This window comes from Candidatus Bathyarchaeia archaeon (assembly GCA_038882715.1).
Classification (GTDB): Archaea; Thermoproteota; Bathyarchaeia; order Bathyarchaeales; family DTEX01; genus DTEX01.
In genome coordinates, this window is record JAVZNR010000002.1 from 115,344 (window position 1) to 158,344 (window position 43,001).

Here is a 43,001-nt window from a genome sequence, read left to right on the forward strand (position 1 = left end):
AAATGTGACGCTGTTATACTGGCCGTCGGCCTTAAACCGAGAACTGAGATTCTTGCTAGAGCTGGCGCCCTCATAGATGACGCTACTGGAGGGCCAATAGTGAACGATTGGCTGGAAACCACTATACCAGGGGTTTTCGCCGCTGGCAACGTGCTTGTAGTTAACGATCTGGTTGACTATGCCGCTGAGCAGGGTGAGTGGGCCGCTGAGTCCGCTTTCAAATTTATAAGTGAGGGGGATCTTCCAAGATCCGGGGTTAAGCGTTTAATCCGGGGGCGCAACGTAAGGCTCATTGTTCCCCAATTAGTCAGCTGCCTCCGAGATGTTGTGTTCTATGGGAGGGTCAGCGTGCCGGAGGAGGATGTCGCAATCCGGTTTGAGGAGGTTGGAAAAGTCTTTAGGTTGCCGGCGGTTAGGCCGCCGGAAATGTTTAGGATTAAAATATCGGCTAGCGATCTCTCAATGTTAGGTGGCGAAAAACTAACTGTCAATATCGTGAGGGTGTGAGGTGTAATGGCGGGGCGCTCTAATGAAATTTCAAACTTCCGTAAGATCACTTGCATAATATGTCCGCTGGGATGCGCTCTTAGGGTGCTGCTGAAAGACGGTAAGGTGGTTTTGGTCGAGGGAAACAGATGCCAAAGAGGAGTAACATATGCTCATAGTGAAGTTAAACCTAAAAGGGCTCTTATAACTGTAGTTAAGGTTCATGGCGGCGTACTTCCAGTCGTATCAGTAAAGACATCTAAACCAATACCCAAAGACTTAATACCCGAAGCTATGAAAGCGATCTCTAAAATATCCGTTAAGGCGCCGATCAAAATAGGTGACGTAATAATTAAAGATCTCTTTAGTTTAGGGGTTGACATCATAGCAACAAGGGAAGTCGAAGCAGTTTAAGGACGGATTGAGTTCTAATGTTTTTGTATTACGCCGCCAACCAATAAATCCTTAAATACTGTGAAACTCTAATCGTAGGGTAATAATGCTTTAACGGAAAATTTGAGGGACCTTTAAACATGTTGAGAATTAATGTTGATAGGCTTGTTAAGATATCTGTTATAGGTGAGGTTTCAAGCCCTGTTTTCCGCCGATCCCCATACAGAATTTCGTCTGAAGGGAAACCAGTTGTGCTGCCGGGGGTTGGTGGAATAACATATAATGTTCGTGTTGGAGACCTAGCGGTGGGCTGGGCTGCGGATCACGTTGAGCCCGGTGTAAGTGTCAGAAATAAAGAAGGCGAGGATGCGAACATGGCTTTAAATGTTTTAGCATGCGTTGGCAATGAAGCCGTTGTGGTTTCAGGCGACGCTAAGGGCGCTAGAGGGGTTGTTATCGGAAAGCATGGGGGAATAGAGCATGTGCTCGTAGATTTTACACCTGAAACATTAGAGAAGCTGGTTATAGGAGATAAGGTTTTAATAAAGGCCTTCGGCGTCGGCTTAGAGATAATCGATTATCCTGAAATTAAAGTCATGAACATCGACCCATACTTTCTTGAAAAGATTGATCCTAAACCCCTAGACGACAGAATCGAGTTTCCGGTAACTCACATTATCCCAGCGTCAATCATGGGTTCTGGGCTAGGCGCCGATCAGACATATTCTGGAGATTACGACATACAGTTGTTTGATGAATCCATAGTTAAAGAGTATGGCTTAGAAGACTTGAGGCTAGGCGACCTAGTGGCGATTCAGGACGCTGACAGCTCTTATGGACGCGTATATTTGAAGGGAGCCATAACTGTTGGAATCGTAGTGCACTCTAACTGTGTGATTTCGGGACACGGGCCTGGAGTAACAACCCTATTAACTTCTAGGAGCGGGAAGATAGTTCCAAAAATCAGCCCAGACGCAAATATAGCGAGGATCTTAAATCTAAGGTGAGCCTACTTAACTTGTCTGTTTACGTTAAACTTTGGAGAACTTGGATTAGGGACGGGATTTTAACCGTTAGCCAGACGTAAATAGATGAAACAAGCATAACTACTGAGATTAAAATGAAAATGTAATCTTTCTTTCCCATCTTTAGCACGTATAGATTTGTGCGCTTCTTTGAGGCGCCCCAAGCCCTAGACTCCATGGCTTCTGCCAGCTCAAGGCTTCTCCGTATAGCGTTAACTATTAACGGAATTAGGATCGGAATATAGTTCCTTATTCTCCTCATGAAGTTTCCGCCCTCTAGATCCAGCCCACGCGCCCTTTGAGCATCCATTATCGTTTGAGCTTCTTCGGCTAAAACCGGCACGAAACGTATAGCTGTCGTAAAGGCGAAGCAGAACTCGTAGGGAACCCCCATCTGCTCCATAGATAAGCTGAGCATGTCCGGCGATGTTGTAAGGAAGAATATGGAGAATGACTCTACTAGAACTATGAATCTAACGCTCATGGCTAAGGCATACTCAACGACGATTCCTATTGATTGGTTGCCGCTGTAAAAGTAGAGTGAGACAACATTCATAACGAATATTAGTAGCGCGAAGAACGCCGAGCCTCTAAGAAGGCGAAACCACTCTCTTTTAACCCTAGCCAATATGACGAGCGGCACCTGCAGAAGCAATATCACTAAGAGCGGAATAAGCTGGCTGAAAAGTATCGCTATAATGAAGAGAACGCATACATATATGAATTTAGCTCTAGGATCTATTTTATGTATCGGGGAGAAGACGCTCCTATATCTTAAGCCGTCAAACATGCTCACAGATACATCACCCGGCTTAATCTCTCCAGGATTAAGCGCCTAGCTTCATAAACGCTTATGACTTTTCTCGGAAAACCGAGATCATTGAGCCTCATGAAGACTTGGGTTATTTCAGGAAATATCAGCGAAGCCGTGTTGATCGCCTCTAGATCGGTTAACACGTCTTTCGCATCACCTTCAGCGACTATTTTGCCATTAGCCATTAAAATAACCCTCGGCTCACATTCAGCTACGAATTCAATATCATGCGTCACCATTATCACGGTTTTACCCTGCTGATTCAATTGAAGTATAAATTGCCTAAGCTTCTCCTTTTGATAGCTATCTTGACCTATGGTTGGTTCATCCAGCACCAGAATATCGGGGTCCCATGCGAGAACCGACGCCAAAGCAACCCTCTTCTTCTCCCCGCCGCTAAGCATGAAGGGAGAAACCTTCCTATATTGGGCTAGGTCTAAAAGGTTAAGCGCCCAATCAACTCTCTCCCTAATAACCTTCTCATCAAACCCGAAGTTTCTAAGCGCAAAAGAAATCTCATCCTCAACGGTCTCGCTGAAAAGCTGGTGATCCGGGTTCTGGAATACGAAACCAACTTTCCTTGAAAGGGCCGCCACGGTTGTATGCTTTGTGTCAACCCCGTCAACTAGAACTCTACCCTTCGTCGGCTTAAGTAAACCGTTAAAATGTTTAACTAAAGTCGTCTTGCCAGCCCCATTCTGACCCATTATTGCAACAAACTCGCCATCATCAATCTTCAGTGAAATCCCCTTCAAGACCTCAACGCCGTTAGGGTAAGTGAAGTAGACATCCTCAACTTCTATCGTGTGAGAGCACCTCCACTATAGATCTATATGTTTCCTCAGGGCTTATGGGGATTCTGCCTAAATCTACACCTGATTCCTTCAGTAGAAGATATAGTTTAACGACCTTTGGCACCCCGATACCTATTAGCCTAACCCTCTCATCTAAGAAGACTCTTCTAGGCTCATCATCCATAACTATTTCCCCATTATTCATGATGATTACGCGGTCAGCGAATCTTGCAGCTAAATCTAATCTATGCTCAACGAGAATAACCGTTATACTAAGATCTCTATTCAACTGGTGGATAACCTCCAGAATATTTTTGGCGCTTAACGGATCGAGAAAAGAAGTCGGCTCATCAAGAACTATTACCTCAGGCTGCATAGCAAGTACAGATGCTATTGCAACGCGCTGCTGCTGGCCGCCTGAAAGCTCGAAAGGGGGCCTATCCTTTAAATCATATATGCCAGTAATCTTTAGCGCCCAATCAACCCTTCTGCGTATTTCATCCCTAGGATAACCCAGATTCTCTAGCCCGAACGCCACATCCTTCTCAACATTTAGGGCGAAGAGCTGATTTTCCGGGTTCTGGAACACTAGCCCAACATGCTGCGCCAGCTCGTAGATTGGGTGCTCGACGGTTCTTAGCCCGGCAACAATTAATTCTCCTTCAAGTTTGCCGCCATAGAAGTGCGGTATAAGCCCGTTAAAGCATCTGCATAAGGTTGTTTTACCGCAGCCGCTTGGGCCGGTCAAGAGGATAAACTCTCCTTGCTCTATCCTAAGATTTATGTTTTTGAAGGCTGGCCTATCAGCCGATGGATAAGTGTACATTAGGTTTTTAGCTTCGACTATTGTCAAAGTCTAGTTGCACCTTAACTACTTTCAGCAGGAGTTATACTTAAAAATAGCGCGGCAATTAAACTAAATGTTTGAATAATTAGAATTATTTATATGGGATGTTAAACAAAAGATTTTTAGCCCATGCAAATCAAAGAGAGATGGTCGTCCTCCTTGAAAATAAAATGGGAAAATGGTGTGGTAATAGAGTACAATAAAACGAAGATAATTTTTGACCCGCAAACTAGGAGACTAAATTGTTACGCTGCTTTTATAACGCATGCCCATGTGGATCATTCTCACGCCTTCAAAGTTAAACATATATCTAAATTCTCTTCCGAAGAAACAATGCATCTTGCGACGATAGATGGCACTAAAACAAGCAATTGGCGACCTTTACCCCTAAATGAAAAAATTATGTTGGACGCCATTGAGATAACACCGCATTCCTCAGGCCACGTTTTAGGCTCATATGAATTTGAGGTAGCTACGCCTGATGGCACCGTCCTGTTTACAGGAGACATGAACACAAGAGAATCTAGAATTATTAAGCCAGCTGAACCAGTGAACTGCGATGTGCTAATTATTGAGTCAACGTTCGGCTCCCCAGACTTCATCTTCCCACCGGACGATATTCTCGCTAAAAGCATGGTGGAATGGGCGGGCAGGATGCTGAAAGAAGGCAGGATCCCAGTTTTCCGGGCGGATTCGCTTGGAAATGCGCAGGAGGTAATAAAAATATTTAATGAGAACACGGATCTGCCTGTTATCTCACATTGTAAGGTCACAAAGATCAATAAGATATATGAGACTTATGGTTGCAGAATGGAATATATTGATATGGAGTCAAAGGATGCAGGCGACTTAATCTCAAACCGAAATGCCGTGATTGTTGCGCCTAAACATTTCGATTTATCCTATAGCCTAGAATATGTTTCAGCCTTGGTCTCCGGATGGGCGTTGAAATTCAGGCGCAATTCCTTTCCCCTAAGTGATCACGCAGACTTCCCAAATCTAATAAAGTTTGTTGGTGATTGCAGCCCTAAGTTAGTCTTAACATATCATGGGGGAAGATTCAATAGCATCTTAGCGAAACACATTGAGAAGAAACTTAAGATAAGGGCTTACCCAATTGACTTGATCACGACAAATTTCTGCCAGCAGTAACTTAAATAATAGGAAGCTCGAACAGCACGTGAAAGAAGACATGTCTCAGCCATGGGTAGCTAACGCTTATTTCTCTCCTTTCCTCTAAGAATATGGAGATAGAGAACCTTGAATAGAGTTAAAAGATTCTGGAAAAACTTGGTGAGAAATCCGTACTTTCTGGGATTTGTAAGTCTTTTATGGCTTCTTTTCAGGTCTGGGACTAAACCTTCACGGATTATTTATCCATGTCAGAGGGCGTCTGCAACCATAAGCTTTTATCTTTTAATATATCCGCTCTTCGCTTCAATACTTATCTTTCTCAAGAAATTTCTAAGAATATCATCTTACGCCAAAAGGGTTTCCGGCAGAAAGATTTTATCCGTTTCTCTAATATCCCTATCAGCAATAGTCACCGTCTTAGCAGTTTACGCCAACATAATTATTAATCCCGAAACAGTGTTAAGTGGGAGGGCAACATTAATTGAGAAAAAGACCACTGTTTCATTAATACGTGTTAATGGGCGGCCCCTTGAAGAAGCGCTGAAGGAAGCCATTGATCTCGTAGGTGGAATAGACCATTATATACCGCCTCAATCAAAAGTTCTCATCAAACCAAACATAGTTAGAAAACAGGAGCCGCCGGACACCACTGATCCAGCCATAGTTGAAGCGTTGATTAATATTATAAGAAGCAGAAATCCATCTGTAATTTGGGTAGCTGATGGAAGCGGTGAAGGTAACACCCTTGAAAACTTTAAGGCTTTAGGCTATCTGCCAGTCGCCGAGAGAACAGGGGCTATTCTCGTCGACTTAAACCATGGCGACATGGTTAATGTTCCGGCAGGGGGCATTGTCTTCAATAGTTTCCAATTTAACCGCATAGTTGTGGAGGCCGACGTCTTTATATCTCTAGCATGTATGAAAACCCACTCTCAGGCCGTAGTAACATTAACGATGAAAAATCTCATAGGAATAGCTCCCGGCTCGTTGTATGGATACCCGCCTAGCCCAACAAAAGTGATTCTACATGAGAAGGCGGAAGTGAAGGGCGATCGATACATGGCGGGCGTGATAGTTGATCTATGTAAGGCTAGAAAAATCGATTTAGCGATAATCGATGGCAGAATCGCCATGGAGGGGGAAGGGCCGCATGAAGGTGACCCGGTGAAACTCGACCTGTTAATAGTTGGAGCGGATCCGGTTGCAACCGACGCTGTGGCTTCAGCGATAATGGGCTTTGATCCAGAGAAGGTGCCGACCTTGTATCTTGCCAATCAAATTGGGCTTGGAACAAACAATTTACATGAAATTGAGATTAAAGGTGAGAGGATTGAGGATGTTTTCTATCCATTTAGACCAGCTCCTGGACATGAGGGTTTTCAGATACTTTCAAGTACTGAACGTGAACTCTATAGATGGAGAATGAACCTGATTTGCATTAGCGCTTCTCTTTGGATCATAACGCTGTTAGCTGCGGGATGGAGGCGGGGCGTCGCCTCCACAAACGATAAAATTCGTCTGAACATGAATATATAATTCAAAGATGTTAAGGTTGCAGGAGGCGGCTAACGAATTGCCGTAATATGGAAAGATTTATTAAATGTCTGGCTAGATTGATTGTGGGTGTTTAAAATGATTAGGCCCGTAGCATTTAGGAATAAGGGTCAACAGATAATAGGGGTTCTCCATAAGCCCGACAATATTAAGCCTCATGAGAAGGTTCCGGGAATAGTTATGTTTCATGGCTTTACTGGCAATAGAAGCGAGGCCCATAGGCTCTTTGTCCAAATAGCTAGAGGGCTATCCAGCTGCGGTTTCGCTGTTCTACGTTTTGATTTCAGGGGTTCAGGGGACAGTGATGGAGACTTTGAAGATATGACACTGCCAGAGGAAGTAAGCGATGCTGAGAGAGCCGTAACATTCTTACTTAGGCAGAGGAATGTTGACAGGGAAAGGATTGGTGTCATAGGCTTAAGTATGGGTGGTAGGGTTGCGGCAATCCTCGCTTCAAAAGACAAGAGGATTAAGTTCGCAGTTTTATATTCGCCGGCTCTAAGCCCATTAAAGGAAAGGTTCCTTTCATTAATGAGTAAAGAGGCTTTAGGGAGGCTTGAGTCTGGTGAGCCAATAGAGGTCTCCAGCGGATGGTACCTGAAAAAAGCATTTTTCGAGACCATTGACTACATAGTCCCCCTAGACATAATGGGCAAAATTAGGGTTCCAGTCTTGATAATACATGGCGATCGAGACGAGGTTATACCAGTGGAGGAATCCGTGAAAGCCTATGAGCGGGTCAAGGGCTTAAATGAGAAGAATGAGCTTTACATAGTTAAAGGTGGAGATCACACATTCTCTAAGAGGGAGCATACTTTAGAGGTTCTAAAGAAGACAATTGAATGGTTAAACTCATTAAATTTAATTCATTAAATTTAATTTAATGTAGCTCCAAAAACATTCTCCAATCTATTGATATGGACTGTTTTTAAGCTTTTCCCTAAGAATCTTAGCTGTATACTTGAAGGCTTTCTCTAGATCCCCAGCCCCATTAACACCCGCAGAAGTCGAATGCCCTCCACCCATCCCGTGAAGGTATTCGCCCAATATTTTCGCGAGATCTCTACCCAAATGTATCCCAGTCTTATTGTAGAATTCGCTGCTGGATCTTAAGCTGATAGATATTTTATCTTTGTCTTGAGAGCCGACTATCGCTAAGCTTGCTCCAACATCTACAAGCGCTCTTGCGGCCGATGCTTGAAAGGAGCCGACATGCGAGAAGGCTATAACCCAGCCATATATCCGCATGAGCCTCATTCTTCTACAGGCTTTAAGCCGAGCTATACGCTCAGAAACATCCATCGGCACTAATAGGAGCTGCAATATTTCTTGGGCGTCGACGCCGAGATCTATGAGCTCAGATATCACCTTAAATGTTGAGGAGGAAGCCAAGGTAAAATGCCTTGTATCGAAGGCGATCCCTAAAAATAGGGCTTCAGCAACGTCCCTTGAAGGCTTAACATTGGCCTCCTTAAAAAAATCATGGATTATTTCACAGGTAGATGAGAGATCCTCTCGGCATACGCATAGAGACGTAATTTTCACAGTCTCTGGGTGAGGGGTATGGTGGTCAATAACGATTTTTGGGGAAGCGGACTCGCATACGTTTTTCCTCCACTCGCCCAGCTGCTGCACAGTGCTTGTGTCCAACATGAATATTATGTCGGCCTTACTGAAATTCGGTTTCTCATTCTCCACCCTCATTGAGAAACGCTCCAAAATACTCTTGGATACTTTGCTAACGCTTTCAGGCGACGCAACCTCAACCTCAATTTCAGGCTTAAAATATTTCAACAGTTTGATAAGGGCATAGGATGAGCATATGGCATCAGGGTCCGCGTTCTGATGGCATAAAATTAACGCTGACTTAACCCCCCTCTTCTCCACAATGTCAATTATTTTCTGAAAGGAGCAACCCATTTTTTCAACCTTAAACTCTTGATACCCAATGAGACTAGGATTGAATCTCTTCCAGATATTTTTCAACGGCTTCAAAAGCGGCCTTTATAGATTCTTTAGCAATTTCATCAGCATTTATATTCTTGCAAAGCGGCGAAAGCGTTAACTCAACTTCTATATCGATATTCAGAGAATCCAAGCTTTCCAAGTCAACCGATATGGAGGCATCCGATATGTACTCTTTAGGAACCTTAGACGTGATATATTTTCTCGCAGCCCTCTCAGCTATTTCGCATATTTTCTCTAGATCCTCATACGACAATGAGCTTACTGGACGTTTACTCAAAGCATACGGCACCTAAGCGTAGCCTCTGTCCATCTTTATGCTGGTGATATTGGCTGCAAATCTTTTTGGAGCTTCTCCTGCAGCTCTTTTATTTGGCTTCTGAGCCTTTCCTCCTGCTTCGTGAGGACTGAAACCCTCATTGTAGCGATTTCTTTTCTCTCGGCAAGCTCGCTGGTAACTTTAGCCTTACTCGTCCTTATGAGTAAGGAGCCTATCGACTTATAAATCACCGCATCATCTGGGGTTTTTTCAATCTCGCTTAAAGCCCTGTCAATTTCAAGAATCTCTAAATCGAGCTGCTGTTTCTGCGCTAAAACCGTCTGGAGCGTCTCCTGTAGTTGCTGCAACCTAAGGAGCCTCTCCTGAACCGCTGGCGGTAGCTTAATCTCTTCACTCATACTTCACTACCACCACATATTATATAGCGGGTAACATTAAATACGTCTTACAAATAATATTTGGGTTGTCGCAATTAAAGGTTTCCAAAATCCTTCTAACTAGGCGCTTCTACTCCAGAACTCTTGAGGTAGAATAACCCTACAGGCTTTCTCTTGAACCCACTTTTTCTCCAAGTTATATCTCGATAACGGTTTTGTTAAGTGTCTTTCTGATCTAGGCGGCGCAATGTATAGTCCCGGCTTAACGTCCCTCTCAACCTTAACTGCCACTTTCGTGAGCTTCGGGCCGTGAAAGCCGCACTTGTAGCACTCGAACCCCTTGCCTCTACCCATAGATTTCATCCTCTTACTGCAAACCGGGCATAGCGGATTCTGAAGAATAATTCTGTCGGCTAAACTGAGAACCTCGAGCTTCTCAACGTTTATAGTCATGGGGTTCTTCCTAGATCTTGGGCGAACCCCGCCATAAACCTTCACTTGATCGCCCTCAGTTAACATACAGGCTATTTTTCGTAGGTTGCCGCTCTCCTCGTAGGCTGCGCAATCCACTGCTCCCGTCTCATCCCATATACGGAATATTACATGTCCCCCGGGGATAATTTTAGGAGAACCCTTAATCCAACCTTGAACTATTACCGGATGATATGGCCTCACATCCCTTATAGAGCGAACCGCTCTTAAATGCGCATCAGTTCCATGATTTGTCCTAAAAATAACCCAGCGGTCTATTGGCTCATAGGAGTGGATCATCTCATGCGCAGATTTAACCGCCTCCGGCGTCTCGCCTCTAATACCATAGAGTACTGGATCCGGCCCCCTAGGAGTTATCAGAATCCTGCCGGTCTCGGGGTCAATGTTGTTAAACGTTAAATTAACCATTTTTTTATCCATCTCTATCACCGACGATTCGTCGATTTTTCTGGGGGTTCCCCAATTCTCCCTCCTCCTATAGGCTATTAGTTCAAATGTATGGTCCCAGCTCAAGGTTTCGCCGATGGCGGCTAGCCCTCCAATAATCCCTCGCCTACTATTGTAGCCGACAGCTTCAGCCTTAAACCTCCTTATCACCTTTAAGGCATACTTAATGCTTACAATCCCTTGGATGGTTTCCTTGGCAAACCTCTCGATTTCCTCAGGCACCTCGCCCACAAGAAAAACAATTCCCGGGTCGGTTCCTCTATAGCTGAGATCCGAGTTTTCCTCGATGACTTCGATCGCCTCCTCTTTCACATCCTCATATAGGCTGTCTTCGCATATGATTCTCAGGCAGAGCGCCCCATTGCCGCGGGTTTTCCAAGGAACATTTGGGTTTAATCTAATGAGGTTCGGGTAATCTGCGAATTGAACCCCCATCCTGCAAAACCTTTCGATCATTAGCGCTGCAACGTAGGTTGTACATCCACCTCTAGGTGAATCGGTGTCGTCGAACCCTATATGCAGCTTCATTTGCCTAACACTTCCCTAAATATGCCGAATATGCCACATATATTTGGCGATTCATCTTATGAAGGATGGTGAAAAGCAAAGTTAATATCTTTTTAAATAAAAAATAGTATTGCCGGATGAAGAGAAGGCATTTGATTGAGGTGATGATAGATCAGAGTTAAGCTGACGGCAAAAATATTATCTTGTAAATTATTGTCTCGCTTATAACTTCATGAGCGCCCATTCAATTTCGTCTCTTGCTGATAGTTTGCTGCTACTCTTTTTTCATCTCCTCAATAACTATCATCGTTAATGTGGATCTAACCTTATTTATTCTGCGTATCTTCCATGTAACTATGTCTTTAAGCTTCTCCATAGATTCGGCTCTAACTTTAGCCACTATGTCATAAACTCCATAGACGCTGTAAGCCTCTTCAACTCCTTCAACCCTCTTAAGCTCATTTAAAACTTCTCCCTCAGACCCTATCTCCGCATTTATTAAGACGAACGCTATTGGCATAAGGATCCCTCAAACAATTAATATTGTTTAAATGCTTAAAAACCTTCTTAATTTTTGTTGAAAACTCTGTCTGGTGGACGCCATGTCTGAGAAGATCATAACAACGAGGGAGATGCGCGCCTTAGACTTAAACGCCGAGTATTTCGGGATCTCAAGGCTACAACTAATGGAGAACGCTGGGAGAAGCGTCGCCGCCGAGATTGCGTCGCGTTTTAAACCATCAAACACGAAAATCTCCGTTTTCTGCGGTTTAGGTGGAAATGGCGGAGACGGCTTTGTCGCGGCAAGGCATCTAATATGCATGGGCTTTAAAGTTAACGTCTTACTCGCCGGAAGGCAATCCGACATAACCAACGAGGAATCTAGAAGGAACTGGGAGGCCTTAAGATCGTTACGCAAGTCGTTAACTCTACGCGAGGTTTACGATTCATCGCTTATACCTGATGTTGAAGCCGATGTCGTTGTGGACGCGCTTCTAGGAATAGGTTTAAAAAGCCCCCCTAGACCACCCATCTCACAAATGATAGAGAAGATTAATGAATTAGATGCCTTCCGAGTCGCGGTTGACGTCCCGAGCGGAATAGACTCGGATACAGGCGCGGTTTTAGGCGAAGCCGTAAAAGCGCACTTGACAGTTACATTTCACAAGCCGAAGCCGGGCCTTTTAAAAGCCAAGGAATATGTCGGCGAGTTAATCGTCAAGCAGATAGGGATCCCGGAAGAAATTGAAAGTTTTGCTGGACCGGGCGATGTTTTAACCATATTAAAGCCTAGGCCGCCGGAAGCCCATAAAGGCGATTTCGGCAGGTTGCTTGTAGTTGGGGGAAGCGAGACATTCAGCGGCGCGCCCACTTTGACGGCTTTGGCGGCTTTAAGGGCTGGCGTAGACCTAGTTTACATCGCGGCGCCCCGTGAAACAGCTTACGCTATATCCTCGATATCGCCGGATCTTATAACTCTTAAGCTTGAAGGAGACCATTTAAGTGTAAGAAACATGCCGATAATAAGGAGCTACGTGGAGAGGGTGACGGCCATCGCTATAGGTCCAGGCTTAGGCTTACATAAGGAGATTGAAGAAGCCGTTAACGAGATAGTGGAGGCGGCTGAAAAGCGGGGGATCCCAATATTGCTTGACGCTGATGGATTAAAAGCATTCGCTAACTTTAAGCATAGGCTTAAGACGCCAGCGGTCCTGACCCCCCATTTAGGCGAGTATACTCTTTTAGCTGGCGAGAGGCCGCCGGAGGATCTTGAGGGAAGAGCTGAGCATGTGAAGAAGACGGCCGAGGATCTTAACGCAGTTATACTCTTAAAATCCCACGTAGACATAATTTCGGACGGCTTCAGAATTAAATTTAATTTTACCGGGAACCCGGGCATGACCGTTGGCGGCACAGGCGATGTGCTTTCCGGCATAGTTGCTGCTTTTCTATCTCAAGGTATAGATCCGTTTGAGGCTGCTGTGGCCGGAGCCTTCATTAACGGCGCCGCCGGAGACTTTGTGGTGGCTGAAAAGGGCTATCACATGGTTTCTAGCGACCTCATTGACTGGATACCGAAAGTTATGAATGATCCTATAAGCCATATGAAGATTAAGAGGCAGATGAGGGGGCAACCATGAGCGTAGATCTTCTACTGCCCTTAATCCTCTTCTCAATAATTGCGGCGTCGCTGCTAGTTTATAGGAGATTTGAGAGAAGGGTAAGGGGAATTTTAGAGGATAAGAAGCTTAAAGCCCATGAAGTGATCCTTATAGCCGCATCCATGGGCATATTTGTTACATTAATCGCCCTAATGCCGAGCTACTTGATCCAGACGCTCTTTCTATTCGCTTACTTCTATATGCTGCTAGTGTTCTCATACCTTATTTTAAATAAATGGTTTTTAGCGATATTTCCGCCAATAGCTTTCTTAGCCGCCTACCTCTCAACGATCTATCTGATGCCAGAAAACTCTCTAGCAGCGTTTATCTCCATGAACCTTTTAGCGGCATTCTTCGCAATCATGGTTATCATATACATGAATTTCCTCTTCTCATGGAAGATCACTGTAATCTTCGCAGCACTTTTAACAATAATGGATTTCATACAGGTTTTTTGGACGGGACACATGGTTGAAGCAGCCTATAAAATGGAAGCCCTCCGATTACCGGTAACTATATCCTCGCATCTTGCAAAGCTGGGTTTAGGAGATGTTTTTCTATCCGGACTCTTATCAGCGCAGACAGCTGCCAAGTATGGTCTCAGAACAGGTCTCGTCGTCGCTGCGGCAATAAGTGTATCCTTATTCATCTTCGAAATACTGGTTCTTAACTCCCTCATAGGCTACAGTGTTTTCCCAGCGACGATAATCGTTTTATTGGGTTGGCTTCTTGGAGTAGGTTTTCAACTTCTTAAAAAGGGGATTAAAAGTTGAAGAAAAAAATTAAAGGGAGACTCTATTACAAAAATTCTTAATGGAGACTGTTTTCCTCTATGAAAACTTTTATCCTCTTTAGGCCTTCTTTTATGTTTTCCTCTGAGGCAGCATAGGAGATTCTCAGGTGCTCTCCATCACCCTCGTTTTTATGCCCAAAGTGAATATCAGATAAGACAGCTACACCGGCCCCGTAAAGCAGGCGCGCCCTGAAATCTTCAGAATCCTTTGCGCCGACAATCTTGCAGGCTTCTGTAACATTTGGCCAAGCGTAGAAGGCTCCCTTAGGCTTTAAGCAGCGGATGCCTTTAATTGAGTTTAAGCCATCAACTATTATTTCCCTTCTTCTCCTAAAGCTCTCAATCATTCTTCTCGAATCGTCTTGCGGGCCCTTTAGCGCAGTTAACGCCGCGTACTGATTTGGGTGTGGTGCACATGACTCGGTGTTTGTCACCCAGCGGGCTAAGTGTTGGGCGAGCTTCGGGTTCGCTGCAAAACCTATTCTCCAGCCGGTCATCGCATATGTCTTTGAGACCCCGTCTACGATCACCGTTCTCTCCAGCATTCCATCTATTGAGGCTATACTAACGAATTCGCCGTCATAAACCATTTGAGAGTAAACTTCATCTGAGAAAACCCATAGATTATCGTAGCGTTTCACTATATCGGCCATTTGCTCAAGAGTTTCCCTATCTAAAACCCCGCCCGTAGGGTTGTGGGGTGAATTCAATATAAGCAGCCTAGTCCTCTCATTAACTATTTTCTCCAAGTATTCCACGTCTACTTTGAAGCCATTTTTTTCAAGTATTGGTAGTGGAACCGGCACTGCGCCGTACGCTCTTATCAAAGATTCATATATTGGGAAGCCGGGGTTAGGGTAGATAACCTCGTGGCCTTTACCATGATCAGTAACCGAAAGTATAGTATACCCTATGAATGGTTTAGCGCCGCATGCGACCACAACCCATTCCGGCTTAATGTCAATCCCCCTAGTCTCAGAGAAATATTCAGCGATAGCCTCCCTGAGCTCCGGTATCCCAGCCGAAGGTGTATATCCAGTTTTTCCACTTCTTATGGCTTCTATTGCGCCCTCCTTAATGTAGTTTGGTGTGTCAAAATCTGGTTGGCCTATGCAGAAGTTCATTATGCTTTTGCCCCTTCTAACCATCTCGTTTACTTCCCTTAAGACATCGAAAGCCGTTTCGGTTCCGAGATTTCTCGTTCTCTCTGATATATCTGGCATCATTATTCCCTCGCAACCATTTAGACCTATACTTGGCTAATCCCCTATTTCTTAAGAGGTACTTACTAAAAAATTTTCCCTTAAAAATAACGTATAAATAATTCAACCCGCAATGTCTAAAACTGTTTGGGGGTGGATAGTAATGCTTAAGGCTGAGTATAAGGCTGAGGGAGGCAAGCTGATTAAGGTTCAGATGACTAAAAAGGGAGATAAAATAGATTCAATAAAAATAACCGGCGACTTCTTTATGCATCCGGAGGATCTTATCGATGATCTTGAAAAAACCCTTCTAGGCTGCCCCCTCGACGAAAACATAATAGCGGAGACCGTTAAACGCTTCATTAGAGATAGAGATGTGATGCTGCTGGGCGCAACCCCCGAAGACTTTGCGAAATGTATAATTAAGGCGGGTGGTAGAGATGGCTGAGAAGTGGCGTCTACTAGACACTGGCGTTAACGATGCGTTTTATAATATGGCTTTAGATGAAGCTATAGCGGTAGCCAGATCTAGAAACATTGTTCCGAACACCATACGCTTCTTTAGATGGGAGCCTTCAGCCGTCTCCATAGGATACTTCCAAAGCATGGAGGAAGAGGTGGACATAGAGGCTTGTAGGAGATTAGGCATCGACTACGTTAGAAGAAGGACCGGGGGCGGAGCCGTGTACCATGACCTTAATGGAGAACTAACTTACAGCATAATAATCAATGAAGATCATCCGCTGGTCTCCAGAGACTTTCAAAAAACATACGAGAACCTTTGTTCAGGGTTGGTTAGGGGGCTTAGGCTTCTAGGTGTTCCCGCAGAGTTTAAACCAATAAACGATATAGTTGTTGGGGGGAAGAAGATTTCTGGAAATGCCCAAACAAGGGGAATGGGCGTTGTACACCAGCATGGCACAATACTCCGCGATGTAAACCCGACAATAATGTTCACGGTGCTTAAGGTTCCCAGCGAAAAGATCCGTGACAAAATGATAAAATCCGCGGAGGAAAGGGTAACCTCAATAAAAAGATATTTAGGGAGAGAGGTTAGCTTTGAGGAACTTAAACATGCTTTAATAAAGGGTTTCGAGGAGTCTTTTGGAATAGAGCTGGTGCCCGGAAAAGTAGATGTTTTCGAAGAAGAGTTGGCGGTAACTTTGAAAAGAGAGAAATACTCGACTAGAGAATGGAATTTCAGGAGGTAGAAGAACTAGCGGCTAGACTTGTCGATCGCTCGCTTTCATCTTTCCTTTTTTCAGCTCATCGATAACATTTAGTATTTCTTTAACTATGACTTCTGGGGGCGTCATTAAATCATTACAATGTATGTCTCTTAGGACCCCTTTTTCCCTGTAGTAATGTATTAGCGGCTCCGTGCTTCTCCTATAAACATTTAGGCGCTCCCTAATAACATCGGGTTTATCATCGTCTCTTTGGTATAGCTCGCCGCCACACGCATCGCAGACCTCGTCCACCCTCGGTTTTAATGTAAGCCTATTATATATGGCTCCACACTGCCTGCACACAAGCCTGTTAGATAAGCGCTGGACAATTATTTCGTCCGGCACATTCAGGTTTACAACTAGATCTATCTTGGAAATTTTTTCAAGTTCTTCAGCCTGCCTTAAAGTCCTTGGAAAACCGTCAAGTATAAAGCCCCTCTGGGCATCGGGTTTCCTAAGCCTATTAACCAGCATAGCAATAATTATTTCGTCCGGCACCAGTTCACCCCTATCGCTATACTCCTTAATCCGCTTTCCAATCTCCGTCTGAGCCTTTATCTCCTCACGAACCATATCGCCAGTAGAGATATGCGGGACACCAAGTATCGCGGTGAGCCTAGAGGCATACGTCCCCTTCCCAGATCCAGGCGGGCCAAGCATAACGATTCTCATATAGGCCACCATGGCATAGGTGTTTAGCGTTAAATAAGAGGTAGAGGGAGGCTCCACATAAATGTTTATTTATCTTAAAGTTTGGTAAATCGTGGATTTTTTAACCTCAGCTTTCATCATAAAAGAATAAAAATTAAATCCCCAAACCCAAACCCACATCCCCACCCCCGTATCCCACTACCCTCAGTCACAGTCAGTCACAGTCAGTCACACAGTCAGTCAGCCACAAACAAAAACAAAAAAAGAAAAAAGGCTAAACTAAGCCCTATGCTTAAACCATAGGTAAACTGCTAAGGCGACGACAAAGAATGAGATTAGCATAACTGTGAAGAAACGTACTTCAGGGTTAATAGGGTATTGACCAGCCATATAGTTTATTGTCAACGGAAATATGAAGAATATTGTAAAGAGCCAAGCTAAAAGAACGATCAGCCTACTCGCTTCCATTCCCGTAAACCCCTAGCTTATCAATCAAACTCAGAATCTTCTCCCTAGCGTTAAAGTAAACCCGTATGCCTAAATCCTGCCTTCCAACCCTACAAACAACCATAGGAATATGCCTAAAACCTTCTTTAGTGGGCTTTGGGCTAAGCCTAAGTGTTTCAGCCTCTTTAATCAACTGCATGCAAACCCACTTATACACATTAGGGTTACCGCTCATTATAGCTATCCAAGCCATAATCTTGTAAACCTTACTCCAATATCTGAAAGGCCTATTAAAAACAACATGATAGTTTCCTTGACTGCTCTCAAGAATAACATAACCGCCCAACTTAAACCGCTTAAGCACTAAATCAGCTAACTCCTTAACCTTCTCCAACGGCATGCCATCCAAATCAACCATAACAATATTCCTAAGCGTTAAGCCCACTATAGGGGGCATAGGCTAGCTAATCACCTCTGGCCGATAATCCCACTCCATCCAATAATCAAGATACCTACGGGCTTCCTTAGCATGGCACTCAACAAAACGCTTCTTAGGAGGATGGATAACAGCATCCTGCATAGCCCTATACAACTGCCTACCCGTTCCATACATCTCTAAACGCCTACTCTCCCCTCCAACCGTTCCATAAAGAGCTATACGCTTACCCGCCTCAACCCACCTAACCCTAGCCCGCCTAACAGTAACCACCATAGGCGCTTTCTCACTCTCCCTAACCCTCTTTAAAAGATCTTTTCTCCTCATCCCAAGCCCCTCTCTCTGCAATTCTCTCTGAATCAAGTTAGCTGAATAGCCTCGATGAACATAATCCCTAATAAGTCTTTCACGCCTCTTAACTTCAGCCTCACTAAGCCTTTTCCCCGCCAACTTCCTAGCCTCCGTAAGCTTGTTTACTGTCATCCATCATCTTCTTAGCCGTTAAGCGTGTTAAACCTCCACGCATGAGAATAAGTAAAATCTGTTCGTCAGGTATGCCTTGAAGCCTAGCCTTATGGATTGCTTCAAGCTTCGCTTTTCTCCAAGAAAGCCCCCTCATGTAAGTAGGATCTAAAAGGTCGTTCTCTAAACTTTTGTCTAAAGGAACTTTAGGGTTATCTGATTTATAGGTTTTCATGCACTCTTCACTACAGAAGTCTAGGCCTTCTGGAATAGGTTTACCGCAAACCCTACAGTTCTTAGCCACTCTTCTCAACCTCCATAACTTTCTTGAGAAACTGCATTTTGTTTTCTAATGCTAGTTTCCGCTTGTATTCAAAGAAGCATTCTAGGCTACAGAATTTTCGTGGTCTATCGCTTATGAATTCTTTACCGCATTTTAAACATACGCATGTATATGGCATTTTTCAATCACCTCCTTTTCTACAAAAGATTTATATGGAGTGAATTTGGATATAGTTTTTGGATGGCTATATTGCCATATTATAGCAATTAAATATAAGGGAAAAGCTATATGAAAGCCAAACATGAGGGAATGAAAGACAAGCGTGAGGGAAAAGAGAAAAAGGCTACAACGAAAATCAAGATAGGCATATTTCAAGGAAAACAAGCCAAATACAATAGGTTTCTTCTCGAAACATTGTATGATGAGGGTCCATTATCAGCTTGGGAATTAGCTAAAAAGGCAAGAGAAAACCAAAACCTACATAGCCTTCATGCCATTTTCAATAAAAGGTTGAGGATTCTGGAAAAGAAGGGATATGTGAAGAGGGTTGAAGGAAAATGGCTTTTACAGTTTAAAGGCATGATCGCCGTTCTAATAATTCAAGAAAACCCTAAGCCTTTTAATGAAATTTGGGTTCAACTGGTTGAAAACCTCTTAGGGATAGATGAAAAAGACTTGGCGTTTTTAAGAAGCCGTAGAAGAATCGAAAAATATCTTAAATTTATAAGGGCAAAACTTGAGGATTTGAAAAAGTATGAAAACTGGGTTTTATTATCTGATTATGTTAAAAAGATGATGGAGAAAGGCTTTTTCAACCTTGATGTTATTGAAAATGAAATTTTAGCGATGCTAATAATTGGAAAAATTTTACATGAACAAGAATATGCAGAAAAAGATTTAGAGAATCTAATTAAAGAACTACTATTCTAGGCTTCCAACTGCTTGTTTCGTTTCTTAGGTGTTTGGCTAGAAGGTAGGCTTCCTCATTCATTAGGGTTTCAATTGTCTGCTTGTTTCCATGCTTTATTCTTGGAATGTTCACTTTTGTCTGAAATAGCCTATTTAAGCCCTTAACGAATTCCCTTGTTTTCTCCCTGCTTAAAACCTCTCTTTTGCCTATCCTATTTGTGCTATATCGCTCTGTTTTAACTGTGAAGTCTTTTTGCTTTAGTGTTTGGCTGAACTCTATAATGTAGTCGTCTACTAGGTAGCGGTATAGCTCCATTAAATCACAAACCAAGCTAGGCTTACCCAACTGTTCACTATGCAAAAAGCCTAGGTAAGGCTCTAGATGAGCGTTTAGGATGGCTGAGTAAACCCTAAACTTTAGAAGGGTATAGGCTAGGTTAAAGGTATTGTTCACGCCGTCGTAGGCTTTCCAACCCTTACGCTCCTCAACCCTGAAAGGCAATAGGCTGAATATTTGCTTGAAATAGTGTTTTGAGGCTTTCCCCTCAATCTGATTAAGCCTATATCTGGCTTCTCTCAGGCTTTTAGCCTCTATAGCCTTTATCCGCTCCTTAACTTCCTCTAGGCTTATCTCCTTTAAGCCATGCTTTCTCAGAACCATGTTTTGCCCCTCTATTTTGCTTAGAACTATTGTTTTGGCTATTTCTACGCCTTTACCCTTCTCATGGGCTTGATACTGTGCTATCCTAGTTTTAACATGGCTATCGTCATCTAGGCTTCTAAGAATGGCTACGGGCTTACCGTTTCGTGTCTTAATGATGATTGGAATATTCCAGAATCCACAGCACGCTAAGACTGAAGTGCTTATGAAGTTTCCGCTTGAAATGGTTATTTCGCCTATCTCGTTTTCAAAGAGTGGGATGCGCTCAACCCTACCATGCTTATCTTTAATGATGAAACAGCCTTTTTCCATGCCTAGGTAAAAGCCGTTTCCCTCAATCGCTATGTTCAAAACCTTAGCCTTCAAGACTTATCCCCCATTTCCACAATTCCACAATTACCCTTTAGGGGATAAGTTGCCTATAAGCCTTTCGCTATTGTGGATTAGCGGAAAAAAGTTTATAAGCAATTCCACAAAATAATAATCCTAAAGGTGAAAACATGAGCATGGAAAAGAAAATAAAATTCAGCGTCCTAATTCCAGAGCCAATATGGGAGAAACTCAGCATACTAGCAATCAAAAAACGCATGAGCAAAAACCAACTAATCCTCCAACTCATCCAAGAAGCCCTAGAAAAAGAACGCCTTAGCTAGTTTTCTTGAGAAGTAGATGGGGGATTATTATGAATGTGAAATGGGTTGTTTTAGTCCTAATTGCCTTATTAGCTGGTTTCGGAGGTGGTTTCATTTCTAGTTACTTAGTCTTTCAGCAGCAGATTGCCAACCTAAGAATGGAGATAAAAGAACTGCAGGAGCAGTTATCTGATTTAGGAACTATTTACTCAAATATCAGCACGCTTATAGGAGCACAAAATGAACTTATTAGTGGGCTACAAGAGCAAGTAGCTAATTTAGAGACTCTTAGTTCAAACATTAGTGCTTTACCGGAAATTCGAAATGAGCTCAATAAGCTGGAATCCATTCTACTGAACATTGTTTCGCTGCTTCAGCAGCTACTAAGCAAGGAGTATGCAAAAATCGAAAAACTGGAATTTCTTGTAGCATACGCAGAAAAAGCGATTTCTGAATTTAGTGTCGTATTAAAAATAAAGAATACGGGGTCGTCTGATGCAATGATACAGATGATATTACTTAATGGAAGGTTGGATGGAAGCGCCAGAGTGAATGGCACTTCTCTTTCAAGTACATATTTAGGCATACCTGTGAAGGTCGGGCAGATCACATCACTAATCATAACTCTTCCAGCAGGCACTTACACGTCGGGGCAAACTATCGAAATAATGGTTCAGACAACAGTCGGCAATCAATACCCCAAAACTATAGTCTTACCATAATCATTACCAGCCCTTTTCTTTTTCTTTTTTTGTTTGTGGCTGACTGACTGTGTGACTGACTGTGACTGAGGGTGGTGGGATACGGGGGTGGGGATGTGGGTTTGGGTTTGGGGATAAAAATTAAATATTTGCCTAAGAAAGATATCTACTCAAGATGAGAGATGGCTAGAAAGTCTAAGAAGGAAACGCAAAGGATGCTTAAGGCTGTCGTCGTCCTCTTACGCAACACAACTTGGAAGTGCGGTAGGGTTGAGCGCCTCATCGTTGAGTACCTACAAAGCCACTTGATCAAATATGGTACTCCACGCTCATCAGTAAAAGAGATAACCCAATATTTCACTGTGAATGGGAAGTCAAAAAACGAGCTCTTTGATGCGCTTAAAAGGCTAGAGAGAAGGCGGATAATAGAGATCAGAGAGATCTAATATCTTCCCCTGCTTTTTATATTCCCTATTGTTTTGCGATATCCCCATCATAAAAAATAGGAGAGAGCCTTAAGAAAAGGCTGATTTCACCATTCTGCCACCGACCCGTCCTCATAGTAGAGCCGAGGGGTCTCCCACGTACCATCATAAATCTTATCTTTGATAAGGCTCTCATCCAACTCTATCCCTAATCCGGGCTCCTTCGGTATCTCCACGTACCCATTCTTCATTTTAAATGGCTCCACAAGGTATCCTTCACCGAGCGTAACCTGCTCTTGTATAAGAAAGTTTGGTGTACAAGCATCCAGCTGAATGCATGCCGCCAAAGCTATTGGGCCTAGGGGGCAATGAGGCGCTATAGTAGCATAATAGGTTTCAGCCATGGCCGCTATTTTCTTACACTCCATTATGCCGCCAGCATGCGATAGGTCTGGCTGAAGTATTGAGGCAGCCTGTTTTTCAACGACTTCTCTGAAACCCCATTTGGTGAATAATCGCTCCCCAGTAGCTATTGGGATGGAGGTTGATCGCGCTATAGTCGCCATCGTGTCCACGTTCTCCGGTAGGCATGGCTCCTCAAGAAACATCGGGTAATACGGTTCTAGAGCCTTTGCTATGCGGATCGCCATAGCTGGGCTTAATCTACCATGACAGTCAATGGCTATATCCACATCGTCGCCAACAGCGTCCCTAACAGCTTTAAACCTTTCAACAGCCTTCTTCACCAGTGAGAAAGAGTCCACCGGTCTGACCGCTTCGAAGAGGGTCGTCTTCAAGGCCGTGAAACCCTGCTCCACTTTGGCCAAAGCGTTTTTAGCATACTCTTCGGGTGTTCGTCCGCCAAAATGCGCGTAAACCCTTATCTTGTCCCGGCATCTTCCACCCAAAAGCTGGTAGACCGGCACGCCAAGCTTCTTACCTAAAATATCCCACATCGCCTGCTCAATACCGCTTATAGCGCTTGTAAGCACAGGGCCGCCGCGATAGAATGTCCCCCTATACATTGCCTGCCAATGATGCTCGATTCTCAGCGGATCCTTGCCAATAAGATATCTTTCCAATTCTCTTACTGCCATTTCAACCGTTCTGGTTCGCCCCTCAAGCGTCGGCTCCCCATAACCGATGATGCCTTCATCAGTATACATTTTTAGGAAAAGCCATCTTGGCTTCACATGAAACATTTCAATCTTAGTGATCTCCAAACCAACCCACCAGACAAGCAATATCTACTTTTCCGCTTAAAAACTTAATTTTATTTGAGGGGAACTATTTTGACGCAGGCTGGGGCAGGCACATGCGCAACATGCCCTGTTGGTTTAGGCATTCCCGTTTTATCATCGACTCGGAAAGACACTATACTATCACTGTACTGGTTAGCCACCAGAATAAACGTGCCGTAGGGATCTATTGCAAAATTGCGTGGCCATCTGCCTTGGGTGTGCACGTGACCAACAGTCTCTATAAAACCGTTTTCTCCGTCGACTCGGAAAACAGCTAAACTATCGTGTCCGCGATTTGAAGCATAAAGGAACTTGCCTGAGGGAGACGCATGTATATCCGCCGCATAGTTCTCACCCTTAAAATCGCTTGGCAAAGTCGATTCCACCTGAATCTCCCTCAGTGAACCATCACGCTCATTATAGGCGTATGCGACCACCGTTGAATCAAGCTCATTAACAAGATACGCGAACCTCCCGTTCGGATGAAAAGTAAAATGCCTTGGACCTGAGCCGGGTTTAGTGCTAACCCATGGCTGGTCGCCCTGCTTTAATTTACCTTTCTCCAGGTCTAACTCATATATTATTATTTTATCGAGTCCGAGATCAGGCACATAGGCATGCCTGTTAGCCGGATCTATTACAACGGAGTGTGGATGAGGCCCCTCTTGCCTTTCGGGGTTAATGCTTGAACCTTTATGCTGAACAAAGCTGGCAGCGTCTCCGAGGCTCCCATCCTGATTTCTCGGCAGCATACATACGCTTCCGCCCGCATAGTTCGCCACAAAAATGTATCTGTCGGATACATCGAGAGATATATGACAGGGGCCAGCTCCCCTAGAGGATTTACTATTCAAGAAGAATATTTTACCGTTTTTTCCGTCAATAGAAAATGCGCTGACCGCGCCAGCTCTTTCCCCTAGGAAATCCATGATTTCATTGACAGCGTATAAATTTTGGTGTTTAGAGTCTACTGCTAGAAACGAGGGGTTAGGTAGAGTCTTCACCTTCTCTACGAGTTCGAGCGCGCCGGAATCTGGGTTCATGCGGTAAATATAGATTTCCCCACCATCTTTGGAAGTATAGGTTCCAACGTATGCAAAGATTTCACCCATATATTTTCACCGAAACATATTTTCAGCGGGCTTAAGATTTAACAATTCTCTTCTCAGCGGCAGCTCTTCTTGATGAGATTTTCAGCATTTCTGTAAAATATTTCTTCAATCTGCTCGCTAGAGAGACCTAACTGTGGAAGCACAGTAAGCCAGAAGTGCACGTATCTCAAGAAATCTTTAGGCTGGGCGTCTGAACCAAAAAGCAGCTTAGAGGGTTTAACGTCAAAGAATAAGCGGCTTCTGAGGGTTAATGCTATGTAAAACGTGTGTCCTCCCGAAATATCGAAGAATATATTTGGATTATGAAGGGATACTACCGATGCTTCCTCGCACCATGGATGCCCCAAATGCGCTCCAATTATCCTGAGCTCTGGAAAGCTTCTCGCTATGGTTTCCAGATATACTGGACGCATGTTTCTGGACGAGACTCTCCTGAACTTGTCTGCAGCTGTTCTAGCTACGATACCTGTATGGAAAAGCATCAGCATCCCATATCGCTCCGCCCGCTCATAATAGGGGAAATACTCATCAACATCATAGGGTTTAGGCGGACCAATAAATTTAAGGCCAGAAAACCCTTTTGCATAAAGATCATCCACTATTTCAACCGCATCTCTCCCTAAGTCAACGTATCCAAACCCAACGATTAGATCCGGATATTCCTTTAACGCCCTCTCAACGATATCGTTACCCATATTCCCGAATCCGCTTGGAAGCCCGCAAAGAAAACTTTTTATAATGCCGGCTTTCTCGCAGCTCTCAGCAAACTTCTTTAGGTCACCATCGGCTGGAGGATGCACATGCGCGTCTATAATCCTCATATTAATCACTCCTCTTGCTACAATTAGTTCTCAAACCGTTCAAAAATTAAAATCTAATCTTAAAAATGGAGGAAATGGAGGAAAGAAAAACTTTTGCTCCCACTTTAAGTCTCTCGGCTTAACAGTTCTTTTAGGGTACGCTGAACATCCTCTGGTTGAGGCGGGCATCCTGGAATAAATATACCCTTTAATTCATTGTAAAATGTGGGGGCCGCGCAGTAACCGCACAAGAGAATCGTTTCTTTTATATCCCCTGATCCCTTCACTATGGAATTAGCCTTCGCTTCAGGTCCTATTACACAAATAATTTTACGTTTCTCGCCTACAATGTGACGGAAACTTCTCAGCGTGAACAGGACATGCACGGCTGTCTGAAGGCAACCCGTACAGGCATTAAAATTCATGACTTTAAGCTCATTCATCCTACTGTTGATGAAGTCCGCTGTGCCTGCAGCCTTACCGAAGTAGGCTTCCTCCAATGGGACTCCAATAATCCTTATTTGATTCATGTCTCTTGTACCTAAACCGTCTTCCTCAGCCCACTTAAGATATCTTAGGGAAGATGGATTAATTCCAAGAATCTTTGCTGAAACAGCGTCTATTGCCACTGGGTCGAAGCCTGCAAGGGTTAGGTTAAGCCTAAAAGTCTCCTTAAAGTCCTCTAGGGGCCTAGGCCCCAAATGAAATGTCGTGTACGTGCCATCGACAACTATTAGATCCGCCTTCTTAACCTTATATAGATCGATGATAGCCTCCTCAACCCTGTTTAAAGCATGGTACAGAACCCTATCTTCAGGCGGAATTAAACCATACATGTTTTTTATGGCTACCGTTATCCCGCAGGAAGCATGTGTCTTTAAAGTTGGCACGTTAATGAAGACATCGGACTCTAGAAACGGCTTGGAGAGCCTAACTCTCTTAAAGAACCTTGGATTCTCAACATTCACTTCCACAAAAGGGTACTCATTTAGCTCTAGGAACTTTGCGCCCAGCTCATCCGCGAGCTTTTTATACTGAAGAATAGTTTCTGTTTGCTTTCTGTAAGTGGGGGTTTCACCGATGAGAACTTCCGATGCGCCGGCGCAAAAACATTCTTCAACCAAAACCCTAATAGTTTCAAGCTGAACAACTTCGCCTGTTATAAAGGGTGCCCCATCCACAATATTTGGCTTTATAAAAACCCTATCACCCTTACCCACCGCTTTGCGAACCCCGTCTAAAAGGTTTATTGCCTCCCTTGTGCGAGCAACTATATCCTCACCCTTCGCAATAGAAACCTCAGTCACCATTAAGGGCTACCTCGATATTCAATTTAATGTATTAGTTTAGAGAATCACCGAGACTATATGAGTTTTCCGGCTTAGAATTATCGCTACTCTGCTCAGCTAGAGGCAGAGAGCACATCATTTTAACGCAGCTGCTGGAAAAGCCAAATGCCTACCTAAAGCCCAAAAATATGTGGGGATGGATTATAAGGTTTAAAGCGACTATAGCAATTCGAGATCGAGTCACTGGCTTAAAGCCTTTATAATCTCCCTACAGAAGAGTGGCAGGTCGCTTGGAACCCTTGAGGTTATAATGTTTCCGTCCCTCACAACCGGAGAATCTTCATATTTGGCCCCAGCGTTAATCACATCGTCTTTTATAGCGGATACGCAAGTAGCTCTTTTCCCCTTCAAAATACCTGCAGATATGAGAACTTGCGGACCATGGCATATAGCCGCCACAATCTTCCCTTGCTCGTAAATACTTTTAACAAAGTTTAGAACTCTTGGGTCTCTTCTTAGTCTGTCAGGCGCCCACCCTCCCGGAATAATCACGCAGTCGAAATCCTTGGGGTTGGCTTCATCCATAGATAGGTCTACCTCTATGGAAAGCCCATGCTTACCTTTAACCACCTCTTTTTTCACCGCTAAAACTTTAACTTCCGCGCCCTCCTCTATTAGCCTCAAATATGGATAATGAAGCTCTAAATCCTCGTATTCCGGCCCAGCTAATACAGCCACTTTCTTTCCTTTTAAACTCAAGGATACCTCGCCTCTATTCTATTATAAACATTAGATTTGTAATTTATATGAAAAAGGGCCTCTCTCAAGTTACTTGAAGTGTTTAGCCATCTCCACGTTTTCCGGAAGGGAGAGCAGATCGTTTATCGTCTCCTCAACCTGCCCTACGCTCTTTGTTCTAGGATCCACGATTAGCCAGTCGAAGAGCAGGTCTCTTCCACCCTCTAGGAAGGCTTCCAGCGCCCACTCCATCCTCGTCATTCTCGGATATATAACGTAGTTCATGATGCTTTTCGGTAAACTGCTCACTTGGATTCTATGCACCCCTTTTCCATCCACCTTGGCCGGAACCTCAACTGCTACATCATCCGGAATCCCGTTAATAGCGCCCTTATTAAGTACATTCACCTGATATAATCCCTCCTCATTGTTCGCTATGGAGTTAATTATTGGCACAACAGATTCTTGGCTTATCTTTGGCGGCAAAATATCAGTTAATGGAGATTTAACATCATGCAATGCATCAATAAACTGGTTAAGCCGCTTTTCATGGCTCTCTAAATATAGTTTCCAGCCGATCTCGGAGTCCGGCCCCCCGGTTGGGCCAAACCATTTCTTTTTCGTCCTCAAATTCCAATGGTATTTCCATGTCCCTCCCCTCACAGAGTCTCCAACGGGGAATAGGCCATAACGCCTATACATATCTACGGCCGCCGGAGACATTTGTATGTCGAAGGGGTTTCTTTGCTTTCTACGCCATCTTCTCCAGTATTTCTCCGCGTTCTTAGTGATCCATTCGTCTAAAAGCGGGTAGGCATTCTCGCCTTTATACGTGAACTTCGTCATCCAGATCACGTGGTTGAACCCTACTGCCTCAAAATCTACGTCTTTTAAATTCAATTCCAGCTCTCTTGCAATCTCCTGATACCCTAGGTGGCCGTGGCAGAGACCTATAACATTAACTTTAGTCTTTCTAGAGAGGAGGGTTGTGCCCTCGAAAACCGGGTTGGCTAGGAGAAGGAGCCACGCATCCGGGCTAAGATCTTCGATGGTTCTGGCGATATCCATCATAAGCTTGAACTGGTAGTAACCCCATATAGTATGATAGTCTGAAACCATGTTCCATTCAACGCTGTTAATTCCCCTATAGTATCCATGTTTCTCAGATATCGCCCTCATATTCTCGTAATAGCTGTGGCCGCCAGCCAAGGCCGTATTTATCACAAAATCCGCATCCTTAATGGCTTCTTGAGCGCTCATGGTTTTCTCGATCTTTAAATCAGCCCCCACCTCAGAGGCATATCTTCTAGCTAACCCATAAATCACTTCCAAGCGCTCTTTATCTATATCCATTAATGTTACGGTGCTACCCCACAAACCTTTCATTAGAGAAAGGTCGCGTATTAAAGTTGCAGACCAAGCTATGCTTCCAGCGCCTATAACGCTTATCTTAACCTTAACCAACAGTAAACCACCTCAAATATGTTTTAATATTACTTGGAGAATATTTAAGGGTTAAAGAGTTTAGCATTCAGCATTTTTTCACTTTATTAGTGGAAGGATCTCCTCCATCACGTAATTTACGAAGTCCTCAATCGAACTTTTACTGAAGAGCGTTACCACACAATTTCTCGTAACGCCGACGACTATGCCTCTCTTCAGAACTTCGAAGACAACATACCATATTTTCCCATGCTTTAAATACTCTTGGTATAGGCTTGTGTCCGCGAGGTCTGATCCAGCCAAACAGAGCTTCTCGACGCCGGGTATGTCGACGTTATCAAACCATATTAGTTTAGTTGCCTGAGGATTTGATTCATGTAGAGCCTTAAGTCTCTCATGAGGGATCTCGACTTCAAGTATAACGTTAGGTTTTATAAACAAAATCCTACTAATCTTGTTTGCAACGTAGTTTGTTAGCAGTTTTTTTAGCCCGCGGGCTGTTGAGGGGGCTAAAACCACTAGGAAAAATCTATCATTAAATTTTTTAATCCAGAATGGAGATTCCTCTGTAACAGGTGTCTCCACGATTTTACGCCTATAGACTCGGCTCCGGATAAAGTCCCTGCTAAAAATGCCGGAAATGAAGTCGCTGCCCACTTTTAAATCTGTTATTTCGGAGACTAGGTTTATGGTTTCACCGCTAATGGTAGTATAGGGCTCTTCCTCGCGGTAAGTCTTAAGCTTTTGAGCGACGAAGAATAAGTTAACGTCCTCTTTAATCTCAAATATCTTGGCTGGCAGAACCAATTCTCAACACCATTAGCGCTGTGCTGCCAATATTATTATTTTCATGGATGTTAAGATAAATCTTATATTTCATTTTAAGTAACGCTATTATGCCCTAAACAATAATGAAGTGATAGCGTATGTCTAAAAGCAAAAAGGTTATAGGTCAAGGCAAGATCCTCTCAAGAGCCGTAATTTATAATGACTTAATATTCGTCTCAGGGATAGGTCCCCACGACCCCGAGACCGGTAAAGTTGTCGAGGGCGGGATAAAAGAGCAGACCAGGAGAGTTATGGAAACCATGAAAGCCATACTTGAAGAGGCTGGAAGCAGCCTAGATAACGTCTTAAAATGCACCGTTTACCTAACTGACATAAATCATTACAACGAGATGAACGAGATTTACAGCTCATACTTTAAGATCCCGCCTGCCAGAACCTGCGTTCAAGTAGCTAAGCTTCCTAGACCTGGAGAAAATGTTTTAGTGGAAATAGATGCCATAGCCTATAAGCCCTAAAACATTAGGGGTGTTGAAATAAGCCTCCTTGGAGATCAGCGTGTATGAGCATTTACGATGAACTGGGGGTAAAACGCGTAATCAACGCTATGGGAACATATACATTTCTCGGCGGCTCAGTGATACTGCCCGAAGCCATTAAAGCGATGAGCGAAGCCGCGAAAGCCTTCGTCAACATGGATGAGCTTCAGAAGAGGGCTGGCGAGATAATAGCCGAGATAACTGGCGCTGAAGCAGCCTGCGTAACCTCCGGCGCCGCAGCGGGATTAGTTCTAGCTGTCGCCGCATGTATGACTGGAGATGATCCTGAGAAGATGGCTAAAATACCATACATAGATTTCCCTAGAAACGAGGTTATTGTGCCAGCTATTCAGGATAATCCTTACGTTAGAAATTTGGCTATTCCATGCGCAAAAATAGTCAAGGTTGGAAGCGAACAGGGCTATACTCCAGAAGATATAGAGAGAGCCATAAACGAGAGAACCGTAGCCATAGCATTCATATTCTTCACATCGAAGAAAGGATGTGATCTAGAAGCCTTAAAGGAAGTTGTGAAGATTGGAAAAAAGCATAATATTCCAGTTATTGTGGATGCCGCTGCGGAGCTTCCTCCATTCGAGAACTTGAGGGATATTGTGGCAACTGGCGCCGACTTAGTTGTTTTCAGTGGTGGAAAAGATATTCGCGGGCCAAATGATACGGGTCTCGTCATAGGTAGGGCTGACCTGATAAGGGCTATAGTTGCGCATAGCTCCCCCCGCCACTACATGGGCAGACCCATGAAAGTCAGCAAAGAAGATATTGTGGGGCTTGTCGTGGCCTTAAAGCATTATACGCCGGAAGCAGTTGAGGCTAGAAGGAGGAGGTGGGAGGAAATAGTTCAATATTTCATTAAGGAGCTTTCCAGCGAGTATGTTAAGGTTGAGAGGATTATGCCAGATCCATCTAAACATGAATACTCAGCCCAAGGCTGGCCTAGAGCGAGACTAACATTTAATGAGAGCGCTTTGGGCATAACTGCTGCTGAAATCAACAAAATGCTCCTTGAAGGCAACCCCCCAATATATGTCCATCAACAGGGGAATGAAATAACCATCAATCCGCAATGCCTCCAAGATGGTGAAGAGAAGATAATAGCCGAGAGAATAAAAGAAATTCTGAAAAAGAAGATAACAGGAAAGTGAAATAAACTATCAAGGTGGACCGAAATGTACGATATAGTTATAAAGAATGGTTTGGTCATAGACCCATCGCAGGGAATTAAAGAGGTTATGGATGTAGCCATATTTAATGGTAAGATCGCTGATCTACGCAGGGGCATAAACGCCACTGGCGCAAGATACGTCATCGACGCATCCGGATTAATAGTTGCCTCTGGGCTGATAGACCTACATGTACACTGCTGCTATGGGATTGCCCACATCGCTGTTAACCCTGATCTAGCGTGCTTAGCGAAGGGCAGCACAACGGTCGTAGACGCTGGGTCTACGGGTGAATTAAACTTTGTGGGCTTTAAGAAGTATGTTATAAAAAACGCTGAAACCAGAATTTACGCTTTAATAAACATTGAGTCTCAAGGGATGATCGAGTTCTCCAGACCGAACCAGAAGTGGCCGAGCCTAATTACGGGCCGCGACGAGATGTTTATAAATATTGATGGGACTGTGGAGGAGATTAAACGAAACCGCGACGTCATTATAGGCATAAAATGGGCTCACCATGGAATTAAAGGTGTTGAGTTGGCTAGAGAGGCGGCGGATAAGGCTCAATGTCTCCTAATGGCTGAGAACCACCTTCAACCTGAAACCCTAAAATACATGAAGAAGGGCGACGTGATAACGCACCTCTACCATGGATTAAAAATGGAGCAACATGATGGATTGCTTGACGCCGATGGAAATGTTCAATCGGAATTCTTCGACGCTGTAAAACGTGGCGTGGTTTTAGATGTTGGTCACGGCGCAGCCAGCTTCAAGTGGTCGGTTGCCAGAAAAGGAATCGAGCAGGGAATAAAACCCGACACGATAAGTACAGACCTACATACAGGAAGCTATAATGGTCCAGCCTACGATATGCCCACAGTTATGTCAAAGTTCCTTCACTTGGGCTTATCGCTTGAGGAGGTTATAAACGCTGCTACCGCTAAGCCCGCTGAGGTTATTGGCAAGAAGGATGTTCTCGGCACCCTAAAGATTGGCGCGTGCGGAGACATCACGATTCTAAAGCTGGAGGAGGGTAGATTCCCGCTTGAAGATACTGCCGGAGAATGGGAGATCTGCAAACAAAGGTTGAGGGCAGTAAAAGTTATCAGAGATGGAGAAATAGTCTTCTAAAAGTTAAAGAGCCCCCGCCAGCCACTGGCGGTAAAATGACAACAACATCCCCATCCTTTAATCTTGTTTTAGTGCCTTCAAGCAAATTGATATTTACCCCGTTCAAAAGCATCACGAGGCCGAAATCAGTTACCCCCTGCTGGCTAGACAAATACTTTATTTTCTCCTTAAACCCGCTTATTTCGCTGGAGATCTTTGAGATCAAATCGCTTATGCTGGCTCCCTCATTTAACTCAACCGTCAGCTCATCACCTAACATGGGCGTTAATTCGCCAAAGGCCCTAACTTTTACCCTCATCTCTGGCTCCCGATTAGATTGGCTTAATCCTTCTCAGACAAAACAAAAATGAAAGTAAGGGGGTTTAAAGGTTTTAGACTACTGTTTCCTCACTTTATCTAAGGCTTTATCGACGTCTTCAAGCCCGAGCTCCCTAAGAACCGATGATTTCGGTATGCCCCTCTCATCCCAGCCAATAGCCTCATAGTACTGTTTCCTCATATCTTCAAATGTTTTCCTATCAGTGGTCTTGCCTTTATATGGCCCTGAGGGAAGCGGCTCATAGAATCTCGGCGGATTATCATCATGTATCTCTGGCCTCCAGAATATGTCTGGCCCACCTAGGAGGAGAACCGCCCTCTGTATATGCATTATTCTTCTTCCAAGCACGCGGCACCAGTCGGCGTCGGTTAGATCCCATCCCGTAACCGCTTTATAGAAGTCCCATATTAATGGGCTTCCGCACATGCTGCATACAACCGCTGAATCGAAGAAAACGATCCTCGCATCGTTGTAGGCGTCGTAAACCCCTGAAGTATGATCGCCGCATTGCGGTGAACATGCGTAGGCGATTGGATTGAAATCTAGCCCACTCCTAGTCCCATGTGCTCCAACCTCAACACCCTTAACGTGCACAGCGTATTTTGTGACGTCTACGCCCTTCATCTCACTTATCTTTAAAGCCGCCCTATAGGTTCCCTCGGCAAGTATGTCTCCTATACCCTCACGCTTAACTATCATTCTAGCAAGCCTCTCAAAGGCTTCTACGTCCCCCCAGTTTAATTCGAAGCCTAAATCCTCTTTAGTCAATATTCCCCTCTGATAAAGCTCTGCTGCGAAAGCAAGCGTGTTGCCGCCGTTTATTCCGGAGAAACCTAAGTAATCTATGAGGGCCGACAAATATATGCATTTATCTGGGTCAAATATTCCGAGGTTAGGTCCAAGGTAAGCCTGCATCTCGTAGTCCGGGTCATCGGTGATAGCTCCCTTATATGGCCCTGTCTTAACAACTGCCACCTTCATGCAGGCAACCGGGCAGTTGAAGTCGCTCCAGTATCTTTTAACCCAGTACCTGAAGTCGAATTTAGGTCCACCAAACCTTTTCTCGTCATGCCACTCCTCCTGCCAATTCCTAACCGGCTCAGAGCTCTGCCTAGCGCCAACCTCATATCCACCGTAACCAGTCCCCCAGCGCCTCAAGCGGTCTCTTTCAAGGAGCTGCCTCTCAACTTCCCGTAGAAGGATCTTCACTGTTTCCGGGCTAGTAACGCTGGGTAATGGTTTCCTCCCCTTCACGACAATAGCCTTAAGATTCTTTGAACCCATAACCGCTCCATATCCGCCGTAGCCAGCGGCATGGCTTATCTTCTGCATCACCGCAGCCGTTCTAACTCTGCTCTCACCCGCTGGACCACAATATATCATCGCAGGCTCCTTAATCTTCTCGGCGCCCCGCCCCGCCCTCTTGAGTAGTTCAAGCCCCTCCTTAGTTAGAGTTCTTATAGTTTCCGGAGCCTCTTTACCCCAAACATGCTCCGCGCTCCTGATCTCAGCGTTATCGTCCGTTATAAATAGGTAGACAGGCTTCTCGGCTTTACCAGTAGCTATTATGCCGTCGTAGCCAGCGCATTTAAGTTCGTTTCCAAACTCCCCGCTTAGAGTCGACCCGATGATCCCGTTTGATTGGGGCGATTTGCCCGATACGCATACGCGGGAACCCGGATAAATGCCGGTTAAAGGCCCCGTTAGAACCAGAAATATGTTTTCGGGTCCAAGCGGATCGATCTCCTCCCATCTGCTGCCAAGCCTATCCCAGAGAATCTTTGTAGCTAATCCTCTTCCGCCAACAAAGTTTCTGAGAATGTCGTCGCTGAAGGTTACGTCTTTTATTCCTCCTGAGGAGAGGTCTACTTCCAGAAACTTACCAGCATAACCCCTAACCATTTAGATCCACTCCTCCCCCTTTTCACCATAAAGGTTCATCGCAACATCTTTAGTGATCTCTTCAGGCGGTTGGGCGAAGAGTTTTCTATTGTAGCTTCCCCATCCAGTTTTATCTTCTCTAACAGCCCAGAGCGCATTAAACTTAGCTTCTTGGCAGACCTTGACGCATTGCGGGTCTCCGCCACATAAGTCACATATAACCGCTTTTCCATCACCGGGGTGAAAGAACGGGATATTTCCAGGGCACTCACGTATACATACGCCGCATCCAGTACACTTTTCTCTATCAACTATAACCGCACCGGTTCTTTCATCGACCGAGAGAGCTTTCACCGGGCACGCTGAGACACACGGGTAATCATGGCATTGAGAACAGAAGTGCGGGATTTCAATGCCTGGCACCAGCATAAAGACCCTTATTCTTGAGGCTTCAGGCCATATCCACCCCTCATGGAACAGTGAGCAGGCGATTTCGCATCTTCTGCATCCCGTGCACTTTAAGTAATCTCTGGCGATCCAGAGAATAGTCTCTCTTCTCCCAGACATAAACATCACCAACAAGTATTAAAAATAGTTTGCCATGTCTTAAAAAAGTTACCCAATGATAGCATCTAGAGTCTTGTTGACAGAGGATCTTGCCAAAAAATATTAGAGGTGTTCCGCCATTAAATATTTAATGGCGCCGCATCATGTTTAAGGGGTGTTAAAGGTGTATAAACCCAAAGTTTATATCACTAGGGAGCTTCCTGAAAGGGGACTTAAAAAAATTTTGGAACGATTTGACGCCGAAGTTTGGCCAGAGTATGGTCCGCCACCAAAGCAGATTATAGTTGAAAAGGTTAGGGATGTTGACGCGCTGGTAACTCTTCTTTCAGACAAGATTGACGCCGAGGTCTTTAATGCCGCGTCTAAGTTGAAGATAATTGCCCAGATGGCTGTTGGCTTCGACAACATAGATGTTGAGGAGGCCACTAGGAGAGGAATATACGTGACTAATACGCCGGGCGTTTTAACTGAAACAACGGCTGATTTTGCATGGGCTCTTTTAATGGCTATCGCTAGACGTGTTGTTGAAGCAGACAGATACGTGCGTGAAGGCGAATGGAAGGTGGGCTGGCATCCAAGCATGCTTCTCGGAAGGGATATTTATGGGGCTACATTGGGGTTAATTGGCGCTGGGAGAATAGGTTCGGCTGTTGCTAGAAGGGCTAAATGCTTCAATATGAAAATCCTATACTATGATGTTGTGCGGAACCCGCAAATAGAGAAAGAAGCAGGCGCGGTTTTTGTTCCCTTAGACACCTTGCTAAGGGAATCGGACTTCATAAGCATACATGTTCCATTGACAAAGGAAACTTACCATCTAATAGACGCCGAAAAGCTCAAGCTTGTTAAAAAAACAGCGTACTTGATAAATACTTCAAGGGGCCCTGTGGTCAATGAAAAAGCTTTGTACGAGGCGCTGAAGGAGGGGAGGCTTGCCGGGGCAGCATTAGACGTATTTGAGCAGGAGCCGTTACCTGCGGATAGCCCATTGCTTAAGCTCAACAACGTTATTCTGACACCGCATATTGCTAGCGCCAGCTATGAGACGCGTTCAAGGATGGCTGAGATGGTTGCGGAAAACCTGATAGCGTTCTTTGATGGGAAAGTTCCCCCGAACCTTGTAAACCCAGACGTGGTGAAGGTTAAGCCTCCCCCGGCCTAGTTCGGGTGGCATGAAATATGGGTGAAATCGGCTTAGATAAATCACTTATGAGGAAAGCCGAGAGTCTGCTCATTGAATTTAAGGGCGACGACTATGCATTTGGCGCGGAAGCCTTAAAAAGCTTTGATAGATACGTTGACAGGATTGGGAGAAAAACCGCGATCATAACTAGTGGAACCGGCATACGAGCTGGGATCGTTGATTTTGTGAGATCCTCCCTCAAAAGAAGGGGCTATGAGGTTTTAGGGGTCTTAGAGGGGGCTCGTCAAAACACGCCTAAAGAAGATGTTTATAGGCTTGCATATCAGCTAGTGAAAATGGGCTGTAACGGTGTTGTCGCTGTTGGCGGCGGTAGCGTAATTGATGGCGCTAAGGCGGCGTTAGTCTTAGCGCTGTATGGAGGGGTGATAGAGGATTATTTTGGAACAGGGTTGGTTTCAGCTAAATCGGGTGGAGAACGGGTTCCGCTGATAGCTATACAAACCGCCAGCAGCTCAGCCTCCCATTTAACTAAATACTCAAACGTAACCGACATGATGACTTTTCAGAAGAAGCTCATAATTGACGGGGCGATTGTGCCTAGAGCCTCAATATTCCAGTATGATGTCACGAGGAGCATGACGCCCGATTTAACTAAGGATGGGGCGCTTGACGGGATATCCCACTGCTGGGAGGTTTGGATGGGCGCTACTGGAAAAGCGAACTATGAGAAGATAAGTGAGGTAGCGTATGCTGGAATAAAGCTTATAGTGGAGGCTCTGCCAAGGGCCCTTAAAAACGATGAGGATCTTGAAGCTAGGTATGCTCTGGGGCTTGGAACAGATTTAGGCGGATACTCAATAATGCTTGGAGGAACTAATGGACCTCATCTCGGAAGCTTCTCGCTTGTCGATGTTCTTCCGCATGGAAGGGCATGCGCTGTTTTAAACCCGTATTACACGGTTCTATTCTCATACGCAATACAGGATCAATTAAAAAGGGTTGCCCGTATCTACGTTGACAACGGTTACCTAGATGAGAAAAAAATGAGTTTTGAGGGGAGAAGGCTCGCTGAAGCTGTCGCGGAGGGTATGATAAACTTCTTTAAGAGGATAGGCTTCCCAACCACGTTGAAGGAGGCTGGTGCAACCGAGAAACATATTGAAAAGATGGTGAGCGCTGCGAAGGATCCTCAGCTTAAGAGCAAGCTGGAGAACATGCCGATACCGATAAGGGCTGAAGCCGGGGATGTCGATAGGCTTATAAAGCCGACCCTAGAAGCCGCCTACACTGGAGACTTCAGCCTGATTCCTTCGCCGAAACCTTAGTCTAGCAGCCATCCTATTATCTCGCCAGGTTTCCGAGAACATCAAACTGCATTTCCTCCGGTTCCCCTAATATTTCTAGGCGCTCCGAGAGCTCCTTATCCTGCTTCACGACTTCACACAGGCTTTCCGATATCCACATGTATTCTAGCTCAAGCGTGTTTTTTATCCTGACAATCTTCGCTTTCTGCGGTTCTATTGGCCCGCAGCATCTTATAGCCATAAGTATAGCATCGCGGTCATTTGGCAGGAATGGCGGGATCTTCGCTGTCTCCGGCCACGTCGAAGTAAAACAGTTCACAAATGTTTCCTCGAAGTCTATCTTGGAGACCAGCCTTTTGGTTGTAATGTCCGCTAACCCTATCCCAACAGCGTTTCCACCAGACTCCTTGGTTAAGTCTAGAACAACTATTCTCTTGATCTTCGGCGTGCGGGGCTCATATTCCTTAGGCGAAGCCCAAAACCTGCCGATAACGTTGGTATCCATTCCGGTGCCGCTTATATTCTTCCCCATCTCATCAACTATCAAAACATCTATTTCCTTAAAGGGTATCCTAACCATCAAATCTTTCGCTATTTCTAGAAGTTTAGCCTCCTCTTCCTCGATCTCCTCAGGTTTTAAGGCTTTTATAACCGCTATCTCATGGCGCGCATTCTCAACTACCGCGACACCTAAGATTATTGGTGTTTCCCTCATGATTATCCTAGCTGCCTCCGGAATAAGCTTATGGTAACCCTCAAGCTGATACCTATGTATTATTTCAGCGCCCTTCTGCTTCCCCAAACCTACTGCCATCATCTTCATTAAGCCGCTCTCTATCCTGCCCTTAAAATCAGTGTGAGGCTTAACCCTATTAACAACGATTATCCCATCAGATTTTGCAGCGGCCCTGTCAACATACACCGGAGCACCATTACTTAGGCGCCCCACCTCCTCAACCTCCATGGTAGCCCATATCGGCGCGCCAACGGATTCCTGAGTTATCCCGAGACTTCTAAGGACGGCTATTTGGCCTTCAGGTGTTGCTCCACCGTGGCTTCCCATAGATGGCACAATAAATGGCTCGCCGCCAGCATCCCTGACCTCATCAACAATTGCTGCAACTATCTCTACTATATGCGCTATTCCACGGCTACCAACCGCAATAGCTATCTTTGCTCCGGGTTTAACCTTCTCCCTTAAGCCAGCCTTATTCAGCTCCTCCCTAAGGGCAGAAATATAATCATCTATCTTCGGAGCGTAGATTTTCTGCCGCACCCTAACCATCTTTGGAATAGATTCACCAGAACACCACATGAAGAATAAAGTTGCTTTTCCTCATAATAAATGCTTTTATCCCAGCGTTAGAGGCGTTTATCCGCAGTTGGCTGGTGGAAAATGAGGAGAACTCAGGGTGACCGGGCTTCCGCCACATCCTTCTTTCTAGGTTTCTTGAGGAGCCATGGGCTGACGAGAACCGCGGCTATTAAGGCCCCGGTTCCCAGCCCAATTGTTAATGGAGCGTAGTTGTTGTTTAGTGCCGCTGAAAAGTATGCTGTAACGTATCCAGATATTAATCCTCCCCAGCTCTTAGCGGTGTAGGTGATCCCATAATTGGTTGTTGAGTATCTTGGGCCGTAGAAGTCTCCGATGAGGGCTGGGTTAAACGCGAAGACCGAGCCTGCGAACAGCATCGTAAGCACAACAAAAGATGCAAACCCTATTGGATTAGAAGCTGTGAAGCTTAACGCTATCATCATGGCTCCTGCTAGGGTGTAGAAGAGCGTGGCTGTGATCTGCCTGCCTACATGGTCTGATATTAATCCGCCCAGCACCCTGCTGAAACCGTTCGCTAAAGGATAAGCTACTAGGGCGAGGCTTAACACATTAGCCGATATGTTGCTTGCTTTCGCCATCGGCACGATATGTGCGCCGAAGAGAAGCGCGATGGCCGCCATAATAGAGAACGAGATATAGATTAGCCACCATTGACCGGTCTTAAGCATTTCATGCCACCTCCAGTTCGCCGCGTCTCCTCCTTCCTCAAGTCTCTGTCTTTCAGATGTTTGTGCCGTTTCAGGGTAACTGTAGAGTAAGGTGAAAGGCATAATGAAGATCAACATTAGTATGCCGGTGTAGAGAAAAGCTGTTTTAACGCTGTAATTCGAGATCCACGATTGAATTGGAACATTGAAGATAGCTGTTCCGGCGCCGAAGCCGAAGGTGACTATCCCAGTGGCTAGCCCCCTTTTATCGGGAAACCATTTAACCGCTATAGATGTAGAGATACCGTAGAGCATTCCAACCCCTATTGAGCCGAGAGCATAATATGTATAGAGATGTAGTGGCGAACTCACCATGTAATTTAGTGAAAGGCCTAAGGCTGCTAGCAGACCAGCAAGTACCGCTATTTTTCTTGGCCCAAATTTATCAGCAAAGTATCCGGATAACGGCTGTACGAATGTGGCCGCATAAGTGTACAATGTGAAAGCTGCTTGAATCGTTGTCATCGACCACCCTAAATTAGAGTTTAAACCTGAAGCGAATAAAGACCAAGAGTACTGGTAAATAGCGATGAACATCATTACGATAACTGCTCCGGCCAGTAGAACCCACCTTCGCCTCATTCTAGTTACGTCCAAACAGATCACTTCGCCTAATCATCCAATAAATTAAGGAAAAGAAAACATAAACTAATGGAGAGCCCAGCTTAAATATTTGCAATTAATGAAAGAAGCAGATTTAGTTTCTTCACTTGTAAAGGAAGGCAAATATTTCGTCAACTAAGTTCGGCTCCAGTTTCTCGTAGGCCTCTGTGCTACCGACGTCGTACCAGAAGGCGTCTGTAAGGTATCCGTAAACGCTGGCCCCTTTACTTATCAGATACGGGATTACATCGCCCATAAGGTCGAGCTCAGATCTGCCGCTTGCCATTTTATCTACCTCTTTAAGAGCCTCGCCCTCCAGCGCCGCTATCGCTATACTGACAGGCTTATCTATTTTGGGTTTTTCTTGGAAGCTTCGAATTCTACTATCCACCTCCAGCTCAGCTACGCCTACCCTAACCGTAAATCCGCTTGAGAGGGCGACCGTCGCCACAGCTCTCTTCTCTCTGTGAAAGTTCAAGAAGTCTCGGAGGTTCATATTTGTTAAGATGTCCCCATAATATATAAGTAGGGTCTCATCAACATTCAGCATCCCCCTTCTATACGCGTTCACTATAGATCCAGCGGTCCCCTTTAATGACGGGTCATCGTAAACGTAGGATATATTAACCTCGAATCTAGAGCCATTATCGAAATAATTCATTATTTGCTCAGCCTTATAATCGACGAGAAAAACTAGGTCTCTTATACCATAAAATTTTAGCAGTCTAACCACATATTCAAGGAGAGGTTTCTGCATTTTACCAATGGGGATCATAGCCTTCTGAAAATAATAAGTTATCGGCCTAAGCCTTTTACCCGGCCCACCACATAAAACTACCCCTCTAACGCCACCCATAAGGCTTCCCCTCTATAAGAAGAAAGATGTCAAGGGGCATTTAACACTTACTCGTATCCGAGGATTAAATGGAGAGAAAAAGAATTTAAGAAAACTACAAAAACTCAATACGCTTTTATTCCCGCAAAAATAGACTTAACAAGCCCTTTATTCATTCTTACTAAACCTTAAATTAAGTGAGAAAAACTCTTTGAGTTTCACGGGCCCTAACACAACCCCCGCCACAATCATTGCTTCTTAGGAGGTGATCCGGCCGCAGGTTCCCCTACGGCCACCTTGTTACGACTTCTCCCCCCTCGCGAAGCCTAGATTCGACGCAGCCAAGAAACTGCGCCTCATCTAGGCCTCACTCGGGTGGAGCGACGGGCGGTGTGTGCAAGGGGCGGGGACGTATTCACCGCGGGTTGATGACCCGCGATTACTAGGGATTCCATGTTCACGAGGGCGGGTTGCAGCCCTCGATCCCAACTGAGGCAGGGTTTAGGGATTGCCTCCCCCTTTCGGGGTCGGAACCCATTGTCCCTGCCATTGCAGCTCGCGTGTGGCCCGGGGGATTCGGGGCATACTGACCTGCCGTAGCCCGCTCCTTCCTCCGCCTTAGCGGCGGCAGTCCCCCTCGTGTGCCCGACCCCCTTCCGGGGGCCGCTGGCAACAAGGGGCGCGGGTCTCGCTCGTTGCCTGACTTAACAGGACACCTCACGGCACGAGCTGGCGACGGCCATGCACCTCCTCTCAGCTTGTCTGGCAAGACCTTCAATCTGGCCTTCATCCTGCTGTCGCCCCCGGTAAGGTTCCCGGTGTTGACTCCAATTGAACCGCAAGCTTCACCCCTTGTGGTGCCCCCCCGCCAATTCCTTTAAGTTTCAGTCTTGCGACCGTACTCCCCAGGCGGCGGGCTTAACGGTTTCCCTGCGGCACTGGCGCGACTCGTAGTCGCGCCAACACCTAGCCCGCATCGTTTACAGCCGGGACTACCCGGGTATCTAATCCGGTTCGCTCCCCCGGCTTTCGTCCCTCACCGTCGGGCGCGTTCTGGCCGGCCGCCTTCGCCACTGGTGGTCCTCCCGGGATTATAGGATTTCACCCCTACCCCGGGAATACCGCCGGCCTCTCCCGCCCCCTAGCCTGACAGTATCCCCCGCAGTCCAACGGTTAGGCCGTTGGATTTAACGAGGGACTTGCCAGGCCGGCTACGGACGCTTTAAGCCCAATAATCGTCCCCACCACTCGGGGAGCGGGTATTACCGCGGCGGCTGACACCCGACTTGCCCTCCCCTTATTCCCCCAGCTGTTTACACTGGGGAAAAGCCGCCCTCAGCGGGCGGCACTCGGGGTAGCCCCGTCACGCTTGCGCGCATTGCGGAGGTTTCGCGCCTGCTGCGCCCCGTAGGGCCTGGGCCCTTGTCTCAGTGCCCATCTCCGGGCTCCCGCTCTCACGGCCCGTACCGGTTATAGGCTTGGTGGGCCGTTACCCCACCAACTACCTGATCGGCCGCAGCCCCATCCTCAGGCGGCTCTGGAAGCGTGGTTCCAGAGCCCTTTCGGTGAGGGACCATTCCAGGCCTCCTCACCTATCGGGAATTAGCCCCAGTTTCCCGGGGTTATTCCCGTCCTGAGGGTAGGTTAGCTACGTGTTACGGAGCCGTCCGCCGCGCCCTCCCCGTTGGCTGGAGGGCGCCGACTCGCATGGCTTAGTCCCACCCCGATAGCGGTGGGGTCCGGCAGGATCAACCGGAGTTGGGAAGCGGTCGCACTTATTTTTGAGTGGCGGGGGTTGGCTTTAAGCCCGCCTTGGACCTTAGCATTTCGGGCTAAGGTCCGCATTAATTGTGTCCGCAACTGGAGGTCAATGCTTCATTGGGAGGCTGAAACGCCTCCATTATCTGCATTGACGCCGCCATCGCGGACCTCGATAT

The 43,001-nt window shown here is 45.3% G+C and carries 48 protein-coding genes and 1 rRNA gene (1 of these 49 only partly in view); 19 read left to right on the forward strand and 30 right to left on the reverse strand.

Annotation, left to right across the window (positions count from 1 at the left end; genetic code table 11):
• The 3 genes from QXR61_02130 to QXR61_02140 form a co-directional block, all read left to right on the forward strand.
• Positions 1–507 carry the end of an FAD-dependent oxidoreductase gene (locus QXR61_02130; GenBank protein MEM3756748.1) on the forward strand. 750 nt of this gene lie to the left of the window's left edge, so the window shows 507 of its 1,257 coding nt (coding positions 751–1,257); its start codon lies beyond the left edge, outside the window; its stop codon occupies positions 505–507.
• A gap of 84 nt (positions 508–591) precedes the next feature.
• Entirely contained in the window at positions 592–900 is a 309-nt protein-coding gene (locus tag QXR61_02135) for a DUF1667 domain-containing protein (GenBank protein ID MEM3756749.1), read from the forward strand.
• 119 nt (positions 901–1,019) lie between these two features.
• A complete protein-coding gene (locus tag QXR61_02140) occupies positions 1,020–1,886 on the forward strand; it encodes a DUF4438 domain-containing protein (protein ID MEM3756750.1) in 867 nt (288 codons plus the stop codon).
• A 19-nt stretch (positions 1,887–1,905) separates the two neighbouring features.
• Here the strand turns inward: QXR61_02140 and QXR61_02145 are convergent, their stop codons facing one another.
• The 3 genes from QXR61_02145 to QXR61_02155 are packed head-to-tail and all read right to left on the reverse strand — an operon-like array spanning position 1,906 to position 4,365.
• Entirely contained in the window at positions 1,906–2,694 is a 789-nt protein-coding gene (locus QXR61_02145; protein ID MEM3756751.1) for an energy-coupling factor transporter transmembrane component T, read from the reverse strand.
• A gap of 2 nt (positions 2,695–2,696) precedes the next feature.
• Positions 2,697–3,521 (reverse strand): ABC transporter ATP-binding protein, encoded by an 825-nt coding sequence (locus QXR61_02150; protein MEM3756752.1) that lies wholly within the window; start codon positions 3,519–3,521, stop codon positions 2,697–2,699.
• Positions 3,511–4,365, reverse strand: coding sequence for an ATP-binding cassette domain-containing protein (locus QXR61_02155; protein ID MEM3756753.1), 855 nt, complete (start codon positions 4,363–4,365; stop codon positions 3,511–3,513). The genes QXR61_02150 and QXR61_02155 overlap by 11 nt, the downstream gene beginning before the upstream one ends.
• Before the next feature lie 153 nt (positions 4,366–4,518).
• Here QXR61_02155 and QXR61_02160 point away from each other — a divergent pair, with 153 nt between their 5' ends.
• From QXR61_02160 to QXR61_02170, 3 genes are all read left to right on the forward strand, one after another.
• Complete coding sequence (locus tag QXR61_02160) at positions 4,519–5,511, forward strand: MBL fold metallo-hydrolase (GenBank protein MEM3756754.1); 993 nt, start codon at positions 4,519–4,521, stop codon at positions 5,509–5,511.
• A gap of 108 nt (positions 5,512–5,619) precedes the next feature.
• Positions 5,620–7,029 carry a DUF362 domain-containing protein gene (locus tag QXR61_02165; GenBank protein ID MEM3756755.1) on the forward strand — a complete coding sequence of 470 codons (1,410 nt, stop codon included), beginning with the start codon at positions 5,620–5,622 and terminating at the stop codon, positions 7,027–7,029.
• Between the two features lie 96 nt (positions 7,030–7,125).
• Entirely contained in the window at positions 7,126–7,920 is a 795-nt protein-coding gene (locus QXR61_02170) for an alpha/beta fold hydrolase (protein MEM3756756.1), read from the forward strand.
• 36 nt (positions 7,921–7,956) lie between these two features.
• Here QXR61_02170 and QXR61_02175 read toward each other — a convergent pair whose 3' ends face one another.
• From QXR61_02175 to QXR61_02195, 5 genes are all read right to left on the reverse strand, one after another.
• Entirely contained in the window at positions 7,957–8,967 is a 1,011-nt protein-coding gene (locus QXR61_02175; protein MEM3756757.1) for a DHH family phosphoesterase, read from the reverse strand.
• A 34-nt stretch (positions 8,968–9,001) separates the two neighbouring features.
• On the reverse strand, positions 9,002–9,292 hold the full coding sequence (locus QXR61_02180) for a DUF3194 domain-containing protein (GenBank protein ID MEM3756758.1): 291 nt from the start codon (positions 9,290–9,292) through the stop codon (positions 9,002–9,004).
• 35 nt (positions 9,293–9,327) lie between these two features.
• The gene (locus QXR61_02185) at positions 9,328–9,690 is read right to left on the reverse strand and encodes a prefoldin subunit beta (protein ID MEM3756759.1); all 363 of its coding nucleotides are present in this window, start codon (positions 9,688–9,690) and stop codon (positions 9,328–9,330) included.
• A gap of 99 nt (positions 9,691–9,789) precedes the next feature.
• Positions 9,790–11,136: a tRNA(Ile)(2)-agmatinylcytidine synthase gene (locus QXR61_02190; GenBank protein ID MEM3756760.1), complete on the reverse strand. Its 1,347-nt coding sequence runs from the start codon at positions 11,134–11,136 to the stop codon at positions 9,790–9,792.
• A 253-nt stretch (positions 11,137–11,389) separates the two neighbouring features.
• Positions 11,390–11,635 (reverse strand): Lrp/AsnC ligand binding domain-containing protein, encoded by a 246-nt coding sequence (locus QXR61_02195; GenBank protein ID MEM3756761.1) that lies wholly within the window; start codon positions 11,633–11,635, stop codon positions 11,390–11,392.
• A gap of 82 nt (positions 11,636–11,717) precedes the next feature.
• On the opposite strand from QXR61_02195, the gene QXR61_02200 reads away from it, so the two are divergent.
• A complete protein-coding gene (locus tag QXR61_02200) occupies positions 11,718–13,256 on the forward strand; it encodes an NAD(P)H-hydrate dehydratase (protein ID MEM3756762.1) in 1,539 nt (512 codons plus the stop codon).
• Positions 13,253–14,050, forward strand: coding sequence for a hypothetical protein (locus tag QXR61_02205; protein ID MEM3756763.1), 798 nt, complete (start codon positions 13,253–13,255; stop codon positions 14,048–14,050). Before QXR61_02200 ends, QXR61_02205 begins: the two co-directional genes overlap by 4 nt.
• Before the next feature lie 37 nt (positions 14,051–14,087).
• On the opposite strand, the gene QXR61_02210 is transcribed toward QXR61_02205, so the two are convergent.
• On the reverse strand, positions 14,088–15,296 hold the full coding sequence (locus tag QXR61_02210; GenBank protein ID MEM3756764.1) for a pyridoxal phosphate-dependent aminotransferase: 1,209 nt from the start codon (positions 15,294–15,296) through the stop codon (positions 14,088–14,090).
• Between the two features lie 139 nt (positions 15,297–15,435).
• On the opposite strand from QXR61_02210, the gene QXR61_02215 reads away from it, so the two are divergent.
• Together QXR61_02215 and QXR61_02220 are read left to right on the forward strand one after the other, a co-directional pair.
• Positions 15,436–15,720: a lipoate protein ligase C-terminal domain-containing protein gene (locus tag QXR61_02215; GenBank protein MEM3756765.1), complete on the forward strand. Its 285-nt coding sequence runs from the start codon at positions 15,436–15,438 to the stop codon at positions 15,718–15,720.
• Positions 15,713–16,483 carry a biotin/lipoate A/B protein ligase family protein gene (locus QXR61_02220; protein MEM3756766.1) on the forward strand — a complete coding sequence of 257 codons (771 nt, stop codon included), beginning with the start codon at positions 15,713–15,715 and terminating at the stop codon, positions 16,481–16,483. The genes QXR61_02215 and QXR61_02220 overlap by 8 nt, the downstream gene beginning before the upstream one ends.
• 12 nt (positions 16,484–16,495) lie before the next feature.
• Here QXR61_02220 and QXR61_02225 read toward each other — a convergent pair whose 3' ends face one another.
• The 6 genes from QXR61_02225 to QXR61_02250 all read right to left on the reverse strand — a co-directional run bounded on the left by QXR61_02225 (position 16,496) and on the right by QXR61_02250 (position 18,958).
• Positions 16,496–17,173, reverse strand: a complete 678-nt coding sequence (locus QXR61_02225; GenBank protein ID MEM3756767.1) for an adenylate kinase — start codon at positions 17,171–17,173, stop codon at positions 16,496–16,498.
• A gap of 258 nt (positions 17,174–17,431) precedes the next feature.
• A complete protein-coding gene (locus QXR61_02230; protein ID MEM3756768.1) occupies positions 17,432–17,620 on the reverse strand; it encodes a hypothetical protein in 189 nt (62 codons plus the stop codon).
• A complete protein-coding gene (locus QXR61_02235; GenBank protein MEM3756769.1) occupies positions 17,607–18,056 on the reverse strand; it encodes a hypothetical protein in 450 nt (149 codons plus the stop codon). The genes QXR61_02230 and QXR61_02235 overlap by 14 nt, the downstream gene beginning before the upstream one ends.
• A gap of 3 nt (positions 18,057–18,059) precedes the next feature.
• A complete protein-coding gene (locus QXR61_02240) occupies positions 18,060–18,518 on the reverse strand; it encodes a hypothetical protein (GenBank protein ID MEM3756770.1) in 459 nt (152 codons plus the stop codon).
• Entirely contained in the window at positions 18,490–18,801 is a 312-nt protein-coding gene (locus QXR61_02245; GenBank protein MEM3756771.1) for a DUF2116 family Zn-ribbon domain-containing protein, read from the reverse strand. The genes QXR61_02240 and QXR61_02245 overlap by 29 nt, the downstream gene beginning before the upstream one ends.
• A complete protein-coding gene (locus tag QXR61_02250) occupies positions 18,794–18,958 on the reverse strand; it encodes a hypothetical protein (GenBank protein ID MEM3756772.1) in 165 nt (54 codons plus the stop codon). Before QXR61_02250 ends, QXR61_02245 begins: the two co-directional genes overlap by 8 nt.
• A gap of 110 nt (positions 18,959–19,068) precedes the next feature.
• Between QXR61_02250 and QXR61_02255 the strand changes: the two genes are divergently transcribed.
• The gene (locus QXR61_02255) at positions 19,069–19,710 is read left to right on the forward strand and encodes a hypothetical protein (protein MEM3756773.1); all 642 of its coding nucleotides are present in this window, start codon (positions 19,069–19,071) and stop codon (positions 19,708–19,710) included.
• On the opposite strand, the gene cas1 is transcribed toward QXR61_02255, so the two are convergent.
• Positions 19,691–20,716, reverse strand: a complete 1,026-nt coding sequence (cas1, locus tag QXR61_02260; protein ID MEM3756774.1) for a CRISPR-associated endonuclease Cas1 — start codon at positions 20,714–20,716, stop codon at positions 19,691–19,693. The genes QXR61_02255 and cas1 overlap by 20 nt on opposite strands.
• 134 nt (positions 20,717–20,850) lie before the next feature.
• Here cas1 and QXR61_02265 point away from each other — a divergent pair, with 134 nt between their 5' ends.
• From QXR61_02265 to QXR61_02275, 3 genes are all read left to right on the forward strand, one after another.
• Positions 20,851–21,003 carry a hypothetical protein gene (locus QXR61_02265; protein ID MEM3756775.1) on the forward strand — a complete coding sequence of 51 codons (153 nt, stop codon included), beginning with the start codon at positions 20,851–20,853 and terminating at the stop codon, positions 21,001–21,003.
• A 29-nt stretch (positions 21,004–21,032) separates the two neighbouring features.
• Entirely contained in the window at positions 21,033–21,704 is a 672-nt protein-coding gene (locus QXR61_02270) for a hypothetical protein (protein ID MEM3756776.1), read from the forward strand.
• 161 nt (positions 21,705–21,865) lie between these two features.
• A complete protein-coding gene (locus tag QXR61_02275) occupies positions 21,866–22,129 on the forward strand; it encodes a hypothetical protein (protein ID MEM3756777.1) in 264 nt (87 codons plus the stop codon).
• 86 nt (positions 22,130–22,215) lie between these two features.
• On the opposite strand, the gene dgoD is transcribed toward QXR61_02275, so the two are convergent.
• From dgoD to QXR61_02310, 7 genes are all read right to left on the reverse strand, one after another.
• Positions 22,216–23,331, reverse strand: coding sequence for a galactonate dehydratase (dgoD, locus tag QXR61_02280; GenBank protein ID MEM3756778.1), 1,116 nt, complete (start codon positions 23,329–23,331; stop codon positions 22,216–22,218).
• A 50-nt stretch (positions 23,332–23,381) separates the two neighbouring features.
• Positions 23,382–24,461 carry a lactonase family protein gene (locus QXR61_02285; GenBank protein ID MEM3756779.1) on the reverse strand — a complete coding sequence of 360 codons (1,080 nt, stop codon included), beginning with the start codon at positions 24,459–24,461 and terminating at the stop codon, positions 23,382–23,384.
• A gap of 53 nt (positions 24,462–24,514) precedes the next feature.
• Complete coding sequence (locus QXR61_02290) at positions 24,515–25,282, reverse strand: amidohydrolase family protein (GenBank protein MEM3756780.1); 768 nt, start codon at positions 25,280–25,282, stop codon at positions 24,515–24,517.
• Positions 25,283–25,386: 104 nt separating this feature from the next.
• Positions 25,387–26,571, reverse strand: coding sequence for a DUF362 domain-containing protein (locus QXR61_02295; protein MEM3756781.1), 1,185 nt, complete (start codon positions 26,569–26,571; stop codon positions 25,387–25,389).
• A 219-nt stretch (positions 26,572–26,790) separates the two neighbouring features.
• Positions 26,791–27,309 carry a type 1 glutamine amidotransferase domain-containing protein gene (locus tag QXR61_02300; protein ID MEM3756782.1) on the reverse strand — a complete coding sequence of 173 codons (519 nt, stop codon included), beginning with the start codon at positions 27,307–27,309 and terminating at the stop codon, positions 26,791–26,793.
• 69 nt (positions 27,310–27,378) lie between these two features.
• The gene (locus QXR61_02305; protein ID MEM3756783.1) at positions 27,379–28,752 is read right to left on the reverse strand and encodes an alpha-glucosidase/alpha-galactosidase; all 1,374 of its coding nucleotides are present in this window, start codon (positions 28,750–28,752) and stop codon (positions 27,379–27,381) included.
• A gap of 78 nt (positions 28,753–28,830) precedes the next feature.
• Entirely contained in the window at positions 28,831–29,538 is a 708-nt protein-coding gene (locus QXR61_02310; GenBank protein MEM3756784.1) for a hypothetical protein, read from the reverse strand.
• Positions 29,539–29,657: 119 nt separating this feature from the next.
• Here QXR61_02310 and QXR61_02315 point away from each other — a divergent pair, with 119 nt between their 5' ends.
• Genes QXR61_02315 through QXR61_02325 form a run of 3 tightly spaced genes read left to right on the forward strand, consistent with a single transcriptional unit; the run spans position 29,658 to position 32,368 of the window.
• Positions 29,658–30,035, forward strand: a complete 378-nt coding sequence (locus QXR61_02315; protein ID MEM3756785.1) for a Rid family detoxifying hydrolase — start codon at positions 29,658–29,660, stop codon at positions 30,033–30,035.
• Positions 30,036–30,079: 44 nt separating this feature from the next.
• Positions 30,080–31,219, forward strand: a complete 1,140-nt coding sequence (locus tag QXR61_02320; protein MEM3756786.1) for an aminotransferase class V-fold PLP-dependent enzyme — start codon at positions 30,080–30,082, stop codon at positions 31,217–31,219.
• Positions 31,220–31,243: 24 nt separating this feature from the next.
• Positions 31,244–32,368, forward strand: coding sequence for an amidohydrolase/deacetylase family metallohydrolase (locus QXR61_02325; protein ID MEM3756787.1), 1,125 nt, complete (start codon positions 31,244–31,246; stop codon positions 32,366–32,368).
• Here the strand turns inward: QXR61_02325 and QXR61_02330 are convergent.
• From QXR61_02330 to QXR61_02340, 3 genes are all read right to left on the reverse strand, one after another.
• Positions 32,343–32,666 carry a MoaD/ThiS family protein gene (locus QXR61_02330; protein MEM3756788.1) on the reverse strand — a complete coding sequence of 108 codons (324 nt, stop codon included), beginning with the start codon at positions 32,664–32,666 and terminating at the stop codon, positions 32,343–32,345. The genes QXR61_02325 and QXR61_02330 overlap by 26 nt on opposite strands.
• Before the next feature lie 78 nt (positions 32,667–32,744).
• The gene (locus tag QXR61_02335; GenBank protein ID MEM3756789.1) at positions 32,745–34,589 is read right to left on the reverse strand and encodes an aldehyde ferredoxin oxidoreductase C-terminal domain-containing protein; all 1,845 of its coding nucleotides are present in this window, start codon (positions 34,587–34,589) and stop codon (positions 32,745–32,747) included.
• On the reverse strand, positions 34,590–35,135 hold the full coding sequence (locus QXR61_02340) for a 4Fe-4S dicluster domain-containing protein (GenBank protein MEM3756790.1): 546 nt from the start codon (positions 35,133–35,135) through the stop codon (positions 34,590–34,592).
• Positions 35,136–35,298: 163 nt separating this feature from the next.
• Between QXR61_02340 and gyaR the strand changes: the two genes are divergently transcribed.
• Positions 35,299–36,297, forward strand: a complete 999-nt coding sequence (gene gyaR / locus QXR61_02345; GenBank protein MEM3756791.1) for a glyoxylate reductase — start codon at positions 35,299–35,301, stop codon at positions 36,295–36,297.
• 17 nt (positions 36,298–36,314) lie between these two features.
• Positions 36,315–37,604, forward strand: a complete 1,290-nt coding sequence (locus QXR61_02350; GenBank protein ID MEM3756792.1) for an iron-containing alcohol dehydrogenase — start codon at positions 36,315–36,317, stop codon at positions 37,602–37,604.
• Positions 37,605–37,620: 16 nt separating this feature from the next.
• Here QXR61_02350 and QXR61_02355 read toward each other — a convergent pair whose 3' ends face one another.
• The 4 genes from QXR61_02355 to QXR61_02370 form a co-directional block, all read right to left on the reverse strand.
• Positions 37,621–38,868, reverse strand: coding sequence for a lactate racemase domain-containing protein (locus QXR61_02355; protein MEM3756793.1), 1,248 nt, complete (start codon positions 38,866–38,868; stop codon positions 37,621–37,623).
• Positions 38,869–38,990: 122 nt separating this feature from the next.
• Positions 38,991–40,223 (reverse strand): OFA family MFS transporter, encoded by a 1,233-nt coding sequence (locus tag QXR61_02360; GenBank protein MEM3756794.1) that lies wholly within the window; start codon positions 40,221–40,223, stop codon positions 38,991–38,993.
• 109 nt (positions 40,224–40,332) lie between these two features.
• The gene (locus QXR61_02365) at positions 40,333–41,085 is read right to left on the reverse strand and encodes a nucleotidyltransferase family protein (protein ID MEM3756795.1); all 753 of its coding nucleotides are present in this window, start codon (positions 41,083–41,085) and stop codon (positions 40,333–40,335) included.
• A gap of 239 nt (positions 41,086–41,324) precedes the next feature.
• A 16S ribosomal RNA gene (locus QXR61_02370) occupies positions 41,325–42,823 on the reverse strand.
• Between the last annotated feature and the right edge of the window lie 178 nt (positions 42,824–43,001).

Bases quoted from the DNA above. Each gene is read 5' to 3' on its own strand.
- QXR61_02210 (MEM3756764.1), bottom strand. From the start codon at position 15,296: ATGATGCCAGATATATCAGAGAGAACGAGAAATCTCGGAACCGAAACG.
- QXR61_02140 (MEM3756750.1), top strand. From the start codon at position 1,020: ATGTTGAGAATTAATGTTGATAGGCTTGTTAAGATATCTGTTATAGGT.
- QXR61_02255 (MEM3756773.1), top strand. From the start codon at position 19,069: ATGAAAGCCAAACATGAGGGAATGAAAGACAAGCGTGAGGGAAAAGAG.
- QXR61_02330 (MEM3756788.1), bottom strand. From the start codon at position 32,666: ATGAGGGTAAAAGTTAGGGCCTTTGGCGAATTAACGCCCATGTTAGGT.
- QXR61_02365 (MEM3756795.1), bottom strand. From the start codon at position 41,085: ATGGGTGGCGTTAGAGGGGTAGTTTTATGTGGTGGGCCGGGTAAAAGG.
- QXR61_02200 (MEM3756762.1), top strand. From the start codon at position 11,718: ATGTCTGAGAAGATCATAACAACGAGGGAGATGCGCGCCTTAGACTTA.
- QXR61_02230 (MEM3756768.1), bottom strand. From the start codon at position 17,620: ATGGAAGCGAGTAGGCTGATCGTTCTTTTAGCTTGGCTCTTTACAATA.
- QXR61_02335 (MEM3756789.1), bottom strand. From the start codon at position 34,589: ATGGTTAGGGGTTATGCTGGTAAGTTTCTGGAAGTAGACCTCTCCTCA.
- QXR61_02175 (MEM3756757.1), bottom strand. From the start codon at position 8,967: ATGGGTTGCTCCTTTCAGAAAATAATTGACATTGTGGAGAAGAGGGGG.
- QXR61_02275 (MEM3756777.1), top strand. From the start codon at position 21,866: ATGGCTAGAAAGTCTAAGAAGGAAACGCAAAGGATGCTTAAGGCTGTC.
- QXR61_02320 (MEM3756786.1), top strand. From the start codon at position 30,080: ATGAGCATTTACGATGAACTGGGGGTAAAACGCGTAATCAACGCTATG.
- QXR61_02315 (MEM3756785.1), top strand. From the start codon at position 29,658: ATGTCTAAAAGCAAAAAGGTTATAGGTCAAGGCAAGATCCTCTCAAGA.
- QXR61_02225 (MEM3756767.1), bottom strand. From the start codon at position 17,173: ATGAGAATCGTTATGCTTGGCCCGCCTGGATCTGGGAAGGGGACGTAT.
- QXR61_02285 (MEM3756779.1), bottom strand. From the start codon at position 24,461: ATGGGTGAAATCTTTGCATACGTTGGAACCTATACTTCCAAAGATGGT.
- QXR61_02350 (MEM3756792.1), top strand. From the start codon at position 36,315: ATGGGTGAAATCGGCTTAGATAAATCACTTATGAGGAAAGCCGAGAGT.
- QXR61_02185 (MEM3756759.1), bottom strand. From the start codon at position 9,690: ATGAGTGAAGAGATTAAGCTACCGCCAGCGGTTCAGGAGAGGCTCCTT.
- QXR61_02215 (MEM3756765.1), top strand. From the start codon at position 15,436: ATGCTTAAGGCTGAGTATAAGGCTGAGGGAGGCAAGCTGATTAAGGTT.
- QXR61_02295 (MEM3756781.1), bottom strand. From the start codon at position 26,571: ATGGTGACTGAGGTTTCTATTGCGAAGGGTGAGGATATAGTTGCTCGC.
- QXR61_02170 (MEM3756756.1), top strand. From the start codon at position 7,126: ATGATTAGGCCCGTAGCATTTAGGAATAAGGGTCAACAGATAATAGGG.
- QXR61_02205 (MEM3756763.1), top strand. From the start codon at position 13,253: ATGAGCGTAGATCTTCTACTGCCCTTAATCCTCTTCTCAATAATTGCG.
- QXR61_02250 (MEM3756772.1), bottom strand. From the start codon at position 18,958: ATGCCATATACATGCGTATGTTTAAAATGCGGTAAAGAATTCATAAGC.
- QXR61_02290 (MEM3756780.1), bottom strand. From the start codon at position 25,282: ATGAGGATTATAGACGCGCATGTGCATCCTCCAGCCGATGGTGACCTA.
- QXR61_02325 (MEM3756787.1), top strand. From the start codon at position 31,244: ATGTACGATATAGTTATAAAGAATGGTTTGGTCATAGACCCATCGCAG.
- QXR61_02235 (MEM3756769.1), bottom strand. From the start codon at position 18,056: ATGCCCCCTATAGTGGGCTTAACGCTTAGGAATATTGTTATGGTTGAT.
- QXR61_02240 (MEM3756770.1), bottom strand. From the start codon at position 18,518: ATGACAGTAAACAAGCTTACGGAGGCTAGGAAGTTGGCGGGGAAAAGG.
- QXR61_02145 (MEM3756751.1), bottom strand. From the start codon at position 2,694: ATGTTTGACGGCTTAAGATATAGGAGCGTCTTCTCCCCGATACATAAA.
- QXR61_02220 (MEM3756766.1), top strand. From the start codon at position 15,713: ATGGCTGAGAAGTGGCGTCTACTAGACACTGGCGTTAACGATGCGTTT.
- QXR61_02355 (MEM3756793.1), bottom strand. From the start codon at position 38,868: ATGGTTAGGGTGCGGCAGAAAATCTACGCTCCGAAGATAGATGATTAT.
- QXR61_02340 (MEM3756790.1), bottom strand. From the start codon at position 35,135: ATGTCTGGGAGAAGAGAGACTATTCTCTGGATCGCCAGAGATTACTTA.
- QXR61_02270 (MEM3756776.1), top strand. From the start codon at position 21,033: ATGAATGTGAAATGGGTTGTTTTAGTCCTAATTGCCTTATTAGCTGGT.
- QXR61_02190 (MEM3756760.1), bottom strand. From the start codon at position 11,136: ATGAAGCTGCATATAGGGTTCGACGACACCGATTCACCTAGAGGTGGA.
- QXR61_02265 (MEM3756775.1), top strand. From the start codon at position 20,851: ATGAGCATGGAAAAGAAAATAAAATTCAGCGTCCTAATTCCAGAGCCA.
- QXR61_02195 (MEM3756761.1), bottom strand. From the start codon at position 11,635: ATGCCAATAGCGTTCGTCTTAATAAATGCGGAGATAGGGTCTGAGGGA.